The organism is Intrasporangium sp. (assembly GCF_036566125.1).
Classification (GTDB): domain Bacteria; phylum Actinomycetota; class Actinomycetes; order Actinomycetales; family Dermatophilaceae; genus Intrasporangium.
Window position 1 is genome coordinate 1 of the sequence record NZ_DATCWX010000307.1, and the last position, 57,671, is coordinate 57,671.

General features: G+C 69.7%; 48 protein-coding genes (1 of these 48 running past the window's edge). 15 read left to right on the top strand and 33 right to left on the bottom strand.

Annotated elements, in window-relative coordinates; genetic code table 11:
- Nucleotides 1-75 precede the first annotated feature (75 nt).
- From ilvD to VIR15_RS18430, 5 genes are all read right to left on the bottom strand, one after another.
- Nucleotides 76-1,776 (bottom strand): dihydroxy-acid dehydratase, encoded by a 1,701-nt coding sequence (gene ilvD / locus VIR15_RS18410; RefSeq protein ID WP_331930421.1) that lies wholly within the window; start codon nt 1,774-1,776, stop codon nt 76-78.
- Between the two features lie 119 nt (nt 1,777-1,895).
- Nucleotides 1,896-2,420, bottom strand: coding sequence for a SixA phosphatase family protein (locus VIR15_RS18415; RefSeq protein ID WP_331930422.1), 525 nt, complete (start codon nt 2,418-2,420; stop codon nt 1,896-1,898).
- Nucleotides 2,421-2,497: 77 nt separating this feature from the next.
- Nucleotides 2,498-2,794, bottom strand: coding sequence for a MoaD/ThiS family protein (locus VIR15_RS18420; protein ID WP_331930423.1), 297 nt, complete (start codon nt 2,792-2,794; stop codon nt 2,498-2,500).
- Nucleotides 2,795-2,830: 36 nt separating this feature from the next.
- On the bottom strand, nt 2,831-3,910 hold the full coding sequence (locus VIR15_RS18425) for a WD40/YVTN/BNR-like repeat-containing protein (protein WP_331930424.1): 1,080 nt from the start codon (nt 3,908-3,910) through the stop codon (nt 2,831-2,833).
- Nucleotides 3,911-4,003: 93 nt separating this feature from the next.
- Complete coding sequence (locus VIR15_RS18430; protein ID WP_331930425.1) at nt 4,004-4,960, bottom strand: 2-hydroxyacid dehydrogenase; 957 nt, start codon at nt 4,958-4,960, stop codon at nt 4,004-4,006.
- A 41-nt stretch (nt 4,961-5,001) separates the two neighbouring features.
- On the opposite strand from VIR15_RS18430, the gene VIR15_RS18435 reads away from it, so the two are divergent.
- The 3 genes from VIR15_RS18435 (at nt 5,002) to VIR15_RS18445 (ending at nt 7,667) form a co-directional block, all read left to right on the top strand.
- Nucleotides 5,002-5,673, top strand: coding sequence for an MOSC domain-containing protein (locus VIR15_RS18435; protein WP_331930426.1), 672 nt, complete (start codon nt 5,002-5,004; stop codon nt 5,671-5,673).
- Nucleotides 5,674-5,750: 77 nt separating this feature from the next.
- Complete coding sequence (locus VIR15_RS18440) at nt 5,751-6,932, top strand: PQQ-dependent sugar dehydrogenase (RefSeq protein ID WP_331930427.1); 1,182 nt, start codon at nt 5,751-5,753, stop codon at nt 6,930-6,932.
- An 84-nt stretch (nt 6,933-7,016) separates the two neighbouring features.
- Nucleotides 7,017-7,667 (top strand): DUF937 domain-containing protein, encoded by a 651-nt coding sequence (locus tag VIR15_RS18445; protein ID WP_331930428.1) that lies wholly within the window; start codon nt 7,017-7,019, stop codon nt 7,665-7,667.
- Between the two features lie 9 nt (nt 7,668-7,676).
- On the opposite strand, the gene VIR15_RS18450 is transcribed toward VIR15_RS18445, so the two are convergent.
- The 10 genes from VIR15_RS18450 to ligA form a co-directional block, all read right to left on the bottom strand.
- Nucleotides 7,677-9,179, bottom strand: a complete 1,503-nt coding sequence (locus VIR15_RS18450; protein WP_331930429.1) for a glyceraldehyde-3-phosphate dehydrogenase — start codon at nt 9,177-9,179, stop codon at nt 7,677-7,679.
- 113 nt (nt 9,180-9,292) lie between these two features.
- Complete coding sequence (gene gatB, locus VIR15_RS18455) at nt 9,293-10,861, bottom strand: Asp-tRNA(Asn)/Glu-tRNA(Gln) amidotransferase subunit GatB (protein WP_331930431.1); 1,569 nt, start codon at nt 10,859-10,861, stop codon at nt 9,293-9,295.
- 1 nt (nt 10,862) lies between these two features.
- Nucleotides 10,863-12,419 carry an Asp-tRNA(Asn)/Glu-tRNA(Gln) amidotransferase subunit GatA gene (gene gatA, locus VIR15_RS18460; RefSeq protein ID WP_331930432.1) on the bottom strand — a complete coding sequence of 519 codons (1,557 nt, stop codon included), beginning with the start codon at nt 12,417-12,419 and terminating at the stop codon, nt 10,863-10,865.
- Between the two features lie 110 nt (nt 12,420-12,529).
- Nucleotides 12,530-12,826: an Asp-tRNA(Asn)/Glu-tRNA(Gln) amidotransferase subunit GatC gene (gatC, locus tag VIR15_RS18465; RefSeq protein WP_331930434.1), complete on the bottom strand. Its 297-nt coding sequence runs from the start codon at nt 12,824-12,826 to the stop codon at nt 12,530-12,532.
- A 119-nt stretch (nt 12,827-12,945) separates the two neighbouring features.
- Nucleotides 12,946-13,971: a branched-chain amino acid ABC transporter permease gene (locus VIR15_RS18470; RefSeq protein WP_331930435.1), complete on the bottom strand. Its 1,026-nt coding sequence runs from the start codon at nt 13,969-13,971 to the stop codon at nt 12,946-12,948.
- Complete coding sequence (locus VIR15_RS18475) at nt 13,968-14,837, bottom strand: branched-chain amino acid ABC transporter permease (RefSeq protein ID WP_331930436.1); 870 nt, start codon at nt 14,835-14,837, stop codon at nt 13,968-13,970. Before VIR15_RS18475 ends, VIR15_RS18470 begins: the two co-directional genes overlap by 4 nt.
- Before the next feature lie 96 nt (nt 14,838-14,933).
- The gene (locus VIR15_RS18480) at nt 14,934-16,187 is read right to left on the bottom strand and encodes an ABC transporter substrate-binding protein (RefSeq protein ID WP_331930438.1); all 1,254 of its coding nucleotides are present in this window, start codon (nt 16,185-16,187) and stop codon (nt 14,934-14,936) included.
- Between the two features lie 83 nt (nt 16,188-16,270).
- On the bottom strand, nt 16,271-16,999 hold the full coding sequence (locus VIR15_RS18485) for an ABC transporter ATP-binding protein (protein ID WP_331930440.1): 729 nt from the start codon (nt 16,997-16,999) through the stop codon (nt 16,271-16,273).
- Nucleotides 16,992-17,744 (bottom strand): ATP-binding cassette domain-containing protein, encoded by a 753-nt coding sequence (locus VIR15_RS18490; RefSeq protein WP_331930442.1) that lies wholly within the window; start codon nt 17,742-17,744, stop codon nt 16,992-16,994. Before VIR15_RS18490 ends, VIR15_RS18485 begins: the two co-directional genes overlap by 8 nt.
- 293 nt (nt 17,745-18,037) lie before the next feature.
- The gene (ligA, locus tag VIR15_RS18495) at nt 18,038-20,203 is read right to left on the bottom strand and encodes an NAD-dependent DNA ligase LigA (RefSeq protein WP_414654982.1); all 2,166 of its coding nucleotides are present in this window, start codon (nt 20,201-20,203) and stop codon (nt 18,038-18,040) included.
- A gap of 248 nt (nt 20,204-20,451) precedes the next feature.
- On the opposite strand from ligA, the gene VIR15_RS18500 reads away from it, so the two are divergent.
- Nucleotides 20,452-21,687: a L,D-transpeptidase gene (locus VIR15_RS18500; RefSeq protein WP_331930444.1), complete on the top strand. Its 1,236-nt coding sequence runs from the start codon at nt 20,452-20,454 to the stop codon at nt 21,685-21,687.
- A gap of 81 nt (nt 21,688-21,768) precedes the next feature.
- Here the strand turns inward: VIR15_RS18500 and VIR15_RS18505 are convergent, their stop codons facing one another.
- From VIR15_RS18505 to VIR15_RS18520, 4 genes are all read right to left on the bottom strand, one after another.
- Nucleotides 21,769-22,746 (bottom strand): DMT family transporter, encoded by a 978-nt coding sequence (locus VIR15_RS18505; protein WP_331930446.1) that lies wholly within the window; start codon nt 22,744-22,746, stop codon nt 21,769-21,771.
- A gap of 101 nt (nt 22,747-22,847) precedes the next feature.
- A complete protein-coding gene (locus VIR15_RS18510) occupies nt 22,848-24,107 on the bottom strand; it encodes an acyl-CoA dehydrogenase family protein (protein ID WP_331930448.1) in 1,260 nt (419 codons plus the stop codon).
- Nucleotides 24,104-25,444, bottom strand: coding sequence for an acyl-CoA dehydrogenase family protein (locus tag VIR15_RS18515; protein WP_331930450.1), 1,341 nt, complete (start codon nt 25,442-25,444; stop codon nt 24,104-24,106). Before VIR15_RS18515 ends, VIR15_RS18510 begins: the two co-directional genes overlap by 4 nt.
- Before the next feature lie 76 nt (nt 25,445-25,520).
- The gene (locus VIR15_RS18520) at nt 25,521-26,504 is read right to left on the bottom strand and encodes a methionine synthase (protein ID WP_331930452.1); all 984 of its coding nucleotides are present in this window, start codon (nt 26,502-26,504) and stop codon (nt 25,521-25,523) included.
- A gap of 130 nt (nt 26,505-26,634) precedes the next feature.
- Here VIR15_RS18520 and VIR15_RS18525 point away from each other — a divergent pair, with 130 nt between their 5' ends.
- Nucleotides 26,635-27,528 carry a GNAT family N-acetyltransferase gene (locus VIR15_RS18525; protein ID WP_331930454.1) on the top strand — a complete coding sequence of 298 codons (894 nt, stop codon included), beginning with the start codon at nt 26,635-26,637 and terminating at the stop codon, nt 27,526-27,528.
- A 29-nt stretch (nt 27,529-27,557) separates the two neighbouring features.
- Here the strand turns inward: VIR15_RS18525 and mnmA are convergent, their stop codons facing one another.
- Both mnmA and VIR15_RS18535 read right to left on the bottom strand, forming a co-directional pair.
- Nucleotides 27,558-28,661, bottom strand: a complete 1,104-nt coding sequence (gene mnmA, locus VIR15_RS18530; protein WP_331930456.1) for a tRNA 2-thiouridine(34) synthase MnmA — start codon at nt 28,659-28,661, stop codon at nt 27,558-27,560.
- Nucleotides 28,658-29,845 carry a cysteine desulfurase family protein gene (locus VIR15_RS18535; protein WP_331930458.1) on the bottom strand — a complete coding sequence of 396 codons (1,188 nt, stop codon included), beginning with the start codon at nt 29,843-29,845 and terminating at the stop codon, nt 28,658-28,660. The genes mnmA and VIR15_RS18535 overlap by 4 nt, the downstream gene beginning before the upstream one ends.
- A 204-nt stretch (nt 29,846-30,049) precedes the next feature.
- Here VIR15_RS18535 and VIR15_RS18540 point away from each other — a divergent pair, with 204 nt between their 5' ends.
- Both VIR15_RS18540 and VIR15_RS18545 read left to right on the top strand, forming a co-directional pair.
- Nucleotides 30,050-32,194, top strand: a complete 2,145-nt coding sequence (locus VIR15_RS18540) for an acyltransferase family protein (protein WP_331930460.1) — start codon at nt 30,050-30,052, stop codon at nt 32,192-32,194.
- Nucleotides 32,195-32,261: 67 nt separating this feature from the next.
- Nucleotides 32,262-32,720 carry a hypothetical protein gene (locus VIR15_RS18545; protein WP_331930462.1) on the top strand — a complete coding sequence of 153 codons (459 nt, stop codon included), beginning with the start codon at nt 32,262-32,264 and terminating at the stop codon, nt 32,718-32,720.
- Nucleotides 32,721-32,820: 100 nt separating this feature from the next.
- On the opposite strand, the gene VIR15_RS18550 is transcribed toward VIR15_RS18545, so the two are convergent.
- The 5 genes from VIR15_RS18550 to VIR15_RS18570 form a co-directional block, all read right to left on the bottom strand.
- Nucleotides 32,821-33,780, bottom strand: coding sequence for an electron transfer flavoprotein subunit alpha/FixB family protein (locus tag VIR15_RS18550; RefSeq protein WP_331930464.1), 960 nt, complete (start codon nt 33,778-33,780; stop codon nt 32,821-32,823).
- Nucleotides 33,781-33,812: 32 nt separating this feature from the next.
- Nucleotides 33,813-34,613 (bottom strand): electron transfer flavoprotein subunit beta/FixA family protein, encoded by an 801-nt coding sequence (locus tag VIR15_RS18555; RefSeq protein WP_331930466.1) that lies wholly within the window; start codon nt 34,611-34,613, stop codon nt 33,813-33,815.
- Between the two features lie 251 nt (nt 34,614-34,864).
- The gene (locus VIR15_RS18560; RefSeq protein ID WP_331930468.1) at nt 34,865-35,191 is read right to left on the bottom strand and encodes a YqfO family protein; all 327 of its coding nucleotides are present in this window, start codon (nt 35,189-35,191) and stop codon (nt 34,865-34,867) included.
- A 7-nt stretch (nt 35,192-35,198) separates the two neighbouring features.
- Entirely contained in the window at nt 35,199-35,972 is a 774-nt protein-coding gene (locus VIR15_RS18565; protein WP_331930470.1) for an enoyl-CoA hydratase/isomerase family protein, read from the bottom strand.
- Nucleotides 35,972-36,484 carry a T3SS (YopN, CesT) and YbjN peptide-binding chaperone 1 gene (locus VIR15_RS18570; protein WP_331930472.1) on the bottom strand — a complete coding sequence of 171 codons (513 nt, stop codon included), beginning with the start codon at nt 36,482-36,484 and terminating at the stop codon, nt 35,972-35,974. Before VIR15_RS18570 ends, VIR15_RS18565 begins: the two co-directional genes overlap by 1 nt.
- A 134-nt stretch (nt 36,485-36,618) precedes the next feature.
- On the opposite strand from VIR15_RS18570, the gene glgX reads away from it, so the two are divergent.
- The gene (gene glgX / locus VIR15_RS18575; RefSeq protein ID WP_331930474.1) at nt 36,619-38,760 is read left to right on the top strand and encodes a glycogen debranching protein GlgX; all 2,142 of its coding nucleotides are present in this window, start codon (nt 36,619-36,621) and stop codon (nt 38,758-38,760) included.
- 13 nt (nt 38,761-38,773) lie between these two features.
- Here glgX and glgP read toward each other — a convergent pair whose 3' ends face one another.
- Nucleotides 38,774-41,362 carry an alpha-glucan family phosphorylase gene (gene glgP / locus VIR15_RS18580; protein WP_331930476.1) on the bottom strand — a complete coding sequence of 863 codons (2,589 nt, stop codon included), beginning with the start codon at nt 41,360-41,362 and terminating at the stop codon, nt 38,774-38,776.
- A gap of 195 nt (nt 41,363-41,557) precedes the next feature.
- Between glgP and VIR15_RS18585 the strand changes: the two genes are divergently transcribed.
- Genes VIR15_RS18585 through VIR15_RS18610 form a run of 6 tightly spaced genes read left to right on the top strand, consistent with a single transcriptional unit; the run spans nt 41,558 to nt 51,370 of the window.
- A complete protein-coding gene (locus VIR15_RS18585; protein ID WP_414654979.1) occupies nt 41,558-43,750 on the top strand; it encodes an alpha-1,4-glucan--maltose-1-phosphate maltosyltransferase in 2,193 nt (730 codons plus the stop codon).
- 4 nt (nt 43,751-43,754) lie between these two features.
- Complete coding sequence (gene treS / locus VIR15_RS18590; RefSeq protein WP_331930478.1) at nt 43,755-45,458, top strand: maltose alpha-D-glucosyltransferase; 1,704 nt, start codon at nt 43,755-43,757, stop codon at nt 45,456-45,458.
- A complete protein-coding gene (locus tag VIR15_RS18595; protein WP_331930480.1) occupies nt 45,458-46,900 on the top strand; it encodes a maltokinase N-terminal cap-like domain-containing protein in 1,443 nt (480 codons plus the stop codon). The genes treS and VIR15_RS18595 overlap by 1 nt, the downstream gene beginning before the upstream one ends.
- Nucleotides 46,897-49,230, top strand: coding sequence for a 1,4-alpha-glucan branching protein GlgB (gene glgB, locus VIR15_RS18600; RefSeq protein WP_414654980.1), 2,334 nt, complete (start codon nt 46,897-46,899; stop codon nt 49,228-49,230). Before VIR15_RS18595 ends, glgB begins: the two co-directional genes overlap by 4 nt.
- Nucleotides 49,230-50,876, top strand: a complete 1,647-nt coding sequence (pgm, locus tag VIR15_RS18605; protein WP_331930484.1) for a phosphoglucomutase (alpha-D-glucose-1,6-bisphosphate-dependent) — start codon at nt 49,230-49,232, stop codon at nt 50,874-50,876. The genes glgB and pgm overlap by 1 nt, the downstream gene beginning before the upstream one ends.
- Nucleotides 50,873-51,370: a hypothetical protein gene (locus VIR15_RS18610; RefSeq protein ID WP_331930486.1), complete on the top strand. Its 498-nt coding sequence runs from the start codon at nt 50,873-50,875 to the stop codon at nt 51,368-51,370. Before pgm ends, VIR15_RS18610 begins: the two co-directional genes overlap by 4 nt.
- An 89-nt stretch (nt 51,371-51,459) precedes the next feature.
- Here the strand turns inward: VIR15_RS18610 and VIR15_RS18615 are convergent, their stop codons facing one another.
- Nucleotides 51,460-51,891, bottom strand: coding sequence for a hypothetical protein (locus VIR15_RS18615; RefSeq protein WP_331930488.1), 432 nt, complete (start codon nt 51,889-51,891; stop codon nt 51,460-51,462).
- Nucleotides 51,892-52,115: 224 nt separating this feature from the next.
- Here VIR15_RS18615 and VIR15_RS18620 point away from each other — a divergent pair, with 224 nt between their 5' ends.
- The gene (locus tag VIR15_RS18620; protein WP_331930490.1) at nt 52,116-53,879 is read left to right on the top strand and encodes a S8 family peptidase; all 1,764 of its coding nucleotides are present in this window, start codon (nt 52,116-52,118) and stop codon (nt 53,877-53,879) included.
- 143 nt (nt 53,880-54,022) lie between these two features.
- Here VIR15_RS18620 and VIR15_RS18625 read toward each other — a convergent pair whose 3' ends face one another.
- The 5 genes from VIR15_RS18625 to VIR15_RS18645 form a co-directional block, all read right to left on the bottom strand.
- Nucleotides 54,023-55,000, bottom strand: a complete 978-nt coding sequence (locus VIR15_RS18625; RefSeq protein WP_331930492.1) for a tetratricopeptide repeat protein — start codon at nt 54,998-55,000, stop codon at nt 54,023-54,025.
- Nucleotides 55,001-55,014: 14 nt separating this feature from the next.
- Nucleotides 55,015-55,965: a hypothetical protein gene (locus VIR15_RS18630; RefSeq protein ID WP_331930494.1), complete on the bottom strand. Its 951-nt coding sequence runs from the start codon at nt 55,963-55,965 to the stop codon at nt 55,015-55,017.
- Between the two features lie 253 nt (nt 55,966-56,218).
- The gene (locus VIR15_RS18635; RefSeq protein WP_331930496.1) at nt 56,219-56,533 is read right to left on the bottom strand and encodes a thiamine-binding protein; all 315 of its coding nucleotides are present in this window, start codon (nt 56,531-56,533) and stop codon (nt 56,219-56,221) included.
- A 79-nt stretch (nt 56,534-56,612) separates the two neighbouring features.
- A complete protein-coding gene (gene meaB / locus VIR15_RS18640; protein ID WP_331930498.1) occupies nt 56,613-57,557 on the bottom strand; it encodes a methylmalonyl Co-A mutase-associated GTPase MeaB in 945 nt (314 codons plus the stop codon).
- Nucleotides 57,558-57,612: 55 nt separating this feature from the next.
- Nucleotides 57,613-57,671: the 3' portion of an acetyl-CoA C-acetyltransferase gene (locus VIR15_RS18645; protein WP_331930500.1), read on the bottom strand. 1,144 nt of this gene lie beyond the right edge of the window; 59 of the gene's 1,203 nt are visible here — the last part of the coding sequence; its start codon lies off the right edge, out of view; its stop codon occupies nt 57,613-57,615.

The following is a 57,671-nucleotide window of genomic DNA, read 5'->3' on the forward strand; positions in this document are numbered from 1 at the left end:
GACTGCCTACCCCGGCTGCAGCCGGGGTAGGCAGTCGACAAGCGGGTGTGTTGCCGTGGGACGGCGCGGGTCGCGTCAGTCGCAGACCGCGCCGCGACTGGCGCTGCCGACGAGCTTGCGGTACTTCGCGAGCACCCCCCGGGTGTACCTCGGCTCGGGGTGAACGACCCCCTCGGCACGCCGACGCGCGAGCTCGCCCTCGTCGACGAGCAGGTCGAGCGTGCCGTTGGCGACATCGAGCCGGATCGGGTCACCGTCCCGGACGAAGGCGATCGGGCCGTCGTCGACGGCCTCCGGGGCGACATGCCCGACGCACAGCCCCGTGGTCCCCCCGGAGAAGCGACCATCGGTCAGCAGGAGGACGTCCTTGCCCAAACCGGCACCCTTGATCGCGCCGGTCACGGCGAGCATCTCGCGCATGCCGGGCCCGCCCTTGGGACCCTCATAGCGGATGACGACGACGTCGCCCTTCCGCAGGGTGCCCTGCTCGACCGCGTCCATCGCGCCGCGCTCGCCGTCGAAGACCCGCGCCGTCCCCTCGAAGACGTCCTCATCGAACCCAGCGGACTTCACGACCGCACCGTCGGGCGCGAGCGAGCCGGTGAGGATCGTCAGACCTCCGGTCTTGTGGATCGGCCGCGACATCTCCCGGATGACACGCCCGTCGATGTGCGGGGGCTTGATCTCGTCGAGGTTCTCGGCGACCGTCCTGCCCGTCACCGTCAGGGCATCGCCATGGAGCAGATCCGCATCGAGGAGCGTCTTCATCACGACAGGGATGCCACCGATGTGGTCGATGTCTTTCATGACAAAAGCACCGAACGGCTTGACGTCCGCCAGGTGCGGCACCTTCTTGCCGATGCGCTGGAAGTCACCGATCGTCAGGTCGACCTCCGCCTCGTGGGCGATGGCGAGCAGGTGCAGCACCGCGTTGGTCGAGCCCCCGAAGGCCATGACGACGGCGATCGCGTTCTCGAACGCCTCCTTCGTCATGATGTGCCGCGCCGTGATGCCCTGCCGGAGCAGGCCGACGACGGCCTCGCCCGACTTGCGGGCATAGACGTCCCGGCGCCGATCGGTTGCGGGCGGCGCAGCGGACCCAGGGATCGACATCCCGATGGCCTCGGCGACGGCCGCCATGGTGTTCGCCGTGTAGAACCCCCCGCAGGCGCCCTCGCCGGGACAGATCGCCCGCTCGATCGCGTCGACGTCCTCGCGCGGCATGAGGCCAGCGGCGCAGGCACCGACCGCCTCGAAGGCGTCGATGATCGTGACCTCCTTCTCGGTGCCGTCCGAGAGCTTGGCGATGCCGGGCAGGATCGTGCCCGCGTAGAGGAACACCGACGCGAGGTCGAGTCGTGCCGCCGCCATGAGCATGCCCGGCAGCGACTTGTCGCACCCGGCGAGGAGCACCGAGCCGTCGAGACGCTCGGCGTTCATGACGGTCTCGACGGAGTCGGCGATGATCTCACGGGACACCAGAGAGAAGTGCATTCCCTCGTGCCCCATGGAGATGCCGTCGGAGACCGAGATCGTCCCGAACTCGAGCGGGTAGCCGCCGCCGGCGTGCACTCCGTCCTTGACGGCCTTCGCGAGCCGGTCGAGGGACAGGTTGCACGGCGTGATCTCGTTCCAGGAGCTCGCGACGCCGATCTGCGGCTTGGCGAAGTCCTCGTCGGACAGCCCCACCGCCCGGAGCATCCCTCGCGCCGCGGCCTTCTCGAGACCATCGGTGACGTCACGGCTGCGTGGCTTGATGTCCGGCGTTTGCGTCATGGACCGAAGCATAGAACCGTGTCCGCTGAGTGGACACGGCATCTCACATCTCGTATGCCGCTGAGCTCGCCCCCAGCCCGGGGCACCGTCCCAGCCCTGCCGCCCTCACGTCGAAGGGGTCAGCCGCGGCTGAGATGGAAGCGCTGGAGCTGGCAGCTGCCCACGTCGAGGTCTGCCCACTCACCCGGGTAGCGCAGGACCGCGACTCCACTGGTCCCGAACCCGTCCGCGAGCGCCTCGTGCGCCTGCCGGGAGCCATCTCCCTCGCTGAGCAGGCTCGTCAGCTGCGCGATCGTGGGGTTGTGCCCGATGATGAGGACCGACGCCGTCTCTCCTGCGTCTTCCCGGATGGTCTCGAGCGTCTCCTCAGTGCCACCGGTGTAGATGCTCTTGCGGTACTCGACGAACTCCGCGTGAGCGCCGCCCTTGCACGCCGCCTCCCAGGTCTGTCGGGTCCGCAGGGATGTCGAGCAGATGACGAGGTCCGGCACGAGGCCCTGCTCCTTGAGCCACGCACCGGCGGCATTCGCGTCCCGGCGGCCCCGTTCGGTGAGCTCCCGGTCATGGTCCACCTTGCCCGGACTCTGCTCCGACTTCGAGTGACGCATGAGGATGAGGGTCTTCTCTCGCGCTGCGCTGCTCATGTTCCGAGCATGCCCGGCGGTTCCGGTGTTGTCAGCCCCGAAGCGCAACCCGCTCGGTCCATGTCATCAACGCCGAGTCATCCTCCGGAGACGGCGTTGATGATGTGGACCCGTGCGCCCGCGGGCACGACAGTGGCGAGCCCCTCGCCGCGCGTGGCGTCCTGCCCGTTGACGAAGACCTTCACGTGGGGCCGGATCTGTCCTCGCTCGTCGCGAACCTTGCCGTCGAGGACCCGGTACTCGGTGAACGCGCGGTCGAGCAGCTGTTCGACGGTCTGGCCGTCCTCGGCCGGGGCCACCTCGATCTCAGCGACCCCGCCAACGAGGTCCCGAAGAAGGCCCGGGAGGATGACCCGCACGGGAGTGGTCGTCATCGGAGACTCCTGGTCCACTGGCCGCATCACTCGACATCACTCCACACTGGCGGCCCGCACGACGAGCACGTCAGGCAGCTGGGTCAGGATGCGGCTGAACGTCTCGCCCTCGTCGGTCGAGGCAAAGACGTCGCCGTTGCGGGTGCCGACGTAGAGACCCACCGGATCGCCGCCATCGAGACCAGCAGCGTCGCGCAGCACACAGGTGTAGCTGTGGTCCGGCAGCCCGACCGCCTGGGTGCGCCAGCTGCCGCCCGAGTCGTCCGACCGCTGGACCTGGAGCTGGGCCGCCGGTGGGATCCGCTCGCCGTCGTCCTGGACCGGCACGTTCCAGACGACGCCGGGGCGGCGCGGATGGGTCAGGATCGTGAAGCCGAAATCGGTCGGCAGTCCGTCGGCGATCGACTCCCAGGTCGCGCCGCCATCGCCGGACCGGTAGACGCCCTTGTGGTTCTGGGCGAAGAACTCACCGTCCGCGCCGCGGGCCACCTTGTGCACGCACTGGCCGTACTCGGGGTACTCGTTGTCGGGTTGGAAGTACGCGCGGATGCCGGGGTTGCTGGGCGCCCACGTCTCCCCTGCATCCTGTGAGCGATACACCCCACCAGTGCTCATCGCGACGAGCATCCGCTCGGGCCGTCCCGGCTCGGGGACGATGGTGTGGACGGCGCCACCGCCAAAGCCCGGCTCCCAGGTGGGCCGGTGCGGGTGGTCCCAGAGCCCGCGGACGAGCTCGAAGCGCTCGCCCCGGTCAGCGCTCCGGAAGAGGGCATGCGGCTGGACGCCGGCCCAGACGACGTCGTCGTCGTTGGGATCAGGGGTGAGCTGCCAGACGCGCTCGAGCGCCGCGTCCGTGTCGCTCGGGAAGGCGAGTGCACGGTCGGCGCTCTCGCTCCAGGTGCGGCCCGCGTCCTCGCTCACCTGCACCGTCGGGCCCCAGTGCCAGGACTTCACCCCGGCGAGCACCGATCGTCGCCCGGCGCGGGTGTCGAAGGCGATCGAGGCCACCTCGCTCATGAGGAAGTGCGGACCCTCGACGGACCACTCCTGCCGGTCGGCGCTCCGGGCGATCCACAGCCCCTTCCGAGTCCCGACTGCCACGATCGTCTCAGCCATGTTCACAGTGTCCACTACGGCTCTGACAGCCGACAAGACATTACCCATGCCGTATGCCGCTGGGCCGGGTCCTGCGCCGGCCGGCGCCTTTGGTCAGCGGCTGAGGGAGGTGGCGGGCTTGACGACGTTCTCGAGGGGGCGGCCGTCCCGAAGCGCCTCGACCTGGCGGCGCACGAGCGCCCGAGCTCGCGGTGCCATCGCCGAGGTCGCCCCGCCGATATGCGGCGTGATGATGACGCCCCGAGTGCTCCACAGTGGATGGTCAGCGGGGAGGGGCTCAGGGTCGGTGACGTCGAGCGCCGCACGGAGCCGGCCAGAGGAGCACTCCGCGACGAGGGCATCGGTGTCGACGATCGGGCCGCGCGCCACGTTGACGACGAGGGCGTCATCCGGCAACCGGGCCAGCACGTCGGCGTCGATCAGCCCGCGCGTCGAGTCGGTGAGCGGGACGATGAGGATGAGGACGTCGGCAGTCCGCGCGAGGACGGGAAGCTCGTCGATGCCGTGCACGGCATCGACGAGGTCATCGCCGCCTCTGGCCCGGGTGGCGACCACCGTGACCTCCACCTCGAACGGCAGGAGCCGACTCACGATCGCATGGCCGATCCGGCCGTAGCCCACGACGAGGACCCGCTTGTCCGCGAGGGCGCGCCACATCCGCGGTCCGGCCCAGGACGACCTCGACTGCGCGAGCAGGTGCGTGGCGAGGTCGCGCTCGGAGGCGAGGGTGAGGGTCAGGGCAAGCTCGGCCGTGCTCGCGTCGTGGATCCCGGCGCCGTTGCAGAGCGTCACGCCGGGTGGAATGCGGTCGAGAACCGTCTCGTAGCCGGCGGACAACAGCTGGACCACCTCGAGCGCCGGCAGATCGCGGAAGCGCTCCACTCGGGGCGGTGGGCCCATGTACGGAGGCACGACGAGTCGGAACTCAGCCTCGCGCTCATGGCGGTGGGATGGGTCCCACACGACCGGCTCGACGTGCGCGGCATCAGCCAGCCCAGCGGCATACGCCTCCTCGGGGACGGCCACCACGACGGGACGATCGGTGCTCATGGGCCCCAACCTACGACCTGGCGTGAGGGTAGTCTCACCCGGTGAGCCAGCCACACGTGATGTCGATCAACGTCGGCACCGGCGTCACCCGCCCGTACGCCAGTGGCCCGACGACGGCCATCGCCAAGGTACGGCTGCCGGAGGACGCCCTCGTCGAGGTGCGTGATCCCGGGCCGAAGCGCGGTGGGCTGGGCAGCGGTGTCGTCGGCGACGAGATCGGCGACCCCAAGCACCACGGCGGATCCCAGCAGGCGGTCTATGCCTACGCCCGCGAGGACCAGCAGTGGTGGGAGGGCGAGCTCGGTCGGCCCCTGGCCCCCGGCGCCTTCGGCGAGAACCTCACCACGGTCGGGGTCGACACGACCCACGCGCTCATCGGAGAGGTCTGGCGACTCGACGACGTCGTGCTCAGGGTCGAGGTACCCCGGATCCCCTGCGCCACGTTCGCGGGGCACATGGGAGTTCCCCAGTGGGTCAAGCGATTCAGCGCCGAAGGCCGCACCGGCGCATATCTGTCCGTCGTGCGGCCCGGGACCTTCCGGACCGGCGTGAGCATCGAGATCGAGCGGCCGGAGCACGACATCGACCTCCTGCTCAGCTTCCGGGCAGCGATGGGCGACCTCGATGCGGCGCGCCGGGTCCTCGACGCGGGCGTCCTGCACCCAGACGAGCACGCCTGGCTGGCAGACAAGGTCGCCCGGCGCGGGCGTTGATCGCGCGATCGGCCCGACGGCTGACAGAGGCGGTGCGGCAACCCGGTTCCCGGCGATCGCATAGGACAGAATGAGGTATGCCGCCCACCCCCCGCACGCGCACGCGCCGGCTGGTCACGTGGGTCGTTGCCCCACTGTTGGCACTCGCAGCGTGCACGGCCGGCACTCCGGACTCCGACACCGGGACGACTCCGGCCGTAAACTTCACCACGTCCGCCGCGGTGGGCGGCACGACCAGCCCTGAGCCGGCCACGACCGGCACCGCGGCGACGACCTCGCCAGCCCCGGTCCAGACCGGTCCGGCGACGACGCTGCTCGAGGGCCTGCGGGTGGCCTGGTCGATCGCCCTGCTGCCGGACGGGTCCGCGCTCGTGAGTGAGCGCGACACCGGTGACGTGTACCACGTCCCCGCACCGGGGGCCGGCGGCGAGCCCCGGGTCGTGGGGCGGCTGCCCATCGAGCGGACGAGCGGCGAGGGGGGCCTGCTGGGGCTCGCGGTCCCGAAGGACTTCGGGGCGAACCCGGTGTTCTACGCGTACTACTCGACCGAGAGCGACAACCGGGTCGCCGCGGTGCCGTGGCGAGGGGACCGCATCGGCGAGCCGAAGGTCATCTTCGAGGGAATCCCCCGGGGCCACAACCACAACGGCGGCCGGATCAAGTTCGGACCAGACGGCTACCTCTATGTCGGCACCGGCGAGGCCGGGGACACGTCCCTGTCGCAGAACCGCCAGTCGCTCGGGGGCAAGATCCTGCGCATCACCCGTGCGGGAGACCCGGCCCCCGGCAACCCCTTCGGCGGTTCGCCGATCTGGAGCTATGGGCACCGAAACGTCCAGGGCCTCGCCTGGGACAGCAAGGGTCGGATGTGGGCGAGCGAGTTCGGCGCCTCGACGTGGGACGAGCTCAACCTCATCGAGCCGGGTCGCAACTACGGATGGCCGGAGGTCGAGGGCAAGGCGGGCAACGACAACTTCGTCGATCCCGTGGCTCAGTGGCCCACGGCCGACATGTCGCCCAGCGGCATCGCGATGGGTCCCGACGGGGCGGTGTACATGGCGGCTCTGCGGGGAGAGTCCATCTGGCGCGTGCCGATTCACGCCGACGGGACGGTCGGGGAGCCCCAGCGCAAGCTGCACGGGACCTACGGCCGCATCCGCGACGTGCTGTTCGTGGGCGGTCGACTATGGCTCACCACGAGCAACGGGTCGAACGACAAGCTCATCTCGCTGCCGCTGTCTGACGTCGGAGCCGGCTGACGTTCCAAGCGCCGATGCGGCTGCCGATGACTAGAGTCCGAACCAGGCGGCGCGAGGCCGTTGCACACCCAGGAGGTGAAGGTCATGTCGCAGTACGACGAGATCCTGGAGCAGGTCCCACTGAGTCAGCTCGCCGGCCAGCTCGGGGTCGACGAGAACGAGGCCCGGCAGGCGGCCGAGCAGGCGCTGCCCGCACTGCTCGGCGGGTTGCAGGCGAATGCTGCTGATCCGGCCGGCGCCAACTCGATCATGAACGCACTCGCCCAGCATGGGGGCGGTGTCCCGAACGACCTGGAGCAGGTCGACGTCGCCGATGGCCAGAAGATCGTCGGCAACATCTTCGGCGACAACACCGACCAGGTCATGAACCAGCTGGGCGGGATGGGTGGCGGCGCGACGGGCGACCTCGTCAAGCGGATGCTGCCCGTCCTCGCGCCCATTGTGCTGTCCTGGCTCGCCAAGAAGATGAGCGGGCAGGGTGGCCTGGGCGGCATGCTGGGAGGCGTTCTCGGTGGGGAGCAGACGTCCAGTCAGGTGGACTCGGGGCCACTCTTCCCCGGCGGTCAGGGCGCGCAGAGTGCACCGACGCAGCATCCGGCCGGGACGGGCGCGCCTGCCCAGCAGGGCGCGTCGAACCCGATCCAGGACGTCCTCGGTGGAATCCTCGGCGGCTCCGGTGGCGGGGACCTGCTCGGCGGGATCCTGGGCGGCCTGCTCGGCGGCGGCCGCCGCTGAACCCGGGCCTCAGACGCGCGGGAAGGCCGGCGGGTGAACCCGCGCCATGCTCTCCAGAACCCGGACGACCTGGCAGCTGTAACCGAACTCGTTGTCGTACCAGACGTAGAGCACGACACGGTCGTCTGCCGTGATCGTCGCGCGGCCATCGACGATGCCGGCGTACTGTGAGCCGACGAAGTCCGTCGAGACGACCTCCGGGCTGTCGATGTAGTCGAGCTGCTTGTGCAGCGCCGAATGCAGCGAGGTGCGACGCAGGAAGGTGTTGATCTCGTCCGGCGACGTCGACCGCTTCAGCGTCAGGTTGAGGATCGCCATCGACACGTTGGGCGTGGGCACGCGGATCGAGTTGCCCGTCAGCTTGCCCTCCAGCTCCGGGAGCGCCTTGGCCACGGCCTTGGCCGCGCCGGTCTCGGTGAGGACCATGTTGAGCGCGGCTGACCGGCCACGACGCTCGCCCTTGTGGAAGTTGTCGATGAGGTTCTGGTCGTTCGTGAACGAGTGCACCGTCTCGACGTGGCCACCCACGATGCCGTACTCGTCGTTGACCGCCTTGAGCACCGGCACGATCGCGTTGGTCGTGCACGATGCCGCCGAGAGAATGGTCTCGTCGCCCGCCCCGTCGCGGCTGATCAGGTGCTCGTTGATGCCCGCGACGATGTTCGGCAGGTCGCCCTTGCCAGGCGCCGTGAGGAGCACGCGCGAGACTCCGGGGCACTGGAGATGTTGCGAGAGGCCCGCACGGTCGCGCCACCGGCCAGTGTTGTCGACGACGATCGCGTCCTCGATGCCGTAAGCCGTGTAGTCCACGGTGGTCGGGTCGTCCGAGTAGATGACCTGGATGCGCGTGCCGTTGGCGAGAATGGTGTTCGCGTCCTCGTCCACGGTGATCGTGCCCTGGAACGATCCGTGGACCGAGTCCCGGCGCAGCAGGCTCGCCCGCTTCATCAGGTCGTTGTCGCCCCCCTTGCGCACGACGATCGCCCGAAGGTTGAGGCCGTCGCCCCGGCCCGTGTGGGCGATGAGGATCCGGGCGAGCAGGCGCCCGATCCGACCGAAGCCGTAGAGGACGACATCCGTCCCCCGCCGGCCGTCACCGTCCGCGCGCCCGGTGGCCCCCTTGCGGCCGGCCACCTCGCCGAGCTCGGCCCGCACCCACTCCGTGAGATCGGCGTCGCCGCCGTCCTGCTTGTACTTTCTCGTCAGCCGGGCCAGGTCCACCGAGGCGGCCCCGGGATCCACGGCCGCGAGCGCCTGGAGAACGGGCAGCGTGTCATGGAGGTCGAGCTCGACCTCGTCGATCCGTCGAGCGAATCGGTGTGCCTTGATGAGGTGGATGGCGGACTCGTTGATGAGCCTGCGTCCGTAGATCGACGTCACGACGTTGTTCTGCCGGTAGAGCCGCCCGATGACCGGGATCATCGCCTCCGCGAGGGCCTGTCGCTCGGACCACTCCTCGTGGTGCTCCTCGGCGAGTCTCGCGGGAGACTGGTCAGTCGAAGGGTCGGTCACAGGATCTGGCGAGTACGTCGTTGTCACGAGGCCCGACACTAGGCGTGACCGTGCATCGCGCCTCACGAGTCCGTGCTGCGGTCGTGAGCAATCTCACTGTTGACAGCGTGAACTCACGTCAATCGGGCCAGGATGAGCTCGCGCGCCTTGCCGGCGTCGGCCTGTCCCTTCAGCTCCTTCATCACCTGGCCGATGAGGGCTCCGGCCGCCTGGACCTTGCCGTCGCGGATCTTCGCGGCGATGTCCGGGTTGGCGTCGATGACCTTGTCCACGGCCGCCCCCAGCGCGTCGTCGTCCTGGACCAGCTCGAGTCCGCGGGCGTCGGCCACCTCGGTCGGGGTGCCCTCACCGGCGAGGACCCCGTCGAGGACCTGGCGGGCCATCGAGTCGTTGAGCCGGCCGCTCGTCACGAGACGATCGAGCTCGGCGACGTGCGCTGGGGTGAAACCCAGCCCAGCGGCATACGTCACGATGTCCTGGCCCTCGGCGTTGGCGCGCCGCGACGGCTCACCCAGCCACCACTTCCTCGCGGCTGCGGGGCTGGCCCCCGCTGCGACGGTCGCCTCGATGAGCTCGACCGAGCCCGCGTTGACGACGTCGCGCATCTCGAGATCGCTGTAGCCCCAGTCGCTCTGGAGTCGCTTGCGCCGTTGTCCCGGCGGCTCCGGCAGCGTCTCGCCCAGCGCCTCGACGGTCGCGCGACTCGGCGCCACGGGCACGAGGTCCGGCTCCGGGAAGTAGCGGTAGTCGTCAGCGTCGGACTTGACCCGTCCGGACGTCGTGACGCCGGTGTCCTCGTGCCAGTGACGGGTCTCCTGCAGGATGGAGCCGCCTGCGTCGAGGATCGCGGCGTGGCGCGAGATCTCGTAACGCACCGCCCGCTCGACCGAGCGGAGCGAGTTGACGTTCTTCGTCTCGGTGCGCGTCCCGAGGGGGACGGCGAGCTGGGCCTCGCCCCGTGGGTCGTCACCAGCGCGGGGGCGCAACGACACGTTGGCGTCGCAGCGCATCGAACCCTGCTCCATCTTGACGTCGCTGACGTCGAGCGCGCGCATGAGATCACGCAGGGCCGAGACGTAGGCCCGCGCCACCTCCGGCGCCCGCTCCCCCGCGCCGACGATGGGCTTGGTGACGATCTCGATGAGCGGTATCCCCGCGCGGTTGTAGTCGACGAGCGAATACTCGGCGCCGTGGATGCGCCCGGTCGCCCCGCCGACGTGAAGGGACTTGCCCGTGTCCTCCTCCATGTGGGCGCGCTCGATCTCGACACGGAACACCTCGGTGCCACCGGCACCGTCGTCGACCTCGACGTCGAGCCACCCGTTGTACGCGATCGGCTCGTCGTACTGCGAGGTCTGGAAGTTCTTCGGCATGTCCGGGTAGAAGTAGTTCTTCCGGGCGAAGCGGCACCACTCGGCGATCTCGCAGTTCAGCGCCAGGCCGATCCGGATCGCCGACTCGACTGCCTTCTCGTTGACGACCGGCAGGGCGCCGGGCAGGCCGAGGCAGACCGGGCACACCTGGGAGTTCGGCTCGGCGCCGAAGACGGTCGGGCAGCCGCAGAACATCTTCGTGGCGGTGTGCAGCTCGACGTGGACCTCGAGCCCCATGACGGGGTCGAACGTGGCGATCGCCTCGTCATAGTCGAGCACGGCGTCGACAGCGGAGGACGTGACGGCCATCTCAGACTCCCTTCGCGGCGGCACCGGCGCCGGCGCTGCCGGCGAGCTCGGGTGCCTTGGACAGGATCGGGGCGCCCCACCGCTCGAGCAGGACCTGCTCCAGCACGGCGCCGACGGTGTAGAGGCGCTCGTCCTTCGTGGCCGGCGCAAGAACCTGGATCCCCGTCGGCAGGCCGTCCTCGTCAGCCAGACCCGACGGGATGGACATGCCGGGCACCCCAGCGAGGTTGGCGGGGATCGTCGCAATGTCGTTGAGGTACATGGCCATCGGGTCGTCGAGCTTGTCACCGAGCCGGAACGCGGTCGTCGGCGCTGTCGGGCTGACGAGGACGTCGACCCGATCGAAGGCGCGCTCGAAGTCCTGCGCGATGAGGGTGCGCACCTTCTGTGCCGAGCCGTAGTAGGCGTCGTAGTACCCCGAGCTCAGCGCATAAGTCCCGAGAATGATGCGGCGCTTGACCTCGGCGCCGAAGCCCGCGTCGCGGGTCACGGCCATGACCTGCTCGGCCGTCGGAGCATCGACCCCCTCCGGCAGGACACGCAGGCCGTAGCGCATCGCGTCGAACTTGGCCAGGTTGCTCGAGGCCTCACTCGGCAGGATGAGGTAGTAGGCGGCCAGGGCGTAGTCGAAATTGGGGCAGCTCACCTCGACGACCTCGGCACCCTGCTCGACGAGCAACGCCACGGACTCCTCGAAGCGGGCGCGCACCCCCGGCTGGTAGCCCTCGCCGCCGAGCTCCTTCACGACACCGATCCGCATCCCCTTGACGTCGGCGCGTCGAGCCGCCTCGAGGACCGGCGGCACCGGAGCGTCGATCGACGTCGAGTCCATCGGGTCGTGCCCGCCCATGACGACGTGGAGCAGGGCCGCGTCCAGGACGGTCCGTGCGCAGGGGCCGGCCTGGTCGAGGCTGCTGGCGAGCGCGACGAGGCCGTAGCGCGACACGCCCCCGTAGGTCGGCTTCGTCCCGACTGTCCCGGTGACCGCGGCCGGCTGGCGGATCGAGCCACCGGTGTCGGTGCCGATGGCGAGGGGAGCGAGGAAGCCTGCCACCGCGGCGCTCGAGCCACCGCCCGAGCCGCCGGGGATCCGCTCGAGGTCCCACGGGTTGCGGGACGGGCCGTAGGCCGAGTGCTCGGTGGAGGACCCCATGGCGAACTCGTCCATGTTGGTCTTGCCGAGGATCGGCATCCCCGTCTCCTTGAGGTGGCGGACCACGGTCGCGTCGTAGGGCGGGATCCAGCCCTCCAGGATCCGGCTGCCGCATGTCGTGGGCAGTCCCTTGGTCGCCATGACGTCCTTGACGGCGATCGGCACGCCCGCGAGCGTGGGCAGGCTCTCCCCCGCCGCGCGTCGCTCGTCGATGGCCCGAGCCGTCGCGAGCGCCCCCTCGGCATCGACGTGGAGGTAGGCGTGCACCTGCTCGTCGACGGCCGCGATCCGGTCGAGGTGGGCCTGGGTCACCTCAACGGATGAGATCGTCTTGCTCGCCAGCGCCTCGGCGAGCTCCGTCGCAGAGGCGCGAGTCAGGTCAGTAGTCACGTCAGTTGCCTTCATCCATCAGGGAGTTCACGAAATGGTGCCGTATGCCGCTGAGCCGGCTGGGCGGCAAACGTGCCGTTTGGTCGGTGGCCGGCTCAGTGGGGCTCGGTCAACGGGGGGGCCGATCAGTCCTCGTCGAGGATGCGCGGGACCGCGAACCGGCCGAGCTCCTGCTCCGGCGCGCCCGACAGCGCCTCCTCGGCGGTGAGCCCGGGACGGACCACGTCGGGTCGGGTCACGTTGGTGAGCGGCATCGGGTGCGACATCGGAGGGGCGTCCTCGATGGGAGCCTGCTGGACCTTGGCGACGGACTCGAGGATCACCGACAGCTCGCCGACCATCCGGTCCAGCTCGGCGTCCGAGAGGTCGATGCGAGCCAGCCCGGCGAGGTGGGCGACGTCGGCACGGGAGAGTGTGGACATGGTGGCCAGTCTATGGGCCGGACGGTGGGGTCCCGACCGCGCCTCTGGCCCACGCCAACCACCTCCGGAGCGGCGCACACCGCCCGAACCGGACGGTGTGCCCCGCGACGGAGGATGGGTCAGGAGCGCGGTCGGCTCCGGCGGGCGATGACCTGCTCGCGGATCAGGTTGCGTGCCGTGCCCCAGATCCCGTGGCGGAAGAGCAGGACGATGAGCACGAAGATGGCACCGGTGATCATCGCGATGCCACTGACTCCGGCGGACGCGAGGTAGTCCTCGAGATAAACGACGACGCCGGCGCCGACGAGACCACCCCAGAGCGTCCCGATCCCACCGAGGACGGTGATGAGCACGACCTTCCCGGACGTCGTCCAGGCGACCTCCTGGAGCGAGGCGAACCCGTGGCTGATCGAGAAGACACCACCAGCCACGCCCGCCAGTCCGGCGGAGATGACGAAGACGACGATCTTGTACTTCTCGACGTCGTACCCGAGCGCCCGAGCGCGGGCGGGGTTGTCGCGGATGGCGGTGAGGACGCGGCCGAACGGCGAGTTGACGACGCGCCAGGCGATGAAGATGCCGATGACGATGACGGCGGCGCCAGCGTAGTAGAAGTAGAACGAGTCGAGCTCGACGCTCTCGATGCCGAAGAAGTTCTTCGGGATGCCCTGGAGGCCGTTCTCTCCGCCCGTCACGTCACGCCACTGGTTGACGATGAAGTAGAGCATCTGCGCGAAGGCCAGGGTCACCATCGCGAAGTAGATGCCCGTCCGCCGCACGGAGAGGTAGCCGATCGGCACCGCGATGGCCATGGCGAAGACGGCGCCCCCGAGGACGGCGAGCGGGAAGGGCCATCCCGTGTGGATCGCGATGAGTCCGGTGGCGTACGCCGAGCCGCCCCAGAACGCGGCGTGGCCGAAGCTGAGCAGACCGGTGAAGCCGAGCAGCAGGTCGACGCTGATCGCGAACAGTCCCCAGCAGAGCATGTCCATCGCCACGGGCGGGTAGATCTGGTAAGGCAGCACCACGAGGACGGCGAGGCCCACGAGGAGCATGACATAGCGCCAGGGGCTGCGACGCGACAGGATCGACGGCTTGGCGAGGTCGATGTCGGTCCGGTCGGTGAGCTGTGGGTCGGCGGTCATGCGATCTCCTCCCGTCCGAAGAGGCCAGCAGGGCGAACGAGGATGACGAGCGCCATCAGGATGAAGATGACGATCTGGGCGTAGGCGGGGGCATAGGCGACTCCGTAGGCCTCGACGAGCCCCACGAGGAACCCGGCGACGACCGCCCCGAGGATCGAGCCGAGTCCGCCGATGACGACGACGGCGAACAGGATGATGATGAAGTTGCTGCCCATCTCGGCGGTGATGGCCCGCGTAGGAGCCGCGAGGACGCCGGCCAGGCCGGCCAGGGCGATGCCGAAGCCGAACACGGGGGTGACCCAGCGCCCGACGTTGATGCCCAGGGCCCGGGTGCGCTCGGGCGCCTCGGTCGCGGCCCGGACGATCATGCCGATCCGGGTTCGCGTCAGGAGCAACCCGACGCCCACGCACACGGCGACCGAGAAGAGGCACGCGAAGATGGCGTAGGTCGGCAGGCTCAGGCTGCCGACGCTCACCTGTCCCCCGAGACCCGGGGGGACCTGGTAGGGCAGCCCCGAGACGCCGTAGCGCTGCTTGACCGCCTCGACGAGCACGAGGGTCAGACCGAAGGTGAGCAGGAAGTTGTACAGCGGGTCGAGCGGCAGCAGCCAGCGGACCAGCGCGCGTTCCATGAGGACCCCGAAGCCGAACATGAGGATGGGCACGATGACGAGCGCGAGCCAGAAGTTGACGTTGAGCTCGGCGAGCAGCACGGCTGCGAGCACGGCCCCGAGCATGTAGCAGGCGCCGTGGGAGAAGTTCACGACGCCGAGGACGCCGAAGATCACCGCGAGGCCGAGGGCGGACAGGGCGTAGAACCCTCCGGCCGCGAGGCCCTGCAGGGTGTACTGGATGAATGCGCTCATGAGGTTCCTGGACCTTCTGGTCTCGGCCCCGCCGTGGGACGGGGTGCCGGATGCTCCCGGCATCCGGCACCACCGTCACGCGTGGCGGGGGTCAGGTCACATCTTGCAGGCGTCCGACACCGGCCCGAAGGCCTCGGCCGCGGGGATCGTCGTCAGGATCTCCTCGTAGTCCCAGTCCTCCTTGACCTGGTCCTTGGTCTTGACCTTGGCCAGGTAGGCGTCGTGCAGGACGCGGTGGTCCGCGGCGCGGATCTCACCGTTGCGGAGGAAGACGTCGTTGACCTTCTTGCCCTCGAGCTTGGCAACGACCGCGTCGGCGTCGTCGGTGCCGGCCTCCTGGATCGCCTCGAGGTACTGGAGGGCGGCCGAGTAGTTGCCGGCGTGGGCGAAGGACGGACGGGTTTGCGTCTTCTCCTGGAACCGGTCGGCCCACTTGCGGTTCTCGTCGTCGAAGTTCCAGTACCAGGCGTCGGTGAACTGGGTTCCGGCGAACTGCTCGACGCCGAGCGAGTGGATGTCGGTGATGAACATCAGGCCCACCGCGAGGGTGGCCTTGTCCTGCATCCCGGCCTGGTTGTACTGCTTGACGAAGTTGATGAGATCGCCGCCGGCGGCCATGATCCCCACGACGTCCGGGTTGCTCGAAGCCGCCTTGGTGATGAACGTCGCGAAGTTGTCGTTGGGGAAGGGCGTCGGGATCGACTGCTGGACCTCGCCACCTGCGCCGTCGATGGCGGTCGTGAACGACTTGTTCATGTCCTGGCCGAACGCGTAGTCGGGGTAGACGATGGACCACGTCTTGCCGCCGTTCTTGACGGTCGCGGTGCCCGTGCCGTGGGCGAGCATGTACGTGTCGTAGGCCCAGTGGAAGGTGTACTTGTTGCACGACTCACCGGTGAGGGCGGTCGTGGCGGCACCGATGTTGATGTGCAGCTTCTTCTTCGCCTTGGCCTGCGACGCGACGGCCAGGGCGGCGGAGGACGTGGGGACGTCGAGGATGATGTCGGCGTTCTGCCGGTCATACATCTCCTGCGCCTTGGTGTTGGCGATGTCGGGCTTGTTCTGGTGGTCGGCCTGGATGACCTCGATGGTCTTGGCGACCGCCTTGTCGCCGTACTTGGCCTTGTAGTCGGCGATGGCCATCTCGATCGCGACCTTGGAGTTCGGTCCGGACAGGTCCTTGTAGACGCCTGACTGGTCGTTGAGCAGGCCGATGACGACCTTGTCGTTGGTCAGCTTGGCGTCTCCGCCGGACTGCGGCCCGCCGGCTCCGCTGCCGCAGGCGGCCAGCGCCAGCGATGCGGAAGCCGCGATGGCCACGGTGCCCGCGACCTTGTTCCTGCCACTCATGTCCCCTCCTGGGATGTCATGCCTTCTGGATGGTGCGAATGCGTGTGCCGGGTTTCCGGCATGGGCCGAGGGATGGAGGTGTGCTACATCCCGAGATAGGTGAGCAGCTCGCTCTCGCGGGCTTGGAAGTCCTCGTTGTCGAGGTGCTCGACGACCCTCCCCTGTGCGAGGAGGTAGTGCCGGTCGGCCACGGTGGAAGCGAACTTGACGTTCTGCTCGACGAGCAGCACGGCCACGCCCTGGGCCTTGATCTCACGGATGATCTCCCCGATGCTCTGGACGATGACCGGGGCGAGACCCTCGCTCGGCTCGTCCAGCAGGAGCAGGCGCGCGCCCATCCGCAGGACTCGTGCCATCGCGAGCATCTGCTGCTCGCCCCCCGACAGTTTGGTGCCGGGGAAGTCCCTGCGCTCGTGGAGCGCGGGGAAGAACTCGTAGATCCGCTCGAGGCTCCAGCCGTCGTCGTGGACGAGGGGCGGCAGCAGGAGGTTCTCGGCAACGGAGAGCGAGGCGTAGATCCCGCGGTCGTCAGGAACCCAGCCGATGCCCAGGCGCGCCCGGCTGTCCGCGGACCGCTTGTGCAGCTCGATCCCCTCGAACGTGGTCGATCCCTGCACCTGCTTGTGCAGCCCCATGATGCAGCGGAGCAGTGTCGTCTTGCCGGCGCCGTTGCGACCGACGAGGGTGACGACCTCGCCCTGGCCGATCTCGATGCTGACATCGGAGAGCACCCGCGCCTCGCCGTACCAGGCGGAGACTCCCGCAACCTCGAGTGACGTCCGGGTCGACGTCATGGGTGGCGTCTCACTCATGGGCTGCTCCGAGGTAGGCGGTGATGACGCGCTCGTCGTTGCGCACTTCGTCATAGGTGCCCTCGGCGAGCACCTGCCCTGACTGGAGGACGGTCACGGTGCTCGCCAGCGATCCGACGACGTGCATGTTGTGGTCGACGAAGACGACGGTGCGGCCCTCGGCGAGCTGCTTGACAAGTGCGATGGTCCGGTCGACGTCCTCGATGCCCATCCCGGCTGTCGGCTCGTCGAGCAGGAGCAGCTTGGGATCGAGGGCCATGGCGATCGCGAGCTCGAGGGCCCGCTTCTGACCGTAGGCAAGCGAGCCGGCCGGGAGGCCCGCACGGTCGGCGAGACCGACCCGCTCGAGCAGCTCCATCGAGCGGTCCCGGAAGACGGCCATGCGTTTGATGGAGCGCCAGAACTGCATGCCCATGCCGGTCGGGCTGGCCAGGGCGAGCTCGAGGTGCTCCCGCAGCGTCATCTGGTCGAAGAGGCTCGTGATCTGGAAGGAACGGGCGATCCCCATCGGGGCGATCTGCTCCGGCTCCTTGCCGGTGATGTCCTTGCCGTCGAACACGATCGAGCCGGACGACGGGGAGAGGAACCCGGTCAGGAGGTTGAACAACGTGGTCTTGCCTGCTCCGTTGGGGCCGACGAGCGCGTGGATGGTGCCCTCGGTGACGGAGAGGTTGACGTCGGAGACCGCCTTGAACCCGCGGAACTCCTTGGTCAGCGCGCGGGTCTCGAGCAGCGGCGCGTCCATGGACAGCTGCACCTCCTCGTGCGGTAGCTGGTCTGACTCGTGCGGTTGATGGGCTTTGTCCTGACTCGCGTCCTGACTCCGGCAACTCTAGGAGTCGGCCAGACGTGAGGCACGGGCCCTCCCCACACACCTGATGGATGGGTATGGCCCGAGGACACATCTCCCGGGCGCAGCGACCCCGACCGCAGCAGCAGGGCTACAGAGCGGCAACGAAGCGGTAACGATCAGGCGGCATCCCGTCTGGACCACCGTGGCAAGGGTGCGCGGTCGGGTGCTGCGAATCCCCGGTGCGGTCAGTCGGGAGAGCCGGTCCGCAGCAGCCGCAGGAACTGGGCCTCGTCCAGAACGGGCAGTCCGAGCTCTTCGGCCTTCGCGGCCTTGGAGCCGGCGTTGGCCCCCACGACGACCCAGTCGGTCTTCTTCGACACTGAGCTCGCGGCCTTGCCACCGCGGCTGATGATCGCTTCCTTCGTCTCATCCCGGGAGAAGCCCTCGAGCGAGCCGGTCACGACGACCGTCCTGCCCTCGAGGGTGCGCTGCACCGACTCGTCTACGTCGTCCTGCATGCGCATCCCGGCCGCGGCCCACTTGCGCACGATCTCGGCGTGCCAGTCCACCCGGAACCACGCGGTGACGGACTCGGCGATGATCCCGCCGACACCCTCCGCCTCGGCCAGCTCCTCCGTGGTCGCGGACCGGATCGCGTCCATCGAGCCGAACGTCGCCGCCAGCGCCCGGGCGGCGGTCGGGCCGACGTGACGGATCGACAGCGCGACGAGCACGCGCCAGAGCGGTTGCGACTTGGCCTTCTCCAGCTCGGTCAGCAGCTTCTCACCGTTGGCGGACAGCACCCTGCCAGCCACGACGTGCTCGGCCGGGTCGGTCTTCTTCGCCGCCCGGGTGTAGAGGGTGACGGTCGACAGGCGCTCCCGCGTCACGCCATAGCGGCCCGCCTCCGGACTGTCGGCCGGTGGCACGAAGAGGTCGCCCTCGTCGGTGATGATCCCCGACTCCAGAAGCGCGATCGACCCCTCCCAGCCGAGCGCCTCGATGTCGAGCGCCGACCGAGAGGCGAGCCCGAAGATCCGCTCCCGCAGCTGGCTGGGACAGGACCGGGCGTTGGGGCAGCGGATGTCCTTGTCCCCCTCCTTCTCCGGCGCGAGCGGCGTCCCGCACGCCGGACACTCCGTCGGCATGACGAAGGCGCGCTCGCTCCCGTCGCGCAGGTCGACGACCGGCCCGACGATCTCCGGGATGACATCCCCCGCCTTGCGCAGCACGACCGTGTCACCGATGAGCACGCCCTTGCGTTCGACCTCGAACTGGTTGTGCAGGGTCGCCTGCTCGACCGTCGACCCGGCGACGACGACGGGCTCCATGACGCCGTACGGCGTCACACGCCCGGTGCGCCCGACGTTGACGCGGATGTCGAGCAACTTGGTGTTGACCTCCTCGGGCGGGTACTTGAAGGCGATCGCCCACCGTGGGGCCCGCGACGTCGTGCCCAGCTGACGCTGGAGCGCCACCTCGTCCACCTTGACGACGATGCCGTCGATCTCGTGGCTGCCGTCGTGGCGGTGCTCCCCGTAGTGGGCCACGAACTCCTCGACCTCGGAGATCTCGTCGAGCACCCTGACCTTGTCGGACGTCGGCAGTCCCCAGGCCCGCATCACCTCGTACCCCTGGCTCTGCCGCTCGAGGTCGAAGCCCCGTCTGGCCCCGATGCCGTGGACGAGCAGCTGAAGCGGCCGGCTCGCCGTGACCTTCGGGTCCTTCTGCCGCAACGACCCGGCAGCCGCGTTGCGCGGGTTGGCGAACGGCGCCTTCCCCGCCGCGACGAGCGAGGCATTGAGGTCGGCGAACCCCGCGGTCGGGAAGAAGACCTCCCCGCGGATCTCCACGAGCTCCGGGACGTCGTCACCGTTCAACCGCTCGGGCACTCCCCTGATGGTGCGCACGTTGTTGGTGACGTCCTCTCCCGTGCGACCGTCGCCCCGGGTCAGCGCCCGAACGAGCCGCCCCCTCTCGTAGAGGAGGTTGACTGCCAGACCGTCGATCTTCAGCTCGGTGAGGAAGTGGGAACGGGTGCCCACCTCACGCTCGACCCGCTCCGCCCAGGCACGCAGCTCCTCGAAGGAGAACGCATTGTCGAGGCTCAGCATCCGCTCGACGTGGTCGACGGTCTCGAAGCCGGTCGCGAAGGCCGCGCCACCGACGTTCTGCGTCGGGCTCTGGGGCGTGCGCAGCGAGGGCCACTGCTCCTCGAGCTCGTTGAGACGGCGGATGAGCGCGTCGTACTCGCCGTCGCTGATCGTCGGCGAGTCCCTGACGTGGTAGTTGAACTGTGCCGCACTCGCCTGCTCGGCGAGGTCCGCCCACTCCTGGTTGGCCTCGACGGGGATCGGGTCCTCGACGACGGCCGGACCCGAAGCGGCGTGCGGGACCCCGTTCCCGGGGATCTCAGGCTCAGTGATCTCGCTCACCCGTCCATCCTGCCAGCCACCCCTGACGGCCGGGCTCGAGCCGCACCGAGCCCAGCGGCATACGGCAGCCTCTGGAGCGGCGAGGGCTGGGACGTTCTGGACGACGCGGTGCGGATGGTTTTGGTGATGGGTGCGTTCATCAGCGACACTGCTTCGTGGGGTGTGTTGGCCTCCGATCCCGTGACGTCGGGGTGGCGGCACCGGTAGTTCCTGAGGGGAAGCACGTGAAGGTCACCATTCGATCCGTCCGCCAGACATTCGTCGCAGCGCTGGCTGTCGTCGGTCTGCTCGGCGTCGCGGCCTGCTCGGCCGAGGCACCTGTCACGGCGGCCGGCCACGATTCGCGGACGAGCGGCATCCCGTCGACGGCCACGCCGACTCCAACACCCACGACCGCGCCCGTCAAATGGGTCACCACGCCGAAGGCGGGCGCCGAGGACGTCTCGGTCGACACGCGCGTCTCGGCGCGGACCGAGGACGGGACGCTGACCAAGGCCTCCCTGTCCTACCTCAGCAAGAAGGGCAACAAGGTTCCCGTCAAGGGCTGGCTCGAGTCCGGCACGTGGACCTCGAGCGACCTGCTCGAGCCGGGGGTCAAGTACACCTTCAGCCTCACGGCGACGGACCAGTCCGGCGAGCAGCAGACCACGAAGCGCTCGTTCTCGACGGCTGACCTCACCCTCGACGACCAGATCTGGACCAAGGTCTACCCCGACGGCGGCACGGTCGGCATCGGGATGCCGGTCATCGCCACGTTCGACCTGCCGGTCGTCGACAAGGCGACCTTCGAGAAGCACATGGAGGTCACCTCGCAGCCCGCGCAGGAAGGCTCGTGGTATTGGCTCTCCGACCGCGAGGCCCACTGGCGACCGCAGAACTACTGGAAGCCGGGCACGAAGGTCCACGTCGAGGCGAACCTCAACGGCGTCCCGGCCGGCGGCGGTCGTTTTGGCGAGCAGACCGTCGTCACGGACTTCACGATCGGGCGCGCGGTCATCGCCAAGGTGAACCTCACGACGCACATGATGGACGTGAACATCAACGGCAAGAAGGCGAAGTCGATCCCAATCTCCGGCGGGCGGCCCGGCTGGGAGACCCGCTCCGGCGTCAAGGTCATCATGGAGAAGTTCACCGACTTCACCATGAAGGCCGAGTCCATCGGCCTCAAGGAGGGCGACAAGGACTACTACCACGACGTCAAGGTCAAGCGGGCCCTGCGCATCACCCACTCCGGCGAGTTCCTCCACTCGGCGCCCTGGTCGGTCGCCCAGCAGGGGCACGAGAACGTGAGCCACGGGTGCACCGGCATGAGCGACGCCAACTCCATCTGGCTCTACGACAACATGCGCGTGGGTGACGTCGTCGAGACGGTCGGCAGCAAGAAGCCGATGACGATGGGCAACGGCTACGCCGACTGGAACCTCAGCTGGGCCACGTGGCAGCAGGGCTCCGCCCTCTGACCCGGTCTCCGGCACACCAACCAGAGGCCGTATGCCGCTGGGCTCGCTCTCGTCGTACGTCGAGCGTGCGGTCGGTGCCGTTCAGCCGGCGCGGGGCGCGCGCCGCGGACGCGTGACCGCCACCGCGGCACCGAGCACCAGGGCTGCGCCGGCGACCTGCCACGGCCCGAGCCGCTCCCCGAGGAACGCGTAGCCGAGCCCGACTGACACGATCGGGATGAGGTAGGTGACGAGGGAGCCGACCTGCTGGCCCACCGCGCGGAAGACGTCGAACTGGAAGAGGTAGGCGAGCCCGGTGCCGAGGATCCCGAGGGCCAGGATCGACAGGATCGGTCCGGCGCCGCCACCCGTCGCGTCGACGGCCGGTGACCACGGCGCCGAGAACCGCTCGCGGTGGAACGCCCACCAGGCGAGGAGCACAATCGTCATCTGGCCGCCTGCAACGGTGAGCAGCGCGGCCGGGAGCTGGAGGCCGCCCAGGTCGGCGTGCGCGAGGTACTTGCGCACCCAGGTCCACCCGACGCCGTACGAGGCGCCGGCGATGAGGGTCAGGCCGAAGCCCACGAGGTCAGGCTGACCGGCGCTCTCCCACGGCTGGGCGATGAGGGCAACGCCGACGAAGCCGACGACGATCGCGAGGATCCGTCGCCCGGGCAGGCGCTCCGAGGGGACCATGGCCATCGTCGCGAGGACGGTAGCGATCGGGGTGATGGCATTGCCGATCCCTGCGAGCGCAGAGCTGACACGCTCCTCCCCGAGCGGGAAGAGGACGAAGGGCACGGAAGCGAGGAAGACGGCGACGACGAGCAGGTGGCGCCAGACGTGCCACGAACGCGGGAGGCGGCCACCGGTGAGGTGGAGCAGGAGCACCACGGTCGCTGCGCCGAGGAGGACGCGGCCGGTCGCGATCTGGACGGGCGAGAACCACCGGAGCCCGATCTTCATGAACAGGAAGCTGGCGCCCCAGATGACGGCGAGCGACCCGAACTTCACCTGCCACGGAACCCGCTGCCTGCGCACTGGCGTCAGTTCGGCTCCCGAGCCTGCGCCACTCTCCACGCTTGTCACTTCCCGAGTCACTCGCACACGATAACGACGGCTGCCGACCGACTCCCGTGAGTTTCTGCCCGTGGACTGACCGTCCGTCGCCCGGGCCGCCCCTACTTCAGCTGTGCCGAGCTGAGACCGAGCAGTCGTCGGGCGACGACGAGCAGCTGGATCTGCTGGGTCCCCTCGAAGATGTCGAGGATCTTCGCGTCCCTGGCCCACTTCTCGAGCAGCTCGGTCTCGGCGTAGCCCGCCGGTCCAGCGAGCTCGACGCAGGCGAGGGCGATGTCGACGCAGGCGCGACCCGCCTTGGCCTTGGCCATCGAGGCCTCCATCGAGTTCGGACGACCGTTGTCCGCCATCCACGCGGCGCGCATGGTGAGCAGGTAGGCGGCCTCGTACTCCGCCTCGAGCGCCGCGAGCCGGGCCGCGGCCGCGCTCTGGCCGAGCGGGGGCCGGTCCCAGTCCACGCTGATGCCTCCCTGGGCCATCAGACCAGTCGCGGTGTCCAGGCAGGCGCGGGACAGTCCGACCGCCATCGCCGCGACGAGGGGACGGGTGTTGTCGAAGGTGGCCATGGCGCCGCCGAACCCGGTCTCGGTGCTGATACCGGGGTCGCCCAGCAGGTCACTCGAGGGCACCCGGCAGTTGTCGAGGTGGAACGCGGCGGTGTCGGACGCCCGGATGCCGAGCTTGTGCTCGAGCCGGACGAGCTTGAGGCCCGGGTTGGTCCGTTCGACGACGAAGGACTTGATGGCCCCCTTGCCCAGGCTTCCATCGAGCGTCGCCCAGACGACGACAAGCTCGGCGCGCTCGCCGCCGGTGACGAAGATCTTCTCGCCGTTGAGGACGTAGTCCTGCCCGTCCTTGACCGCCGTGGTGCGGATCGCGCCGGAGTCGGAGCCGGCCTCCGGCTCGGTGATCGCCATCGCCGCCCAGCGCTTGCCATAGCGCGCCTTCTGCTCCGCGGTGGCGACCGCAGCGATGGCGGCGTTGCCCAGTCCCTGCCTCGGGATGGACAGGGCGAGACCGACGTCGCCGCGACAGGTCTCCATCACGGACAGCACGGACGAGAGGTTCGCGCCGTTGCGGTTCTCCGTGCCGCGCGGTGCTTTCCGGCCCGAGCCGACGGCGGCCATGGCGGGCGTGCCGGATCCGTCCCTGGTGCGGGTTGCGGCGGCCACCCCAGCGCCGTGCCCGGCGCCCGCGTCAGTGAGTCCGTCGATGACCGCGGAGACGAGGTCGAGCTCGACCGGATAGGCGTGTTCGGCCCGGTCATACTTGCGCGAGATCGGGCGCATCACCTCGTCCGCGAACGCGCGCGCCCGACCCAGCAGCGGGATGAACTTGCGGGGCACCTCGAGGTTGATCACGTCAGCAGCACCCCCTCGAGGACGCCCGCCCCGCGCAGGTCCCGGTACCACCGCTCGTTGTCGAACTCCTTGACGAAGCCGTGGCCGCCGAGCAGCTGGACGGCATGCGAGCCGATCTGCGCGGCATGCGTCGCCGTCAGCTGGCGGGCGTGGGCGATGAGGCGGGCGGCGTCCCTGCCCTGGTCCAGTCGGGACGCGGCGCGCCAGACGACGAGGCGCAGGCCCGCGAGCTCGATGGCGATGTCGGCGACGGTGAACGCCACGGCCTGGCGGTGCGCGATCGGCTCCCCGAAGGCCTCACGGGTCAGCACGTACGGGATGAGCTGGTCGAGGGCTGCCTGGGCGGTCCCGCAGGCGGCTGCCGACCAGGCGAGCCGGGCGCGCCGCACCACATCGAGATGGTCCTCGGTCGTGCCGAGCAGGTTGGTCGCCGGGACGACGACGTCGTCGAGGGCGATCCGGCCGGTGCACGCTGCACGGATGCCCATGGCGGGGTCGTCGGCGACGGTGACCCCGCGCGTGCCTGCCTCGACGAGGACGAGGTGCGGCGCCCCGTCGACGAGGACGGAGATGACGAGTAGGTCGGCCTCTGCAGCGCCGACAACGAGTGACTTGGCGCCGTTGATGACGAGATCGCTCCCGCGCGTGGTTGCCGTGGTGGTGGGCGACAGCGGATCGAACAGCGGCCCTTGCTCCATCAGGGCCAGCGAGGCGCGGGCCGGGGCGCTCTCGCTCGTGAAGGCCGGCAGGTAGGTCGCCTGCTGGGCACTCGAGCCGTAGCTCGCGAGCGCCGTCGCGACGGCGGCGGGAGCCAGCAGAGCCGTCGCGATGCCCAGGTCGCCGCGGGCCAGCTCCTCCAGGACGAGCGCGGCGGTGACGGCCGACCGCTCCTCGGCGATGCCGCCGAGCTCGCTCGGGACGCCGATGAGGGACAGGCCGAGATCGGCGGCCGCATGGCGGACGGCCTCGGGAACCGAGCGCTCGGCATCGGCCCTCGCCCCAGCCGGCCGGATCACGTCGTCGGCGAGCCGTGCCGCCGCCGAGCGGATCAGCTCCTGGTCCTCGGAGGGGGTCAGGTCGAACTCGCGCCGAGGCCGGGCCGGTGCACTGCGGGTCGGGTCCCCACGGCCCGTGCGGGACGGGAAGGGCCGCCTGGAGGCTGCCTCAATGACCTCGATGGCCCCGAACGCACCCTTGCTGCCGCGGTAGAGCAGGCTCTCGACGGTCCGGCGGACGTCGGGGTTGCCCAGCACGGGCAGCGAGCCCACCTTGGTGATCAGGCGCAGCCCGATCCGCTGCCCGCGGTCGCCGAAGCTGGGGTGGGTGGGGGCGGCCATGGCAGCTATCTTACCCGGGGTAGGTTTGCTGCCTCTCGAGGTGACCGCGCTGCAGGAACCCCGGCGTTGGGTTCACTCAACCCTGCTGGGCGCGCTCGGTCAGCTCACGCGCCGCGTCGACCGCGGCGCGCTGGATGGCCAGCGCCACGGGTGGGGGCGCCCCGGCCAAGCCACAGGCCGGGGTGACGACGATGTCCGAGAGCGAGCTCAGCGGCATACCGACTCGTTGCCAGGCATCGGAGATGCGGTCCGCCACCTCGACCGCCCGGGTCACCGACCCGTCCGTCGGCACCGCGCCCGCGTGCAGGCGGATGCCGTCCTCGACGGCGACAGCCACGCCCTCCCAGCCGCGCGGACTGAGCTGCGCCGTATCGAGGGACAGCGCCGCCGGGCGCGCTGAGCGAAGGAGTGGCAGCGGAGGGTCTGCGCTGCAGCAGTGGATGACAGTGTCTCCATCGTGCGCCGCGAGCACCGTGGCCAGTGCCGCGGCGGCCACCTGCGGGTCGACCGAGGGCAGCCGTCCGTAACCCGACGCCGTGGGCAGTCGACCTGACAGGACCGTCGGCAGTGACGGCTCGTCGACCTGGAGCACGACCTCCGCACCGGGGACGAGCCGTCGCACGGTCGCCACGTGGTTCCGCACGCCCTCGGCGAGCGAGTCGACGAGGTCTCGGCACGCCCCCTCGTCGACAACCACCCGCTCGCCGCGGGGCAGCCAGACCGAGGCGGCGAGGGTCCAGGGCCCGGCGACCTGCAGCTTGATCGGCCCGGTGTGTCCCTCGAAGGCCTCGGCCAGCTCGTCGAGGTCCTCACGCATCAGTGCCGCGGTCCGGTGTGCGTCGCGGCCCGGCCGGTCGACGAGGCGCCAGCCGGTCGGCTGGAGGTCCACGGGAAGCTCGACGAGCAGGCCGGCGCTGCGCCCGATCATGTCGGCACCCGGCCCACGTGCGGGCAGCTCGGGCAGGTAGGGCAGGTGACCATCGAGGATCTCGCGCACCTGGGCCAGCGCGTCGCGCACAGAGGTGCCTGGCCACGAGCCGATCCCGGTTGCCTGAGTCACGGCCCCAACCCTAGGCCCGCCCTGACCTCCGCAACACACCCGGCTATCGAGTGCGGGCCCCTGTTGCAGCCGGCCCGATCACACGGCAAGCGGGTGTGTTGCCGGACGGGCGATGGCTAGGGTTTGCCGCGTGCCGACCACGCGCAGCGACTTCTCCGGGCCCCGAGACCTGGGCGAGATGCAGGCGATGTGCTCACGGGTCTGGTCCCCCAGGGCGCGTTTCCACCCCGGCCAGCTCGCCTGGAACCGGTACTCGCAGCCGGTCGAGCCCGACCGCGTGGGGGCCGACGAGGCGATCTCCCTGTGGCGCCTCGGCGACGAAGTGGTCGGCTTCGGCTGGGCCGAGGGCCCCGACTGGCTGGAGCTCCAGGTCACCCCTGACCATGCGGAGGTGGCCCGCGACGTCGTCGACTGGTTCGAGGACTGGAGCGATGCGCCGCGGCAGTCCGCGGTGGCGATGGAGGGTGACAGCGTCGAGCCGGTGCTCCACGAGGCGGGCTTCCGCCCCGACCGAGACGGCTGGCACTTCACCCACCACCTGCTCGACCTGCGTGAGCTGCCACCCGTGCCGCAGGTTGCCGGCTATCGACTCCGCCCCGTCGAGCAGGGCGAGGTCGCGCCTCGGGCAGCGGTCCACCGGGCCGCGTGGGCGGAGTTCGGGCGCTCACGGGTCAGCGCCGAGGCCTATGCACAGGTCATGCAGGCCTGGCCCTACAGATCCGACCTCGACTGGGTGGCATGCGATCGCGAGGGCCGAATGGTCGCCTCGGTCATCCTCTGGCTCGACGACGTGAACGGCGTTGCCCTCGTCGAGCCGGTCGGGTGCGAGCCTGGCCATCGTCGCCGCGGTCTTGCCGGAGCCGTCACGCTCGCCGCCCTGCACCGCTCGCGCGAGCTCGGGGCGCACACGGCCCAGGTGAGCCCACGCGGCGACGAGGACTACCCGGGACCGAGACGCCTGTACCAAGCGCTCGGCTTTCGACCGGTCGCACGGACGGTGACGTGGACCCGGTCCCTGGACTGAGCGCCCCGGATGCCCGGGCGGCGCACTGGTCAGGCGTCGACACGCTCGAGGCGTGACGCCGCGATGGTCGCCGACCCCACCACGCGCGTGCCGTCGTAGAGGACGACCGACTGGCCCGGCGCCACCCCGCGGGTCCGCTCGTCGAGGCGCACCTCCACCCGGTCCCCGTGCGCCCAGGCCGTGGCCGGGAGCTCCTCGCCATGGGCCCGGACCTGGGCCCCGACCCGGATGCGGCCGTCCGGCGCCGGGCCGCACCAGCGGGCGTGGTCACCGGTGAGCGCGTTGATGCCGAGCAGGTCGGCGGTCCCGACGACCACCTGGTTGCGGTCCGGCCGAACCTCGACGACGTAGCGGGCCTGGCCGTCCGGGGCCGGGCGGGTCAGCCGCAGGCCCTTGCGCTGGCCGACCGTGTAGGCGAAGGCCCCGGAGTGGCGGCCCAGGACGGACCCGTCGACGTCGACGATGTCGCCGGGCGCCTCGCCGAGGGCCCGACCGAGCCAGGCGCGCGTGTCCCCGTCAGGGATGAAGCAGATGTCGTGGCTGTCGGGCTTCTTGGCGATGTAGAAGCCGCGAGCGGCGGCCTCCTCGCGGATCTCCGGCTTCGTCGTGTCGCCCAGTGGGAAGAAGGCGCGTCCCAGCTGCTCCGCGTCGAGCACCCCGAGGACGTAGCTCTGGTCCTTGGCCGAGTCGACCGCCCGGTGCAGCTCGCGCCGCACTCCCCCGGTCGCGTCCGGCACCTCCCGGATCTGCGCGTAGTGCCCCGTCGCCACCGCGTCGAAGCCGAGCGCCACCGCCTTGTCGAGCAGCGCCGAGAACTTGATCTTCTCGTTGCACCGCAGGCACGGGTTGGGCGTCCGGCCGCGGGCGTACTCCAAGGTGAAGTCCTCGATGACGTCTCGCTTGAAGCGCTCCGCCATGTCCCACACGTAGAACGGGATCCCGAGCACGTCGGCGACCCGCCGCGCGTCTCCCGCATCCTCGATCGTGCAGCATCCCCGCGCGGACTCGCGCAACGTCGCCGCGCTCTGTGACAGGGCCAGGTGCACGCCGACGACCTCGTGGCCCGCGTCGAGCATCCTGGCAGCGGCGACTGCCGAGTCGACGCCGCCGCTCATGGCTGCGACGACCCTCATGCCGTCGCCCGCCTCGCTCGGCGAGCGCGCTCGACCGCCGCCGGCAGCGCCTCGATGACCGCGTCGACGTCCGCCGCCGTCGACGTGTGGCCGAGGGTCAGTCGCAGGGCGCCCCGAGCGTCGCTCTCGCTGATGCCCATCGCGAGCAGCACGTGGCTCGGCTGCGGCACGCCGGCCTGGCATGCCGAACCCGTCGAGCAGGACACCCCCGCGGCGTCGAGCAGGTAGAGCAGCGAGTCACCGTCGCAGCCATCGATGAGCAGGTGCGCGTTGCCGGGCAGCCGTCGGAGGTGGTCTCCCCGCGCCCAGTGGCCTGTGACGCGGACCCCCAATCCGAGGTCGATGGCCCGCCCGACGAGGTCGTCGCGCAGGTGGGTCAGCCGCGCAGACTCCTCCTCGAGCTGTGCAACGGACGCAACGACGGCCTCGGCGAAACCGCGGATCGCCGGCGTGTCCAAGGTCCCCGAGCGCAGCTGGCGCTCCTGCCCGCCGCCGTGGCTGAGGGGCACGAGACGCGCGTCCCGGCGGGCGACGAGCGCGCCGACGCCGATGGGGCCGCCGAGCTTGTGGGCCGTCATCGACATCAGGTCAGCGCCGCTCGCGGCGAAGTCCACCGGCACGTGCCCGACGGCCTGCACCGCGTCGGTGTGAAACGGCACGCCGAACTCGTGCGCCACCGCGGCGATCGCGGCGACGTCCTGCACGGTCCCGACCTCGTTGTTGGCCCACATGACCGAGACGAGCGCGACCGAGCCCGGGTCCTGCTCGATGGAGCGCCGCACGGCCTCCGCCTCGACGAAGCCCTGGCTCGTCGGCTCCACCCAGGTCACCTTGGCCCCCTCGTGCGCGACGAGGAATTCGACACAGTCGAGCACGGCGTGGTGCTCGATGGCGCTGACGACGAGCCGCGTCCGCGCGGGGTCGGCGTCGCGCCGCTTCCAGTACAGGCCCTTTACCGCGAGGTTGTCGGCCTCCGTGCCGCCGGAGGTGAAGACGACCTCAGACGGACGAGCGCCGATCCCCTTGGCGATCTTCTCTCTTGACTCCTCGACCACCCGGCGCGCGGCACGCCCGACCCGGTGCAGCGACGACGCGTTGCCGACGATGGCCAGCTGCTCCGTCATCGCCTCCAGGGCGGCGGGGACCATCGGCGTGGTCGCCGCGTGATCGAGGTAGGCAGTCACCCACCGATTCTAGGGCCGGAATCGCCCGCGCCCCGTCACAGGTCCAGCGAGGCCACCCAAAGCCGTGCGGACCCGTGCGCACGGAGATGCGTGCGCGCGGGTGGACGTGTGACCATCGAACGTCCCCCGTACGCTCTCGACCCGGCACGGGCACCAGGATCCCCGAGACGCACCACCGACGACGCAGGAGGAAACCCTCGCAGCATGAGCTCAACCAGCCACCCGGCCCGCTCCCCGCTCAGGGGCGACATCGAAGGCCTGCGATCCATCGCAGTGCTGTTCGTCCTCGTGTATCACCTGGGCGTCGACCGGCTGTCCGGAGGCTTCGCCGGCGTGGATGTCTTCTTCGTCATCTCTGGCTTCCTCATCACGTCCGGACTGCTCAATGAGGCCGAGCGCTCCGGGACCGTGTCGCTCGTGCGCTTCTACGCCCGTCGAGCACGCCGCCTGCTTCCAGCGGCCACCCTCGTGCTGGTCGTCACGGCCCTGGTCGGCTGGTGGGTCCTCCCGGGCTCCGCATGGGAGGCCCTGTCCGAGGACGTCATGGCGGCAGCGCTCTATGTCGTCAACTGGGCGCTTGCCTTCCGCTCCGTGGACTACCTCGCCGAGGACGCTGCAGCGTCGCCGGTGCAGCATTACTGGTCGCTGTCCGTGGAGGAGCAGTTCTACCTCGTCATCCCCATCATGATCATCGGGCTGGCTTGGCTGTCCCGACGCTTCGGGTGGGGCGTCCGCCGGACCGTCGCCGTCGGCATCGGGGCCATCGTCGTCGCGTCCCTGGCCGCCTCCATGGCCCACACCGCGTCCGCGCCCCAGACTGCCTACTTCTTCTCGACGACCCGCGCGTGGGAGCTCGGCCTCGGCTCACTGATCGCGTGCGCCGTGCCGCTGCTCCGCCGCTTGGGGAGGGCGACCGCCTCGGGGCTGGCTGCCGGCGGTCTGCTGCTCGTCGTCGCCGCCGGGCTGCTCGTCTCGCGGACGACGCCATGGCCGGGGTGGGCCGCGCTGTTGCCGACCCTCGGGACAGCAGCCGTCATCGCGGCCGGGATCGCGCACTCGAGCACCGTCGTGGGACGTGTGCTCGCACTGCGGCCGCTCGTCTTCCTCGGTGGGCTCTCCTACTCGATCTACCTCTGGCACTGGCCCCTCATCGCCCTCGGCGGTGAGGTCACCGAACTGACGGCGTGGCACAAGGTCGGCCTCGCCGTGGCATCGGTGGGGCTGGCGTGGCTCTCGAAGCGCCTCATCGAGGACCCCATCCGGTTCGGGTCCACCTTCCGCAGCACCAGGCCGACCCTCGCCCTGGGCGCAGCCGGCATGGCGCTGTCACTCGTCGCGGCTGGTGTGGTCTGGACGCAGGTCCCCCGCCTGACCGACACGCCGACCGATGCTCCCGGAGCGCTGGCGGTGGCGCACCAGGCCCCGTCCCCCACGGGCTCCTCCCCGGACCCGGCCCCAAACCCACCCGCCGGCTCTCACGAGGGCGCGACACGGACCCCGGCCCGCACCACCGCGGCCCTCGCGCCCGAGTTCACCCGCACCGGTCCGATCGATCCCACCCCAGCCGCCGCGCCGAATGACATCCCCGCGTACTACGACGACGACTGCCAGACCGCAGAAGGCGACACGACGCCTCGGCTCGACTGCGTCTACGGCGACGCGGACGGAGACGTGACCGTGGCCCTCACCGGTGACTCGAAGGCCGGGCAGTGGTTCGACGCGCTGGACGCCATCGCCGAGGCGCACGGATGGCGTCTGGAGCTCTACCTCAAGAGCGCCTGCGCCCTGAACCCGTCCGAGCGCGCGCCGGACTGTCTCGCCTACAACGACCGGGTCATGAACCACCTGACCTCGGACCAGGGCCGGGTCGACTACGTGGTGACCTCGGCACTGCTCGGTGGAGAGAACGCGGCCGACGTCGATGCCGCGGCCGCGGGCTACGACTCCTACTGGGATCGGCTCGAGAGCGTCGGCACCACGGTGGTGGCCATCGGCGACACGCCACGCCCAGGCGGCAAGGAGCCCCGCTACGAATGCGTGGAGCGTCACCCGGACGACTACCTGGAGTGCGCGTTCCCGGCCAACGACGGCGTCGGCTCCGAGGCCCTGCGACGGGCGGTCGGACTCGGCGAGGCTCGAACCTGGCTCGATCTCAATCCGTGGATCTGCCCGCAGACCCCGGACGGGCGTTGCCCGGCGGTCGTCGGCGAGGTCCTCGTCTACCGGCAGGGCACCCACATCACCCGGACCTACGTCGAGTCCATGACCTCCATCCTTGAGTCCCGGCTCGTGGACACCGGCATCCTCGACCGTCGCTCCCCCGACCTCCCCGCCGCACCCGGGCGCTGACGGTGCCGACAGCGCTGACGGCGCGGACAGCGCTGACAACGCTGACGCCCTGCCTATGATCGGCCGCATGAGGCATGGCCCTCGCACCCTCAGAGCGCCAGTCGGCCACCGGGTCGTCGCTGCAGTGGCGAGCCCTCTGGTCGGGTACTTCGTCGCCCGCCTCATCCTCGAGCTCGTCACCCTGCCCGAGCTCCCGGTCTACGCCGTGTGCCTGGCGGTGGCAGCCGCCCTGGGCTACCGGGCGTGGACCGCCCGCATCGACCTGAGCAGTGACGACGCCATGCGCGTCCACAACACCCTTGTCTCCCAGTCGATCTCACCTGACAGCGTCCACCGGGTCACGGACAGCGGCCGAATCGAGTGGCGAAGAGGCAGGGACCGGCCCACCCGGTCGCTGTCCGAGACGCTGCGGCCACCGTGGTGGGCGTTCGGGACCGCGGCCACGACGTACGCCAGGAACCGCGAGGAGCTGCGCAGCTGGGTGCGCACGTCAGGGAGGCGACCCGGCGGCCAGCCCGCGGCCTGAGCGGAACCCAGCTCAGCGGCATACGGCATCGTCGTGCGCCACAGGCGCGCAAAGGCCCCCGACCACGAGCGGTCGGGGGCCCTTGACACGGGTTCGCGCCTCAGCCCTTGGCGGCCTTGATCGCCTCGGTCGCCTGCGGCAGCACCTGGAAGAGGTCACCGACGACGCCGAAGTCGACGAGCTCGAAGATCGGCGCCTCGTTGTCCTTGTTGACGGCGATGATCGTCTTGGACGTCTGCATGCCGGCCCGGTGCTGGATCGCACCCGAGATGCCCGCGGCGACGTAGAGCTGCGGGCTGACCTGCTTGCCCGTCTGGCCCACCTGCGAGGTGTGCGGGTACCACCCCGCGTCGACGGCCGCACGGGACGCGCCCACGGCGGCGCCGAGCGAGTCGGCGAACGCCTCGACCGGCGAGAAGTCCCCACCGGTGCCACGGCCACCGGAGACGACGATCGCCGCCTCGGTCAGCTCGGGACGGCCCGTCGCCTGCTTCTCCTTGGACTCGGTGATCCGGGCGCTCTTGGCCACGTCGGAGGGCGTGAAGTCGACGACCTCGTCAGCCGCAGCCGCCGGGGCCTCCTCGGGGGCAGCGGAGTTCGGCTTGACGGCCACGATGGGCGTGCCCTTGGTCACCGTCGCCTCGACCGTGTAGGAACCGGCGAAGACGGACTGGGTCGTGGCGACGCCACCCCCCTCACCGGCCCGCACGTCGACCGCGTCGGTGATCAGGCCCGACTCGGTCTTGACCGCGAGCCGCGCCGCGATCTCCTTGCCCTCGGTGTTGGCAGGGACGAGCACCGCCGCCGGCGACGCGGAGCCGACGAGCTGCGCGAGCACCTCGGCCTGCGGGACGACGAGGTGCTCGAGCACCTCGGGGGACTCGACGCGGTAGACCTTGGCGGCGCCGTACTTCGCCAGCGTCTCCTTGGCGGCGTCGAAACCGGAGCCGATGAAGACCGCCGACGGCTCGCCGAGGCGGCGGGCGATCGTCAGCAGCTCGGACGTGGTCTTGCGGACCTTGCCGTCGACGTGGTCGACGAGCACGAGAACTTCAGCCATTGCGATGTCTCTCCTTCTAACGGCTGCTGCGATCAGATGAACTTGCGCTCGGCGAGGAAGGCCGCGAGCTTCTGGCCGCCGTCACCCTCGTCGGCGACGATGGTGCCCTGCGTGCGCGGCGGGCGAGCGGCGAAGGATGCGACCTTCGTCCACGCGGCGTCGAGACCGACCTGCGACGCGTCGACGCCGAGGTCGGCGATGCCCCACGTCTCGACCGGCTTCTTCTTCGCGGCCATGATTCCCTTGAACGAGGGGTAGCGCGGTTCGTTGATCTGGTCGGTGACGGACACGAGGGCCGGGAGGCTCGCCTCGATCGTCTGGGTCGAGACGTCGCCGTCCCGGCGGATCGTGACGGATCCACCGGTGCCGCCCTCGACGGTGAGCTCCGACGCGTAGGTCACGGCGGGTAGGCCGAGTCGCTCGGCGAGCATCGTGGGGACGACGCCCATCGTGCCGTCGGTCGACGCCATGCCCGTGATGACGAGGTCGGGCTGACCGTCGGCGGACAGCTTCTTGATCGCCTCCGCGAGCACGAGGGACGTGGCGGGCGCGTCGGAGCCGTGGATGGCGTCGTCCTTGATGTGCACGCCCTTGTCGGCGCCCATCTGGAGGGCCTTCTTGATGGCGTCGGCTGCCTGGTCGGGTCCGACCGTGACGACGGTGACCTCGCCCTCGCCGGCCTCGACGAGCTTCAGTGCTGCCTCGACGGCGTACTCGTCGAGCTCGGACAGCAGGCCGTCGACGTTCTCGCGGTCGGTCGTGTTGTCAGATGCGTTGAACGTGCGGTCCGCCTGGGCGTCCGGCACGTACTTGACACAGACGACGATGTTCATGGGTGATCGTCCTCTTCCGTAGCTGGTGTTGCGGGGTTCCCTGAGACCGGAGGTCCACCCCGGCACTGCCGTCCATCTTGTCACTGAGCGCTCGAACGCCCACCACCCCCGCGGGGTGACGCTCACCACCCGTGGGCTGGCTCACGTCAAACCACCATGCCGTATGCCGCTGAGCTCGCTGACGCCGTCCGGCGCGCTCCCAGCCCTCCCGCCCCTCCACAACTTCGCCGCGGCGAACCTGCGGCGGGCGGTCAGGCGTCGGGGTCCGCCGACTCGATGACGTGGAAGGCGGGCTCCTCGTAGGGGTGCGCGGTCCGGAGGGCAGCGACGACGTGGCGCCGCAGGCCTTTCGGGAACATCACCTCGACGCGGTGCTCGGGCAGTCGCTCGAGGTCGCCGACCGCGCCGATGGCGGGGTTGGCACCGGCGCCCGGCCGGAACTGACCGATCCCCTCGCCGAACCACGCGCACTCGGTGTAGTCACCGATCGCTCCGGCGCCGGCCGCGAAGACGGCCGCCAGGACGCCCTCGGTCGACTCGACGGGCGAGTAGAAGACGAGGACGTCCAAGCTGCTCACCCGCCGGTCACTTGCCCTCGAACTGCGCCTCGGCCCGCTCGACGAACGCGGTCATGCCAATCTCGCGATCGCGCGTGCCGAACAGGCCGGCGAAGAGCATCCGCTCGATCTCGAGACCGGTCTCGAGATCGACCTCGAGCCCCCGGTCGACTGCTTCCTTCGCGGCCCGGATCGCATAGGTCGGTCCGCTGACGTACTGCCGGGCCCACTCCTGCGCAGCGGAGTACACCTCGGCAGCGGGGACGACCTTGTCCGCGAGACCGATCGCGAGCGACTCCTGCGCGTCGAGGAACCGGCCGCTGAAGATGATCTCCTTCGCCTTGGCCGGCCCGACCAGTCGCGACAGCCGCTGGGTGCCACCGCCTCCGGGAATGATGCCGAGGTTGATCTCCGGCTGGCCGAGCTTCGCGTCATCAGCGACCACGCGGAAGTCGCAGGCCAGCGCGAGCTCGCACCCGCCGCCGAGCGCGTACCCGGTGATGGCGGCGATGACCGGCTTGGGGATCCGGGCGACGGCCGTGATGGACGTCTGGAGCGGACCGGAGCGGTCGACCATGTCCGTGTAGGACATCGTCTGCATCTCCTTGATGTCGGCTCCGGCGGCGAAGACCTTCTCCCCGCCCCACACGATGACCGCCTTCACGTCCTGCCGGTCGGTCGCCTCGAGGGCCGCAGCGCGGATCTCCTCCTGGACCTGGACGTTGAGGGCGTTCATCTTGGGCCGGTCGAGCCGGATCGTGCCGATGCCGTGCTCGACGTCGAGGCGGACGAACTCCCCCATCACTGGCCGCCCTGCGTCGTGTCGCCAGCACCCGGCTGGGCCTGGTCATCGGCAGGGAGCCAGGACTGGAAGAAGAACTGAACGGCCTGGAGGATGTGGTTGATCGACAGGGGCGTCAGCAGCTTGAGGTCGGCCCACTCCGGCACGACGTGCTCGGCCGAGACGACGAGGCTCTCCTGCACGAGGCACATCTTGACGATGTTGAGCTGCAGCGTCATGTCGTTGCAGCGGGCAAGGCGCTCGTTGCGGTCGGGCGAGACGGGCTCCTGCAGCTGCCACTGGCCGAAGAACCGGACCAGCGGAATCTCACCCTCCGCGACCCGAGCGAAGAGAGTCTGCTCGTTGACGACGAACTCGAGGTCGCCGTCGTTGTCGACCTTGGCCTCCAACCCCAGGTCCGCGAGCACGGCGAGGATGCGATCGCGCACCAGAGCATCGTTCTTCGCGGCGCCGTTCGGAGGGCCCCCAGGCAGGTGCGGCTGGAAGTTGGGCAGGGAAGTCGGATCGGTCATGGCCCCACCGTAACGAGCGGGGCTGGTCCCAGTCACATGCAGGCGACCTGCCGTTCGAGCCGCGAGCAAGCACCGGCGGCCGTATGCCGCTGGCCTTGGTCCCGGCGTCCCCGCCCTCGCCCTAGGCTGAGGCGGTGCCGTCTCCTCCCGGATCTCCCGACGTCCCGCCGGAGCACGGAGTCCACCTCACATCAGAGGGGGCGGTGTTCTCGGTCTACGCCTTCAATGCGACCGCGGTGGAGGTCTGCCTCTTCGACCGGGACGCACAGGGCCGCGAGTCCGAGCGGCGGATCCCGCTGCGGCACCGCGCTCACGGCACCTGGTTCGGCACCGTGCCTGATGTCCGCGCCGGCCAACGCTACGGCTTCCGCGCCGACGGCCCCTGGGAGCCGGGGCGCGCACAGCGCTACAACCCCAGCAAGCTCGTCCTCGACCCGTACGCCCGGGCGCTCGAGGGAGACGTCACGCTCGACCCGGCCCTGTTCGCCCACCACGTCGGTCGCGACCTCACCGGCGACCTGACGGTGCTCGACCCGCGCGACTCAGCGGCATACCTCCCGCGCTCCGTCGTCATCGATGACACCTTCGACTGGGGGTCGGATGAGCCGCCTCGGCGGTCACTGACCGAGTCGGTGATCTACGAGGTCCACGTGAAGAACGCGACCGCGCTCCACCCCGACCTTCCTGAGCACCTCCGCGGCACCTATGCCGGTCTGGCACATCCGGCCTTCGTCGCGCACCTCCAGAGCCTGGGTATCACCGCTGTCGAGCTGCTGCCGATCCACGCCTTCACCCACGAGCCCGAGCTCGTCGCGCGCGGTCTGACGAACCACTGGGGCTACAACACCCTCGGCTTCTTCGCGCCGCACGCCGGCTATGCCGCGGCGGACGATCCGCAGGGGGTCGTCGACGAGTTCAAGGGCATGGTGAAGCTGCTCCACGCGGCCGGCATCGAGGTGATCCTCGACGTCGTCTACAACCACACCGCTGAGCAGAAACAGGACCGCACGACCTTGTCCTGGCGGGGGCTCGACTCCCGCGCCTACTACCGGCTCGATGCGCGCGGGCAGGACATCGATGTCACCGGGTGCGGCAACACCCTCGACCTGTCACATCCCGTCGTCGTCGGGATGGTGCTCGACTCGCTGCGCTACTGGGTGCAGGAGTGCCATGTCGACGGGTTCCGCTTCGACCTCGCGGTGGCGCTCGCGCGGGGGCGGGACGAGGCGTATGACCCCACGCACCCGTTCCTCGTCGCGTTGCGGACCGACCCGGTCCTGTCGCGCGTCAAGCTGATCGCCGAGCCCTGGGACGTCGGGATCCACGGCTGGCGGACCGGGCAGTTCCCGCCACCGCTGTCCGAGTGGAATGACCGCTTCCGGGACAGCGCGCGGACGTTCTGGCTCCGTGACCTGGCGGGCTCAACCGCTGGCATGACCGGCCACGGCGTGCGCGACCTCGCCACCAGGCTCGCCGGCTCCCAGGACCTCTTTGGCAGCCTGGACCGCGGGACCATCGCGTCGATCAACTTCGTCACGTCGCATGACGGCTTCACCCTGGCCGACCTGACGACCTACGACCGCAAGCACAACGACGCGAACGGCCAGGGCGGGCTGGACGGCTCCGATGACAACCGGTCCTGGAACCACGGCGTCGAGGGACCGACCGACAACACCTCGGTCAACGCGACGCGACGGCGCTCGATGCGCAATCTCCTGGGGACCCTGCTGCTCTCGACCGGCGTGCCCATGATCAACGGGGGCGACGAGTTCGGCCGGAGCCAGCAGGGCAACAACAACCCCTACTGCCTGGACAACGAGATCTCTTGGTACTCATGGGAGCTGGAGGAGTGGCAGGACGATCTCCTCGAGACCGTGCGGCACCTCGTCGCGTTGCGGAGGGACCACCCGGTCCTGCGACAGCGGCAGTTCTTCTCCGGCCGCCAGGTTCACGCCGACGGTTCGACCGACCTCGCATGGTACGGCGGCGACGGGGAGGCGATGGGCCGGCGCTGGGACGGTCCCGCCGTCGATGCGCTCCAGGCGCTGTTCAACGGTGCCTGGCAGGGTCACCGCTCGGTCCTGCTCCAGGTCAACGGAAGTGCCTGGGCAGCGGAGGTCACGCTGCCCAGCGCACCCGGCTCAGCGGCATACGACTTGTTGTGGGACAGCGCGCAGGAGCGCCCGACTCCCCCGGGTCCCAGCGTTCCGGCGGGCACCGACGTGACGCTGTCGCCGTCGTCGATGCGTCTGTGGAGCGTCCAGGACCCCACCTGAGAACCGAGCGGCGTCAGGCGTTGCGAGCCAGGCCGAGCTCCGCGGCCGATGCGAGCGCGGGGTGTTTGGGCACGACCCGGATGTTGTAGCCGAAGGACCCGGTGCGCGCGAGGCTCTGCTCCCCCGCGAACTGGTAGGTCCCGTTGTCATAGCCCTCGGCGAGGCCCAGTGGCGCCGCGACCGTCTCGCGCAGGGTGTCCGCGTCAGAGACGCGCCCGTGCACGAGTTGGACCTCGACGTCCTCGGGCGACAGTCCGCCCAGATCTACGTAGGCGCTGACGTGCAGGGTGTCGCCGATCTGCGGGGAGTCCGACAGCCCGGACGGCTCGACGTGGTCGACCCGGACGTTCGGCCAGGCAGCGCGGACCCGCGCCTTGTAGGCGGCGAGCTCCCGGGCCCCCTCGAAATCGGGACCGTTCAGCGCGCGTCCCGCAGCTGCAGCCGGGCTGTAGAGCTGCTCGGTGTAGTCCTGCACCATGCGGCTCGCGAGAACCTTGGGCCCGAGAGTCGCGAGCGTGTGCGTGATCATCGAGATCCAGGTGTGGGGCAGCCCGGCCTCGTCCCGTTCGTAGAAGCTCGCGGCAACGTTGTGCTCGATGAGCTCGTAGAGACCGGACGCCTCGAGATCGTCACGACGGTCCGGATCCGCGATGCCGTCTGCGGTCGGGATGGCCCACCCGTTGTGCCCGTCGAACCACTCGTCCCACCAGCCGTCGAGGATGGACAGGTTCAGCCCGCCGTTGAGGGCGGCCTTCATGCCCGACGTGCCGCACGCCTCGAAGGGACGGAGCGGGTTGTTGAGCCAGACGTCGCAGCCGGGGTACAGGTGCTGGGCCATGGCGATGTCGTAGTTGGGGAGGAAGACGATCCGGTGGCGGATCTCCGGGTCGTCGGCGAACTGCACCATCTCCTGGATGAGCCGCTTGCCCGTCTCGTCCGCGGGGTGCGACTTGCCCGCGATGACGAGCTGGATCGGACGCTCGGGGTGCAGCAGGAGGCGCTTGAGGCGTTCCTTGTCGCTGAGCATCAAGGTGAGCCGCTTGTACGTCGGCACGCGCCGGGCGAAGCCGATCGTCAGCACGTCGGGGTCGAACACGTCGTCGACCCAGCCGAGCTCGGCGGGCGCGGCGCCGCGCTTGAGCCACGACGATCGGACCCGCTGCCGGACCTGCTGCACGAGGGAGTCGCGCATGGCGCGCTTGACCTGCCAGATGGCCTCGGCCGGCACGCTGGAGACCCGCTGCCATGCGTTCTCACCGGCGACGTCAGCCGTGCCGAGGTGGGCGCGCGCGGCGTCGTAGACCTTCCGGTCCACCCACGTCGGGGCGTGGACGCCGTTGGTGATGCTCGTGATCGGCACCTCGTCCTCATCGAAGCCCGGCCACAGGCCCTCGAACATCTCCCGGCTCACGTGGCCGTGCAGCTGTGAGACGCCGTTGGCGCGCTGGGCGAGGCGCAGTCCCATGACCGCCATGTTGAAGATGCCCGGCTGGCCGCCCTCGTAGTCCTCGGCGCCGAGCGCGAGCAGTCGGTCGATCGGCACGCCCGGCATGGCGTTCGCGCCGCCGAAGAAGAGCTCGATCTTGTGGGCATCGAAGCGGTCGATGCCTGCGGGGACCGGCGTATGTGTGGTGAAGACGGTCGCGGACCGGACCGCCTCGAGCGCCTCGTCGAAGGTGAGTCCGTGATCGCGAACGAGCTCGGCGATCCGCTCCACGCCGAGGAAGCCCGCGTGGCCCTCGTTGGTGTGGTAGACCTCGGGGGCCGGCGCGCCGGTCAGGCGTGACCAGATGCGCAGCGCCCGGACGCCGCCGACGCCGAGGAGCAGCTCCTGCTCGAGGCGAGTGTCTCCGCCGCCGCCGTAGAGTGACTCGGTCACCTTGCGCGTCTGCTCGTCGTTGCCGGGGACGTCGGAGTCGAGCAGCAGCAGCGGCACCCGGCCGACCTGGGCGCGCCAGATGTGTGCGTGGAGGATGCGCCCGGCCGGCAGGTTGATCGAGACGACCGCGGGGCTGCCGTCGGCCTCCCTGACGAGGGAGAGCGGCAGCCCGTCGGGGTCGAGCACGGGATAGGACTCGAGCTGCCAACCGTCCGCGGACAGGGACTGCTTGAAGTAGCCGGTCTTGTAGAACAGTCCGACGCCGACGATCGGGACCCCGAGGTCGGATGCCGTCTTGAGGTGGTCGCCGGCGAGGATGCCGAGACCACCCGAATACTGCGGGAGGACGGCCGTGATGCCGAACTCCGGGCTGAAGTAGGCGATCGCCTTCGGAGCGGCGCGGCCGGCGGCCTCCTGCTCCCTGCTCCAGGCCTGGTACCAGTGCTCCTTCGTCAGGTACGCGTGCAGGTCCTCGTTCGCGGCGACGACGCGCCCGACGAACTCATCGTCCGCCGCGAGAGCAGCCAGCTCCTGGGCCGACAGGCGGGAGAGCAGACGGATCGGGTCCTCCTTGGTGTCGGCCCACTCCTTCGGGTCGATGCTGGCGAACAGGTCCCGGGTCTCGGGGTGCCACGACCAGCGGAGGTTGCTGGCCAGGACGCCGAGGCCCTCGATGCGGCTCGGGAGGACGGTGCGGACACTGAAGCGACGGATTGCCTTCACGAGGCGACAGCATACGTGCGGTTGGGGAAAGATCTTGCAGGCCTTTCAGCCTTCTTTCACCGGCTTGAGGCGTATGCCGCTGGGCCGGCTTCGCGACGAATGTGCCCTTCGTGCCGGGTCTCGTCCCAGTCGAGTGGCCAGCCCGCGGGTGACCGAGAGGGTGAGAACCGACGCACATTCGATACGGTCGATCCCGTGACTGGCTCCTCTCCGACAACCCGTCCGAACCAGCCCGCCGAGCCGCCCAACAGGGCGACCACGAAAGCGACCGTCCAGCCCGCGGCCACACCGGTGGCCGAGGTCGGCCTGACCGACGACACCGAGGCGGGAGCCACTCATCTGGCCCCCGGGAAGCGAATCAGCGACGCACCGACCGTCGAGGGCATGCCGGGCGGCGCCAGCCCCATCGGACGCATCCCGGTCATGGACGTGCGACCGATCGTCGACTGCGGTCAGCGCCCGGCCAAGTCGGTCGTCGGGGAGGACTTTGTCATCCGGGCCAGGGTGTTCCGCGAGGGGCACGACGCGGTCAACGCGCAGGCGGTGCTGACTGATCCGGACGGCCGGGACCACTACTTCGCCATGCACTGCGACAACATCGGCCTGTCGGAGTGGAGCGCGACGGTTCGCGCGGACCGGACGGGCTGGTGGACCTACCGCGTCGAGGGCTGGTCCGACCCGTACGCCACCTGGGCGCACGATGCGGGAATCAAGATCAGCGCGGGTGTCGACGAGGAGCTCATGTGCGCCGAGGGAGTGCGTGTCCTCGAGCGCTTCGCCGAGGCGGTCCGCGGTATGGGCGTCGACGCGAGCGAGATCGACAAGGGCATCGCGGCCCTCAAGGACCAGGACCGCCCTGCCGCGCACCGCCTTGGCGCGGCCACCTCCCCCGAGATCAAGGGGCTCGCCACGTGGATGCCACTGCGGGAGTTCGTCTCTCCGTCGCCCCGGTACTCCCTCCTCGTCGAGCGCGAGCGCGCGCTCTACGGCGCCTGGTACGAGATCTTCCCGCGCTCTGAAGGGGCGCATCGGGACCCCGAGACGGGTGAGTGGACGTCAGGGACCCTCCGGAGCGCGGCGAAGCGACTCCCCGCGATCGCCGACCTCGGCTTCGACGTCGTCTACCTGACCCCGATCCACCCGATCGGGACGACCGCCCGGAAGGGCAGGAACAACACGCTGTCCCCGGAGCCCGACGACCCCGGCTCGCCGTATGCCATCGGCTCGCCCGATGGCGGCCACGACGCGATCCACCCCGATCTCGGCACCTTCGAGGACTTCGACTTCTTCGTCGCGGAGGCGGGGCGCCACGGCCTCGAGGTCGCACTCGACTTCGCGCTGCAGGCCTCGCCCGACCACCCGTGGGTCCAGAGCCACCCCGAGCTGTTCACGACCCGCGCGGACGGCACGATCGCCTACGCGGAGAACCCGCCGAAGAAGTACCAGGACATCTACCCGCTCAACTTCGACAACGACCCCGCGAGCGCCTACGCGGAGGTGCGGCGGGTCATCCAGGTCTGGCTCGACCACGGCATCCGCATCTTCCGCGTCGACAACCCGCACACGAAGCCGGTTCCCTTCTGGCAGTGGCTCATCGCCGACGTGGCCAAGGACCATCCAGAGACGATCTGGCTCTCCGAGGCATTCACCAGACCGGCCATGATGCACACCCTCGCCAAGGCCGGGTTCCAGCAGAGCTACACGTACTTCGCGTGGCGCAACGCGGCGTGGGAGCTCGAGGAGTACGGCCGGGAGATCTCGGGGGACGCTGCGGCCTACATGCGCCCGTCCTTCTGGCCGACGACACATGACATCCTCACGCCCTTCATGCAGTACGGCGGCCCGACCGCGTGGAAGCTGCGCGCCGCCCTCGCGGCGACCATGGTTCCCACATACGGCATCTACACCGGCTATGAGCTCATGGAGCATGTCGCCCGCCCGGGTGCCGAGGAGCAGCTGGACAACGAGAAGTACGAGTACAAGGACCGGCAGTGGTATCTCTACGAGCCAGGCGGTCCCCTCGAGAACCGGTCGCTGGCGTGGTACCTCAAGCGGCTCAACGAGATCCGCGGCTGGCACCCGGCGCTGCGGTGGCTGCGCAATCTCCACTTCCATCGCGCCGACGACGACAGCTTCCTCGTCTACTCCAAGTCGAGGGTGGTGGATGGGCACCGCGACACGGTTCTCGTCGTCGCGAACCTGGATCCGCACGCGACCCGGGAGACGTGGGTGCACCTCGACATGGAGGCACTGGGCCTGGCGACGTGGTCGACGTTCGACGCGCACGACCACGTCCTGAACCAGACCTGGACCTGGCGACAGGACAACTACGTCCGACTCGGTCCCGACTCCGAGCCCGTTCACATCATCAGCGTGAGGAGCCACTGAATCAATGCAGGGACTCAACCTCGCCCAACCCGGCCTGAAGTACGACACCCAGTGGTTTCGCAAGGCCGTCTTCTACGAGGTGCTGGTCCGCGCCTTCTCCGACTCCAAGGGCTCGGGAGCCGGAGACTTCACCGGACTCATCGGCCGACTCGACTACCTCCAATGGCTCGGCGTCGACTGCCTCTGGCTGTCGCCGTTCTACGCGTCGCCGCTGCGTGACGGCGGCTACGACATCGCCGACTACAAGGCGGTGCTGCCCGAGTTCGGCACCCTGCCGGAGTTCACCGAGCTCGTGTCGCAGGCGCACGCCCGCGGAATCCGGATCATCACGGACCTCGTGATGAACCACACGAGCGACCAGCATCCGTGGTTCCAGGCGAGCCGTGCCGAGCCCGACGGCCCCTACGGTGACTTCTACGTCTGGTCCGACACGGACGAGGGCTATCCCGACGCCCGCATCATCTTCGTCGACACCGAGGTCTCGAACTGGACGTTCGACCCGGTGCGCCGACAGTTCTTCTGGCACCGCTTCTTCTCGCACCAGCCGGACCTCAACTACGAGAATCCGGCCGTGCAGGAGGCCATGTTCGACATCGTCCGGTTCTGGATGGACCTCGGGATCGACGGCTTCCGACTCGATGCGGTGCCGTACCTCTTCGAGGAGGAGGGCACCAACTGCGAGAACCTGCCCCGGACGCATGAGTTCCTCGCCCGGGTCCGGGCCATGGTCGACGAGGAGTACCCGGGCCGGATCCTGCTTGCCGAGGCGAACCAGCCTCCGGCGGAGGTCGTCGACTACTTCGGGACGGAGGAGGATCCCGAGTGCCACATGTGCTTTCACTTCCCCGTCATGCCGCGCCTCTACTACGCGCTGCGTGAGGAGAAGGCGGAGCCGATCGTCTCTGTGCTCGCCGAGACCCCGCCCATTCCGCCCGGAACCCAGTGGGGCACCTTCCTGCGCAACCACGACGAGCTCACCCTCGAGATGGTGTCGCCCGAGGAGCGGGCCGCCATGTACGGCTGGTACGCGCCGGACCCCCGCATGCGGGCCAACGTCGGCATCCGACGCCGCCTCGCGCCCCTGCTGGACAACTCACGACCGGAGATCGAGCTCATCCACGCGCTGATCCTCTCCCTCCCCGGGTCGCCCTGCCTCTACTACGGCGACGAGATCGGGATGGGCGACAACATCTGGCTCACCGACCGGGATGCCGTGCGCACCCCGATGCAGTGGACGCCCGACCGCAACTCGGGCTTCTCGACCGTCGATCCGGGCAAGCTCTACCTGCCCGTCATCTCGAGCCTCGTCTACCACTACAACAACGTCAACGTCGAGGCGCAGATGGCCACCTCCGCGTCACTGCTGCACTGGATCCGCGGCATGGTCCAGGTGCGTGGCCGGCATCCGGTCTTCGGGCTCGGCGACTTCGAGGTGGTCAGCGCCGACAACGAGACCATCCTGGCGTTCACCCGGTCGATGGACGCCGACGGGAACGACCCGGCGGAGGCCGTGCTCTGTGTCAGCAACCTGTCGAGCCGCCCGCAGGCGGCCACGATCACGCTTCCGGAGCGCTTCGCGGGCCGGCAACTCGTCGACCTGTTCGGCGGCAGCGGGTTCCCCTGGGTCGCCGCAGACGGCCGAGTGACCATCACCCTCGGCACGCGCGACTTCTTCTGGCTCCAGCTGCGCAGTGGGGACGGACCCTGATGGCGATCGTGCACAAGGGAGCCTCCCTCGTTCCCTCCAAGCTCGAGCTGATCACGGGTTGGATGCCCGACCAGCGCTGGTACGCCGGCAAGGGGCGGCTCCCGCGCCTCGAGCGGGTCGGCGGCTTCCGCTTCGAGGACCCGGAGGGGCAGGTCGGCGTCGAGGTGGTGCTCGTCGCCGACCTGGCCGCGTCGCCGGTGGTGGTCTACCAGGTGCCCCTGACCTATCGGGGCGCCCCGCTGGAGGGCGCCGAGCACGCCCTCATCGGCACCATGGACCACAGCGTCCTCGGCCCGCGATGGGTGTACGACGGCCCGCACGACCCGGTCTATGTCGCCGGACTCGTCGACACGATCCTCACGGGTGGGCAGAGCGATGAGGCCCAGGCCTCCCACGGGAGCAACGCGCTCGCGGTCGGCCGGCCCACCGGTCTCACGACGGGGACCGTGACGTCCTCGAGGGTGCTCACGGGCGAGCAGTCGAACACCTCGATCATCTGCCGGATGGCAGCGCCTGACGGTGGACCCGCGGAGCCGCTCATCGTCAAGGTGTTCCGCATCGTCCAGGATGGCGAGAACCCCGACGTCGTGGTCCAGTCCGCGCTGACCCGGGCCGGCTCGCCGCGTGTGCCGGCCGCCTTCGGCCACCTGTCCGGCGCCTGGGACGAACCCTCCGGCTCCGGAGCCCAGCAGCACGGCCATCTCGCCTTCGCCCAGGAGTTCATCCCCGGCGTCGAGGACGCCTGGCGGGTCGCCCTCGTCGCCGCGGCATCCGGCACCGACTTCACCGACCGGGCTCGCGAGCTCGGGGCGGTGACGGCGGAGATCCACCAGGTACTGGCCGCCACCCTCGGGAGGCAGGAGGCCTCGGCAGCGGCCCGCGAGGCGCTGCTGCAATCCATGCGAGGCAGGTATGCCGCTGCCGTCGCCTCTGTGCCGGCGCTTGCCTCCCGCCAGTCCGACGTCGAGGCCCTGCTCGGGCAGGTCAGCTTCGTGGCCTGGCCGCCACTCCAGCGGATCCACGGGGACTACCACCTCGGCCAGGTGCTGGACGTGCCCGAGCGGGGTTGGGTCGCGCTCGACTTCGAGGGAGAGCCGTTGCGGCCGCTCGCCGAGCGGGTCCGCCCCGACCTCGTGCAACGCGACATCGCCGGGATGCTGCGCTCGTTCGACTACGTGGCCGGTTCCGTGCGTCTGAGCAGTGGGGCCTCGACTGACGACGGGCCCGGCGAGTGGGCGGCCGACTGTCGGCTCGCCTTCCTCGATGGGTATGGGTCAGTCGCCGGTGAGCTCCACGCCGACGACCGCACGTTGGTCCGGGTTCTCGAGCTTGACAAGGCCCTCTACGAGGTGGATTACGAGGCCCGGAACCGCCCGACCTGGCTGCCGATCCCCGTCGAAGCCGTTGGGCGGATCCTCTCCGAGAAAGGCCCGCCAGGATGAGCCCGGAACGCAGGACACCGCCGCAACCAGGCCCCCCACCCTCGCCCACGCCATCCCGGCCATCCGAGCCGTCAGGTTCACCGGAGCCCCGCCTTGACGACGCCGCCGTCGAAGCCCTCCTCCAGGGACGGAACGGACAGCCGCACGACCTGCTGGGGCAACACCTCGGGCCCGGTGGACTCACCATCAGCTGCTACCGACCACTCGCAACCTCGGTCCGGGCACGCTTGGACTCGGGCGACGTGGTGGATCTGCAGCACATCCGGGACGGCATCTGGTCGATGACCTCGCCGGACTTCGGCAGCACCCACGACTACCGCCTGCTCGTGACCTACGGCGACGGGGTCGAGCACGAGCAGGACGACCCATACCGCTTTGCGCCCACCCTCGGCGACATCGACCGGCACCTGATCAACGAGGGACGCCACGAGCAGCTGTGGACCGTGCTCGGTGCCCACCTGCGCACCTACCCCGGACCGATGGGCGACGCCTGGGGGGTGTCGTTCGCCGTCTGGGCTCCCCGGGCCAAGGCGATCCATGTCATCGGCGACTTCAATGGCTGGGACCGCCTATCGCACCCGATGCGGGCGCTCGGCGAGTCGGGCATCTGGGAGCTCTTCCTGCCCGGTGCGAAGGAGGGCATGAACTACCAGTTCGCGATCCGAGGTGCCGACGACATCGTCCGCCTCAAGAGCGATCCCATGGCCCGCATGACCGAGGTGGCCCCGAAGCAGGCCGCCATCGTGACCGAGTCGCACCACGCCTGGCAGGACGACGCGTGGATGGGGCGACGCAGGGACGCGGACGCCCACGTCGGGCCGATGAGCATCTACGAGGTGCACGTCGGGTCCTGGCGTCAGGGCCTGGGCTATCGGGGTCTGGCCGAGCACTTGGTGAACTATGTCCGGGACGCCGGGTTCACCCATGTGGAGCTCCTTCCGGTCATGGAGCACCCGTATGTCCCGTCCTGGGGTTACCACGTCACCGGGTACTACGCGCCGAGCTCGCGATGGGGGACCCCGGACGACTTCCGTTACCTCGTGGACGAGTTGCACCAGGCCGGGATCGGGGTCATTCTCGACTGGGTCCCGGGGCACTTCGCCACGGACGACTGGGCGCTGGCCCGGTTCGACGGCGAGCCCCTCTATGAGCACCCGGACAAGCGCCTCGGGTGGCACCCGGAGTGGGGCTCCAACGTCTTCGACTACGGTCGGCCCGAGGTGCGCAACTTCCTCGTCGCCAACGCCGTCTACTGGCTCGAGGAGTTCCACATCGACGGGCTGAGGGTCGATGGTGTCGCCTCGATGCTCTACCTCGACTACGCACGCCAGGCAGGCGAGTGGGTGCCCAACCGGCACGGCGGCCGCGAGAACCTCGAGGCGGTGGCGCTGCTCCAGGAGACCAACGCGACGGCCTACAAGCGGGTCGGGGGCATCGTCACGATCGCCGAGGAGTCGACGGCGTGGCCCGGCGTCACCAAGCCGACCGATCAGGGCGGCCTCGGCTTCGGCTTCAAGTGGAACATGGGCTGGATGAACGACTCCCTGAGCTACCTCGGCCAGGACCCCCTCTTCCGCAGTCACCACCACGGCAAGCTGACCTTCTCGCTCATGTACGCCTTCAGCGAGAACTACATCCTGCCGATCAGCCACGACGAGGTCGTCCACGGCAAGGGCTCCCTGCTCCGCAAGTCGCAGGGATCCCGTGAGGAGCAGGTGGCGACGCTGCGCGCCTTCCTGGCGTACATCTGGAGCCACCCGGGCAAGCAGCTGATCTTCATGGGCTGCGAGTTCGGTCAGGAGTCCGAGTGGTCCGAGGGCCGCAGCCTCGACTGGTGGCTGCTCGACCTGCCGCTCCACTACCGGGTCCACAATCTCGTCAAGGACCTGAACGGGATCTACCGGGCCAATCCGGCGCTGTGGGAGCTGGACTCCCACCCATCCGGCTTCCAGTGGCTTGACGCCGACGACTCCGCGCACAGCACGTTCGCCTGGCTGCGCCTCGGCACGGGCGACCCAGCGGTCGACGCCCCTGTCGTCGCATGCGTCGTCAACTTCAGCGGAGAGACCCAGGAGGGCTACCGCATCGGTCTCCCCCGTGCCGGGTCGTGGCGCGTGGTGCTCGACACCGCCGGCTACCACCCGGGTGCCCCCAGCAGCACCGGTGTGCTCGTCGAGGCGCGACCTGACGCGTGGCAGCAGCAGTCCCACGCCGCCACCATCACCGTGCCGCGCCTGTCCGCGGTCTGGCTCATCCCGGAGCCCGCCGAGCAGCCGGCTGGCTCGACGAAGCAGCGTCCCACGAAGCGAACGTCGAAAGAAGGCTCGTGATGACCCACCCACGTGCAGGACAGCCCGCCCAGGACCGCGACCTCGTCGACGTCGACGAGCTCGTCGCCGCCTATTACGACCAGCACCCGGACGCCGAGAACCCCGACGAGCAGGTGGTTTTCGGCACGTCCGGGCACCGCGGCTCGAGTCTCAACGCGGCGTTCAACGAGGACCACATCCTCGCGACAACGCAGGCCATCTGCGAATACCGGGCCTCCCAGGGGTTCGACGGGCCCCTCTTCATCGGCCGCGACACCCACGGCCTGTCCGAGCCCGCATGGAAGACGGCCCTCGAGGTCCTCGTGGCGAACGGCGTCGACGTGCTCGTCGATGCTCGCGACAGCTGCACGCCCACTCCTGCGGTGTCGCACGCGATCCTCCGCGCGAACCGTGGGAAGACGTCCGGTCCCAGCGGGCTCGCCGATGGCATCGTCGTCACGCCATCCCACAACCCACCCTCGGACGGCGGCTTCAAGTACAACCCGCCGCACGGCGGCCCCGCTGACACCGACGCCACCTCGGTCATCGCGGCACGGGCGAACCAGCTGATCCGTGCGGGGTTGAAGGATGTCAAGCGCGTCCCGTACGACCAAGCGCGAGCCAGCTCAGCGGCATACGACTTCCTGGGTATCTACGTCGACGACCTGCCCGCCGTGGTCGACCTGGCGAAGATCAAGGAAGCCGGCATCCGGATCGGGGCCGATCCCCTCGGTGGGGCGTCGGTGAACTACTGGGGCGCGATCGCCGAACGGCACGGCATCGACCTCACCGTGGTCAATCCGGACATCGATCCCCAGTGGTCGTTCATGACCCTCGACTGGGACGGCAAGATCCGGATGGACTGCTCCTCGCCGGCGGCGATGGCGTCGCTCATCGCGAGCAAGGACCGCTTCGACATCTCGACCGGCAACGACGCGGACAGCGACCGGCACGGCATCGTCACGCCGGACGACGGGCTGATGAACCCCAACCACTACCTCGCGGTTGCGATCCAGTACCTCTTCGGCGACGCACGGCCCGACTGGCGCCCGGACACCGCCATCGGCAAGACCCTCGTGTCCTCCTCGATGATCGACCGCGTCGCGGCTGACCTGGGGCGCCGGCTACTCGAGGTGCCCGTCGGTTTCAAGTGGTTCGTGCCGGGACTGCTCGACGGGTCGGTCGGCTTCGGTGGCGAGGAGTCGGCGGGAGCGAGCTTCCTGCGTTTCGACGGCACGGTCTGGTCGACCGACAAGGACGGGATCATTCTGGCGCTGCTCGCGTCGGAGATCCTCGCCGCGACGGGAAGGACTCCGAGCGAGCTCTACGCGGATCTCGCCGAGCGGCACGGAGCGCCCGCCTACGCCCGCATCGATGCACCCGCCGACCGTGAGCAGAAGGCGAAGCTGTCGGCACTTTCGGCAGCCGATGTCAGCGCGGAATCGCTTGCCGGAGAGCCGATCAGGGCAAAACTCACCGAGGCGCCCGGCAACGGCGCCAAGATCGGCGGACTCAAGGTCGTGACCGAGAGCGCCTGGTTCGCCGCCCGGCCGTCCGGAACGGAGGACGTCTACAAGATCTACGCCGAGTCGTTCCGCGGCCGTGAGCACCTCGCCCAGGTACAGGCGGAGGCCAAGGAGGTCGTGGACGCGGCACTGCGCGGATGACCGACGAACCCGTCACGCGCGGCCGCCTCTTCCTCATTTCGGCGCCGAGCGAGGACACCGCAGCAGCCGTCGCGCTGGCGCTCGGCCACCGACTGCCGAGGTGTCTGGTCGTCGCGGGGTCGCAGATGGACGCCATGCTCGTGAGCGGCCGAGCGCCCGCCGACGACGTCGGTCTGGAGGGCGTGCGTCACCGACTGCTGCGGTGGTCAGCCTGCCTCGCTGCCGCCGAGACGTACCAGCTCGAGGGGTTCGACGCCGTGGTGTGCGACGTGGTCACGGGTGGACACCTCGAGGACTTCCTCGACCTCGCGGCGCCGGAGACCGTTCACGTCGTCGTCCTCGACGACCCACGCCTGTCGGCAACGCCCCGGTGGGGCCTGTGGCTCGATGCCGCCGCCCCGCCCGGGACCCTGGCCGAGGCGGTCCTTGCCCATCTCGACGACGCGAAGGTCCGAACCGTCGAGCCGGACGCGGGCGCTGCATCGGCCGACTGACCCCCGCCGACCCACAGACCCGGCGCGCCGACGATGTCCCCGGCGCCTGTCAGGCCCCGGGGACATCTCGTGCGCTTTGTTGCAGCGGCTCAGAACTCCACGCCACAGGCGGCGTAGCTGCCGAAGATCTCTGCTCCGTAGGCGTCGAACGCATGGTCGATGCCCTTGCCGTTGGTCATCAGCCCATCGTTGGGGTTGTGGTCCGCAAGGACGCCGTCCTGTCCGACAGCCCCCTTGACGTGGATGGTGAAGGACGCCGGCGCTCCGGTCTCGGCGTAGGCATCCTTGATGCAGTCAGCCTGCTCCTGAGTGATCAACCCCGAGTCAGCATCGCCCTGGATCGCGTCGCTGACGACGAGCGTGAACCAGGCCTGAGACTTCGAGCCCGCCATCTCGTTGCCCTTGTCGGACCGGCTCGCGTTGTAGCACTCGTGCGCCCATGCTCCTGCACCGCTACCGAGTACCAGGGCACCTGCCAGTGCTGCTCCGGCGGCCAGCCGCCGTGTCCTACGTCCCAACATGTCTTTTCCCTTCCCCCAGACACACCCCGACCGCCACCCAGTGTGGTGACCCTCGTCACACCACATGGTCCCGTGACAGCATCTCCACGTCCTCGGAATGCACAAAAGTCGAATCGGTGGTATTGGCAATTGCCTGCCTTGTAACGATCCGTCGGGTCTCTGAAGGCCTTAGGTTGGCGCGTGGGCACGACGACGTGCCCAGCACCTGACGGAGGAGATTTCGGATGCGACGATCTCGCATGATCGCGGTCACCGGCGCCATCGCCCTGGCCACTGCCGGACTTGGTGGACTGGCGGCAAGCGCAGGGGCCACCACGGCATCGACGCAGACCCAGAGTGCGGCCCGCACCTACTACGTCCTGGCGAAGAGCGGCGTGTCCGCCGCGAAGCTCGCGAGTCAGCTGACCCAGGCCGGTGCCAAGGTCGTCAACCAGAACGCCGCCATCGGTCTGGTCACGGTGACCTCGACGGATGCCGGGTTCGCGGCCAAGGCACGCAACCTGGCCGGCGTTCAGGGTGCCGCCCTGGATCGAGCTGTCGGCCAGGCGCCGACGGCGATCCAGGTCAAGCCCGACCCGGTGGAGAAGGAGCACGTCTTCAACAAGAGCCGGGCCAACGGCAGCACCACGGTGCCCGCCGCCCCCGAGGGAGCCGACCCGCTCGACGGACTCCTGTGGGGCCACGAGATGGTGGACGCCTTCGCGGCCCGCGCGACGGAGACCGGTGACAAGGTCCGGGTCGGCATCCTCGACACCGGCGTCGATGGCACCCACCTCGACATCGCCCCGAACTTCGACAACGCGCTGTCGCGCAACTTCACGACCGACATCCCGGCGATTGACGGCGCCTGCGAGACCGGAGACTGCGTGGACCCGGCGAACGCCGACGACAACGGCCACGGCACCCACGTCGCCGGCACCATCGCTGCGGCCTTGAACGGTGTGGGCATCAGCGGCATCGCGCCCGACGCCAGCATCGTCAACATCCGCGGCGGCCAGGACAGCGGCTACTTCTTCCTCGGCCCCGTCGTCAACGCGCTCACCTACGCGGGCAACAACGGCATCGACGTCGTCAACATGTCCTTCTACGTCGACCCGTGGCTGTACAACTGCCGCGGGGGCGCTCCGGAGGACATCGCCAACGGCGGTCAGGAGGCGGTCGCCGAGCAGAACATGGTCATCGACACGATGACCCGCGCGCTCGGCTACGCCACCGAGCACGGTGTCGCACTTGTCGGCGCTCTCGGGAACAACCACGAGGACCTCTCGAAGCCGCGGCACGACGTCTCGTCGCCCGATTACGACAACCCGATCTACAACTGGGACACCAAGCCGTGGGAGCGCACGATCGACAACTCCAAGTGCCTCGACCTTCCCACCGAGGGTCCGAACGTCATCGGCGTCTCGGCTCTGGGCCCGTCGGAGCGCAAGTCGGACTTCTCCAACTACACGACCGACCTCACCTCCGGTGAGATCGAGGTGTCCGCACCGGGTGGCTGGTACCGCGACGGACTCGGCACGGCCTCCTACCGGACGAACGGCAACCTGATCCTGTCGGCCGCCCCTCTCAACGTCCTGCAGGCCGAGGGCCAGGTCGACAAGAACGGCAACATCACCAAGCTGGGCCGCGACCTGGGCGTGCTCAAGTCGTGCGTCAACGGCAAGCACAACGAGAACACCTCCGAGTGCGCGTACTACCAGTGGCTCCAGGGCACCTCGATGGCGGCGCCGCACGCCTCCGGCGTGGCCGCACTGGTCGTGGGCGCCCACGGGACCGGCACCTCGGCCAGCAACTTCGGCCTGGCACCTGCCATGACGCGCAGCATCCTCATGGACACCGCGCGCGACCACGCCTGCCCGGAGGGCGGCGTCATGTCGTACGAGGACGTCGGCCGCTCGGCCGAGTTCACGGCGACGTGCGTCGGCACGGCGGACTTCAACGGCTTCTACGGTGACGGCATCGTCAACGCCGTCGGCGCCGTGGAGTAGTCGCCGCTCGGCACACCCGGTTGGTGCCGCCCGCTCACTCGAGCGGGCGGCACCACTGCGTTCTCACCGCGATGCCGTATGCCGCTGGGCCGGGTGCAGGGTGCAGAGCCGCTCCCAGGGTGTGCCGGGTCAGAAGGACACGATCAGAACAGCGCGCTCATGAGCGCCTTGCGTGCCTTGACGACCCGCTCGTCCGTCGAGCCGACGACGTCGAACAGCTCGACAAGGTGCTCACGAGCCGTGTTCCGGTCCGCATCGCTCGTCGCCCGCACCGTGTCGATGAGTCGCAGGAAGGCATCCTCGACGTGCCCGCCGAGCAGGTCGAGGTCGGCGACGAGGATCTGGGCGTCCACGTTGGTGGGCGCATCGGCAGCCGCCGCCCGAGCTGCGGCGAGGTCCACCCCCGCGGTGCGCTGGAGCAGCCCGACCTGGGCCAGGCCGAGCTTGGCGTCCTCGTCCGCGGGGTTCTGCGTGAGAGCCTGGCGGTAGGCATCGGCCGCCTCGTCCAGCTGGCCCGCCTCGATGGCGTCGAAGGCCTTCTGGTGAAGCGGTGGGAGCGGGACGGCCGCCTCGGTCGGCTCGCCGTCTCCCTCGCCGTTGGGTCCCTGGGCGCCGTCGTCAGGACCGGGAGAGACGGTACCGGTGACGCCGTTCTGGGTCGCGAGCGCGAGGACCTGGTCGATCACCGCGGCAAACTGCGCCTCCGGCTGGGCGCCCTCGAACAGGGGCACGGGCTGCCCCTGGATCAACGCGAAACTCACCGGGACGGCCTGCACCTGGAAGGCCTGGAGCGTAGCCGGGTTGCTGTCCACATCGACCGTGACGAGCTGGAAGCGGCCGGCGTACCGCTGCGCCACCTGCTTGGCCGTGGCCACGAAGGTCGCGGACTCGGCGAGCCGGGACGACCACAGGACGAGGACGACGGGATGACGGGCGCTCGCCGCGATGATGTCGCGAAGCGCCGCGTCAGAACCCTCGACGATGACGCCGGCAGTACCACCGGAAGTGGTGGGGGCGGCTCCCCCGCCGGATGCGGGGCCAGCCGGCTGGGCCGGGCGCTTGAGCGAGGAGAGGTCGACGGCACCGCGCAAGGCGGCTGCCGTGAAGGGCTGCTGACTCATGGATCAATCCTGCCTCACCGGCCCGTGCCGCCGACGAGCTGGTCCCATCCCGCGACGACCCGGGCGGCCCCGGTCGCCGGGATGACCAAGGCGACGATCTGGTTGGAGCGCAGACTAGCCTCGCTGGTGATCTGCTTGATACCCGTCAGGAGCGTCAGGTCCTTCGACGGCGTGAGCTTGGTGGGTTGCCGCATGGCGATGTTGTCGGTGCGCACGAGATGGGTGAAGACGATGGCGCCCGAACCGTCCTTGAGGCGCAGGCCCCCGAGGACCTCCTTGGGCTCGTGCGACTGGGAGAAGGTCCCGGTCGCCGCGATGGCCTTGGCCTGCGCGGCAGCGGACTGACGCAGCTGCACCGAGAACGGGTCCTCGACCAGCGCCGCCGTCTCCTCCGGATCGGGGTATCGCAGCGAGTCGGCCAGCGCCTGCGTGGCCTCCTCCGGTGTGATCGCCAGACCCTCGCCGGAGCCGATCGCCTCCGAGCCGATCGAGGTGGCGTCCAGGACGTCCACCCGCGCCTCCGTCAGCATCGGGGTCAGGGCTGCGACCTTGAACTCCTGACCAGTACCGTCACCAACGAGGAGTGCCAGCACGGCTGCCTTGGACTTCTCGAGGCTCGTCTGGACGATGAGCTGCTTCGGTTCGTCGCCCACCCGGGAGACGCCGATGACCTCCGCGCCGGATGTGGACAGCTGCGCGTCGGCCTTCTGCTGGGCGGTCTTGCCCGGCAGCGTCTTGGCCCACGCATTCGCCGACTCGAGCGCAGGGCCGGTGAAGGCCGCCTCCCGCGCTGCCTCACCCGTCGGCGACGTGTCAGCCAGGGCTGCGACCGCCGCCTTGAGTGTCGAGTCCGCCGTCGATGCGGCTGCGGTCGCGGCCACGGCCGGCGTCGGTGTCGATTCCGCTCCCTCGTCGGCGTTGCCGGTGCAGGCGCTCAGCACCGCAAGGGTTGCGAGCGCCGCCACGAGTGCACGGCGGCGAATGGGGGGGCGGGGCATAGAGAGGGCCTTTCGGTGACGCGTCCGATCGCACGGCGCGCACGATCGAGCGGCCGGGACCTTGGCCCGACCGCGATCCACCATACGCACCCCCCGCCCCGAGTCACCAAATCGATGTGGTAGCGCTTGGCAGGTCAAATCGGCCCATGGTGCACAAACCGGCACGGACGCGAAATGAGGCGTCCGCCACGGCCCCGCTCCCCACCGATTGCTGCGAGTCTCAGTCGTCCGACTGCCGCTCGATGGCCGCCTCGAGCCGCTCCAGCTTGCCGTCGAGCTCACCGCTGAAGCCGGGACGGATGTCGGCCTTGAGCACGAGCCCGACCCGAGGTGACGCAGCGGCGATGACGTCGCAGCACCGCTTCACCACGGCCATGCACTCGTCCCACTCCCCCTCGACCGTCGTGAACATCGCGTCGGTCCGGTGTGGCAGCCCCGACTCACGGACCACAGTGATGGCGCGGGCGACGGCCTCGCTCACCGACCCGGTGTCATCGTCAGCAACGGTGGGGGCAACGGAGAAGGCGATCAACATGCCCACACCGTATGCCGCTGAGCCGGCTCTACCGGCCAGCGGGGTGCCGATCCTCCGGAGGGGACTGCGCCACGGCGAGTCAGATGTCGACCTGGGTCAGCAGCGTGTCCGCCGCGGTGTACGGGTCGGTGTCGCCCTCGACGACCCGGGCCGCGAGGGTGCTGAGGCCGTGATGCCCCCGCACCTCCCCGAAGCGCGCCCGCAGCGAGGCCAGGGCGATCGACTCGATCTCGTCCGCCGCCCGGCGCTCCCGGCGACGGCGCAGGTCCCCGTTGGCCTCCATGTGGGCCCAGTGCTTGTCGAGCGCCTCCATCACCTCGTCGACGCCGACCTTCTGCGCGGCGATGGTCTTGACCACTGGAGGCCGCCAGAGCCCCGGCTCGGTGCGGTCACCGAGCGAGATCATGTGCCGCAGGTCGCGCACCGTTGCGTCGGCGCCGTCCCGGTCCGCCTTGTTGACGACGAAGACGTCCCCGATCTCGAGGATGCCGGCCTTGGCCGCCTGGACTCCGTCCCCCATCCCCGGTGCCAACAGCACGATCGACGTGTCCGCGAGCCCGGCGATCTCGACCTCGGACTGCCCGACGCCGACCGTCTCGACGAGGATCACCTGGCACCCCGCGGCGTCGAGGACACGGATGGCCTGCGGCGTGGTCCACGACAGTCCGCCGAGATGGCCTCGTGACGCCATGGACCGGATGTAGACCTCCGGGTCCAGCGCATGGTCCTGCATCCGGATCCGGTCGCCGAGCAGGGCACCGCCCGAGAACGGCGACGACGGGTCCACGGCCAGGACGCCGACGCGCAGCCCCCGCTCGCGGAAGGCGCCGACGAGCATCGTCGTCGAGGTCGACTTTCCGACGCCAGGTGAGCCGGTGAGGCCGATGACCCACGCTCCCCCGGTGTGCGGCGCGAGTGCGGCCATGACCTCGCGCAGGGCGCGATGGCGGTCCTCGACGAGGGAGATGAGGCGCGCGACGGCGCGCGGCGAGCCCGCCCTGGCCGAGTCGACCAGGGCGGGCACGTCAACAGTTCGGCGTGAAGTCACCTCTGCTGCAGGCAGGTTCGTCGCGCCGCGATCAGGCGGACTTCGGCACGCGCACGATGAGCGCGTCGCCCTGGCCGCCACCGCCACAGA

What these genes read in the sequence shown, in the direction of transcription:
- ilvD (WP_331930421.1), bottom strand. Translation starts at nt 1,776, where the DNA reads ATGACGCAAACGCCGGACATCAAGCCACGCAGCCGTGACGTCACCGAT.
- VIR15_RS18415 (WP_331930422.1), bottom strand. Translation starts at nt 2,420, where the DNA reads ATGAGCAGCGCAGCGCGAGAGAAGACCCTCATCCTCATGCGTCACTCG.
- VIR15_RS18420 (WP_331930423.1), bottom strand. Translation starts at nt 2,794, where the DNA reads ATGACGACCACTCCCGTGCGGGTCATCCTCCCGGGCCTTCTTCGGGAC.
- VIR15_RS18425 (WP_331930424.1), bottom strand. Translation starts at nt 3,910, where the DNA reads ATGGCTGAGACGATCGTGGCAGTCGGGACTCGGAAGGGGCTGTGGATC.
- VIR15_RS18430 (WP_331930425.1), bottom strand. Translation starts at nt 4,960, where the DNA reads ATGAGCACCGATCGTCCCGTCGTGGTGGCCGTCCCCGAGGAGGCGTAT.
- VIR15_RS18440 (WP_331930427.1), top strand. Translation starts at nt 5,751, where the DNA reads ATGCCGCCCACCCCCCGCACGCGCACGCGCCGGCTGGTCACGTGGGTC.
- VIR15_RS18445 (WP_331930428.1), top strand. Translation starts at nt 7,017, where the DNA reads ATGTCGCAGTACGACGAGATCCTGGAGCAGGTCCCACTGAGTCAGCTC.
- gatB (WP_331930431.1), bottom strand. Translation starts at nt 10,861, where the DNA reads ATGGCCGTCACGTCCTCCGCTGTCGACGCCGTGCTCGACTATGACGAG.
- gatA (WP_331930432.1), bottom strand. Translation starts at nt 12,419, where the DNA reads ATGAAGGCAACTGACGTGACTACTGACCTGACTCGCGCCTCTGCGACG.
- gatC (WP_331930434.1), bottom strand. Translation starts at nt 12,826, where the DNA reads ATGTCCACACTCTCCCGTGCCGACGTCGCCCACCTCGCCGGGCTGGCT.
- VIR15_RS18470 (WP_331930435.1), bottom strand. Translation starts at nt 13,971, where the DNA reads ATGACCGCCGACCCACAGCTCACCGACCGGACCGACATCGACCTCGCC.
- VIR15_RS18475 (WP_331930436.1), bottom strand. Translation starts at nt 14,837, where the DNA reads ATGAGCGCATTCATCCAGTACACCCTGCAGGGCCTCGCGGCCGGAGGG.
- VIR15_RS18480 (WP_331930438.1), bottom strand. Translation starts at nt 16,187, where the DNA reads ATGAGTGGCAGGAACAAGGTCGCGGGCACCGTGGCCATCGCGGCTTCC.
- VIR15_RS18485 (WP_331930440.1), bottom strand. Translation starts at nt 16,999, where the DNA reads ATGAGTGAGACGCCACCCATGACGTCGACCCGGACGTCACTCGAGGTT.
- VIR15_RS18490 (WP_331930442.1), bottom strand. Translation starts at nt 17,744, where the DNA reads ATGGACGCGCCGCTGCTCGAGACCCGCGCGCTGACCAAGGAGTTCCGC.
- VIR15_RS18515 (WP_331930450.1), bottom strand. Translation starts at nt 25,444, where the DNA reads ATGGCCGCCCCCACCCACCCCAGCTTCGGCGACCGCGGGCAGCGGATC.
- mnmA (WP_331930456.1), bottom strand. Translation starts at nt 28,661, where the DNA reads ATGAGGGTCGTCGCAGCCATGAGCGGCGGCGTCGACTCGGCAGTCGCC.
- VIR15_RS18540 (WP_331930460.1), top strand. Translation starts at nt 30,050, where the DNA reads ATGAGCTCAACCAGCCACCCGGCCCGCTCCCCGCTCAGGGGCGACATC.
- VIR15_RS18545 (WP_331930462.1), top strand. Translation starts at nt 32,262, where the DNA reads ATGAGGCATGGCCCTCGCACCCTCAGAGCGCCAGTCGGCCACCGGGTC.
- VIR15_RS18550 (WP_331930464.1), bottom strand. Translation starts at nt 33,780, where the DNA reads ATGGCTGAAGTTCTCGTGCTCGTCGACCACGTCGACGGCAAGGTCCGC.
- VIR15_RS18555 (WP_331930466.1), bottom strand. Translation starts at nt 34,613, where the DNA reads ATGAACATCGTCGTCTGTGTCAAGTACGTGCCGGACGCCCAGGCGGAC.
- VIR15_RS18565 (WP_331930470.1), bottom strand. Translation starts at nt 35,972, where the DNA reads ATGGGGGAGTTCGTCCGCCTCGACGTCGAGCACGGCATCGGCACGATC.
- VIR15_RS18570 (WP_331930472.1), bottom strand. Translation starts at nt 36,484, where the DNA reads ATGACCGATCCGACTTCCCTGCCCAACTTCCAGCCGCACCTGCCTGGG.
- treS (WP_331930478.1), top strand. Translation starts at nt 43,755, where the DNA reads ATGCAGGGACTCAACCTCGCCCAACCCGGCCTGAAGTACGACACCCAG.
- VIR15_RS18595 (WP_331930480.1), top strand. Translation starts at nt 45,458, where the DNA reads ATGGCGATCGTGCACAAGGGAGCCTCCCTCGTTCCCTCCAAGCTCGAG.
- glgB (WP_414654980.1), top strand. Translation starts at nt 46,897, where the DNA reads ATGAGCCCGGAACGCAGGACACCGCCGCAACCAGGCCCCCCACCCTCG.
- pgm (WP_331930484.1), top strand. Translation starts at nt 49,230, where the DNA reads ATGACCCACCCACGTGCAGGACAGCCCGCCCAGGACCGCGACCTCGTC.
- VIR15_RS18610 (WP_331930486.1), top strand. Translation starts at nt 50,873, where the DNA reads ATGACCGACGAACCCGTCACGCGCGGCCGCCTCTTCCTCATTTCGGCG.
- VIR15_RS18615 (WP_331930488.1), bottom strand. Translation starts at nt 51,891, where the DNA reads ATGTTGGGACGTAGGACACGGCGGCTGGCCGCCGGAGCAGCACTGGCA.
- VIR15_RS18620 (WP_331930490.1), top strand. Translation starts at nt 52,116, where the DNA reads ATGCGACGATCTCGCATGATCGCGGTCACCGGCGCCATCGCCCTGGCC.
- VIR15_RS18625 (WP_331930492.1), bottom strand. Translation starts at nt 55,000, where the DNA reads ATGAGTCAGCAGCCCTTCACGGCAGCCGCCTTGCGCGGTGCCGTCGAC.
- VIR15_RS18635 (WP_331930496.1), bottom strand. Translation starts at nt 56,533, where the DNA reads ATGTTGATCGCCTTCTCCGTTGCCCCCACCGTTGCTGACGATGACACC.